Genomic DNA, 57671 nt, shown 5'->3' on the forward strand with positions numbered 1-57671 from the left:
GCCTGGTAGCGGAAAGTGCCTGCCTCGCCGGGGAATTCGGCGCAGGAAAGATCGTGCAGGTCGTCAAGCTCGACGGGCTCGCCAAAGGCCGGGTGCGTGGTATCGGCGCCGGGCGTGGCAAAGGAGACGTTCCAGGGGCCGTCAACGCGCGTGACCTCACGCTCGGCATCGGAGCCTCCGCGCTCGTCGGCAGCGGGCGCCTCGGTCCCGAGCACCACAATGCAGCTCTCGTAGGGCGCGAGCTCAAGCGTGCCGTCAAAGGCGACGGGTGCGCTGCCGTTGAGCAAATCGAGGCGCACGCCGTGCACGGGCGCGCCGTCAGCGAGCTCAACATGCGTGTGAATGCCCTGCTTGGGATGCTCGTTTACCAGCATGAGGTAGCTCTCGTCGGCGCGGTCGTAGCGAAGCGCGCGCAGCCACGGCTGCGGATCGGTGCACGCCACGGTCTGCATGCCGGCTGCGGCGAGCACGCTCGCAAGCTCGGAAGTGGCAACAACGCGCACGCCTGCAAGCTCGTTGGCCTCCACAGGGGCAAAGCCCGCGCGGCTGGCAGCTTCGCCGTCATAGCGCTTGCTCGGCAGCTTATCCAGGGCATATACGCCAACGCCTGCGGCCGCAGCGCGCGCGGCAAAGTTGAGTACGGCCCCGCCGGCATATTCGGCGTTGGGCATCACCAGACAGCGGTACGCCTGGCCGTTCACGCTAAAGCCGCTGCCGTCTGCGGCGAACTCCACGACGTAGCGCCCGGCGTCATCAAACGCCTCGGCCGGCACGATATCGAAATCGACCCGCGCACGCGCAAGCCCGGCGGCGGCATGCTGCATAAACGAGGCCTCGCCCGCCCACTCGGCGTCGGCGTGGTACAGAAGCGCCACCGGTGTGACGACTCGTCCACCCGAAAGCAGGCTCGAGGTGCGGTTCATGTAGCTCATGAGCTTGCCAAGGTGCGCAAACTGGGGGTTCTGACCGTGCGCGTAGAAGTGCGGCGGGCAGTCGAAGTCGGGGAAGGCGGCCATGCTAAAGGCGTGCGGCACAAACCAGTTGACGCCGCGCACCATAAAGTGGTCGGCGATCCATTTCATCTCGCGCAGGCCCTCGTGCCAGCCAAAAGCGCCAAACACCTCGGCCATGCAGCGGCCCTGCTTTTTGGGGTCGAGATGCGCTGCCGAGGAGCCCAGCTTGGGCAGCACGTAGTTGTAGAACTCCAGGTCCCACACGCCGCGGCCGTAGGAGTGGAGTCCCTGGTCCATGCCGGGGATGAGCTGGTTGATCACGATGTCCACGCCCGCCATGTCCTGGCCGCCCACGGCGCGGAAGTAGTGGCCGGCGCCCACACCCAGGCGCGCGTGGCAATCCTTGTCTTCGATCACGTGGCCGATATACTGCACGCCGTGCGCGCGGCACCAGTCGCCGAGCTGGTCGCAGAAGCACTCCTTGTAGAGCGTGCTCGCAATGTCCATGTACACGTGGCGCACGTGCGCGCCGGCGTCCTTGCGATCCCACAGATGCGGGAGCTCGTCCAGGTAGCGCTCGCCCAGCGCCGCGCGCAGGCGGCGCTCGAGCTCAGCCGACCAGGGCAGGGGCGCGGTGGCCTTACCGATGAGCGTGTCGGAGATACCATCGGCGCCGGTGACGCCCTTCTCGTTGGCAAAGCCGGGTTCATCGGAGAAAAAGCCCAGGATGGTCTCGCCAAACTCATCGCCCAGATGCGCAAAGTGCGGCTCGTACACGGCATTGATGAGCTGCGCCACCGAGGCACGGTCGACCATGTTGATGTAGTCCTCGTTGTAGGAGGTCTTGCCGCTCGTGAACATCACGCACGCCTGCGTAATGCCGGCCGGTGCGTCAAAGACCAAGCGGCAGGGCATGCCGTGCTCGTCCTCGATTACGCGGTGCTCCACCTCGACGGCGCACCCCTCCTGCATAAACGTAATGCCATAGAAGCGCTCCGTCTTGTCGAACATGTTGGTGAGCACGATGCTCGCCTGCGGCGTGGGGCCCACCACGTCGATGGTGCGGTGGGTGAGAACGACCTTGCGGAGCTCGGGCGCCGCCTTCTTGACGGCGCCGTTGGCGTATCCGGTGGGAAAGTGTGCGTCGTCCAAGATCCAGATCTTGAGGCCCAGCTGCTTACACGTGTCGATCACAAAGCGCAGGTCGCGCCACCAGCCCTCACCGCAAAAATCGGGATGCGGGCGACTCTCGAGGCAGACCTCGTGGATATCGGCGCCGGCAATCTTCTCCAGATACTCGGCAATGGTCTGTTGGCTCTCGCCCTTCATCCACAAAAACGGGAGCACGTGGTTGTCGTAGGTACCGTTGAGCACCTGCTGGTAGTACGCGGTCATGGATCCTCCTTGCAAACCGATGGTGGGCAGCGTATGTTGCATGACTCCATTCTGGCGTGCGGGCGGCGGCGTGCTAATATCCAAATCACGGCAGAATATGACCGAATCAACGATTGGCGGGGCCATGGAGATCTTGGAGCTCGAGCGCCGGCTGAGCGAGCTGAGCACCAGCGAGAGACGATATAGGGACGAGGCTCCCTTTGACTGGTCGATCATGACCGAGCGCGTTGAGGTCGATGGACGGTCGGTGCGAAAGATCGGACAGATGGGGGCGGAATATGCTCAGGCCGAAATGCCAGCTGGCCTGATGATTAGGAGAAACTCGCGCTTTAACGCGGTACCCGAGCATGTGCACGACTACGTTGAGATCAGCTATGTGTACCGGGGGCGCTGTCCGCAGACGGTTGCGGGGGAGAAGCTCGTGCTCGAACGCAACGAGGTGCTGCTGCTCGATGCCGCCTGCCCGCATGCGGTGGCAGCGCTCGGCGAGGATGACATCATGCTAAGTATGACCGTTTCACGTACCTTTTTGCAGCGCAGCCTCGAGGCGAGCCTCTCGCGCGAGAGCGCGGTATCGCGGTTTTTGTTCAACGCGCTCAACAGCGAGACCGACCATCGCGGGCACGTGCGCTTTCGCTGCGGGGAGAGTCGGCGCGTGCGACGCTACATGCAGGAGATGCTCTGCGAACACTACGAGCCGAGCCTCAACAGCGCCGAGATCGTTCTGCGCCTGTTTCAGCTCCTGTTGGCCGAGCTCATGGATTGCTACGAGCGCGAGCTCGTGCGCGGCGCGGCGGCGGGGCGCGATGAGTCGGGGCGCGCGGCCTCGCTCGTGGCAGGGATGCTCGGCTATATCGAGCGTTCGTTTGCCGCCTGCTCGCTCGAGGAGGTGGCGGCACGCTTTCATGTGAGCCCTAACTACGCGTCGGCGCTGCTCAAGCAGCATGTGGGAAAGACCTATCGGCAGCTGGTCCAGGAGCGCAGACTCGTGCGTGCCGTGGAGCTCTTGCGCGCGGGTGCCACGGCCGAGGCGGCGGCGCGCGCCGTTGGCTACGAGAACATGAGCTTTTTCTATCGCAAGTTCCGCGCCGCCTACGGCTGCACGCCGGCAAAATACCGTGGATGAGTAAGACGGAACGGGCTTTTAGCTATCGATATGCCACACCTAAATACTGTGTCTCATGTTTCGTTTCATCCACCCAGGTTGGAGGGTGGCCGTCAGGTCGATTTTTGCCCCGTCTAGGCCTCGGTATCAAAAAGTGTCAGCCGGCGGACGTGTTGGGGCGAAAAGAAGTGTCCAATGCAGCGCCTCCGCGCCTTGGGCGCCCGGGCGCGCGCGATACTCAGCTCAGCACATAAAACCCGCTGCGAGGAGGCACATATGGGATTTCCCGAGGGATTCTTTTGGGGCGGCGCCACGGCCGCAAACCAGTTTGAGGGCGCATGGAACGTTGACGGCCGCGGCCCCAGCGTAGATGACCACTTCCTGGGCGGCAGCTACAAGGAGCCACGTCAGATTACGCTCGACATCGACCCCAACCGCTTCTACCCCAATCACGACGGTATCGACTTCTACCATCACTACGAGGAAGACATCGCGCTCTTTGCCGAGATGGGCTTCAACATGTTCCGCATGTCCATTTCCTGGAGCCGCATCTTCCCCAACGGTGACGATGCCGAGCCCAACGAGGCCGGCCTCGCCTTCTACGACCGTGTCTTCGACTGCCTGCGCGCACACAACATCGAGCCGCTTGTTACGCTCAGCCACTACGAGATGCCCTATGCCCTGGTCGAGAAGTACAACGGTTGGGAGAGCCGCGAGCTTATCGGCTTCTTTGAACGCTATGCCCAGACCGTGCTCGAGCGCTATCACGACAAGGTGACCTACTGGCTCACCTTCAACGAGATCAACTGTGGCACCCTGGACCTGGGCAACCTCTTTGAGACCAGCATGATTCGCGGCTACGAGGGCCCGGCCTCCGGCGCCCACACCACCCCGCAGCAGCGCTTCCAGGCCCTCCACCACCAGTTTGTGGCGAGCGGTCGCGCCATCCGCTATGCGCACGAGCACTTCCCCAAACTCAAGATGGGCAACATGGACTGCTTTATCCTGTCCTATGCCGCCACGTGCGACCCGGCCGACGTCTTTGCCACCCAGCAGGAGATGAACACCATGAACTGGTACTGCTCCGACGTGCAGGTGCGCGGCAAATACCCGTTCTACGCCAAGCGCTTCTGGGCCGAGAACGGCATCGAGCTTAACATCGCCGACGGCGACCTGCAGGACATCGCCGACGGCAAGGTCGACTTCTACACCTTTAGCTACTACATGTCGGGCACCGTGGGCACCCACAAGGACCACGAGATGACCGAGGGCAACATGACCCTTGGCGGCAAGAACCCCTACCTCGAGAGCACCGACTGGGGCTGGCAGATTGACCCGACGGGCCTGCGTATCGCCCTCAACGAGATCTACGCCCGCTACGAGATTCCGCTGATGGTGGTCGAGAACGGCATGGGCGCCTACGACGAGGTGGAGGAGGACGGCTCCATCCACGATCCGTACCGTATCGCCTACCTCCAGAGCCATGTCAAGGCCATGGGCGAGGCCATCGAGGACGGCGTCGACCTGATCGCCTATACCTGGTGGGGTCCCATCGACCTGGTCTCTGCCGGCACCGGCGAGATGCGCAAGCGCTACGGCTTTATCCACGTCGATAAGTACGATGACGGCACCGGCACTTACGAGCGCCGCCGCAAGGACAGCTTCTTCGCCTACCAGAAGATCATCAAGTCCAACGGTACCGAGGGCCTGGCTTAATCGACAAGATGAGTGCCACCGTGGAAAAGCCTCGGGATGGGTTCGCGATTCGAGTCCCCACCTTAGCATTTGAACCATTTGGCACTATAATCACCATAGGCATGCGCATAACGTTGCGCTTAATCAAGAGGAGAAAACCTATGGGTCTGTTTGACATGTTCAAGAAGAAGGCTGAGCCCGCGGCTGCCGCTGCTCCGGCCTCCATCTCTGCTTCTGCCGGCGCCGACGTACTGTGCTCGCCCGTCAAGGGCAAGGTCATCAAGATGGCCGACGTGCCCGATCCCGTCTTTGGTGGCGAGGTTCTGGGCAAGGGCTGCGCCGTGTGGCCCGAGGACGACCTGGTCTATGCCCCCTGCGACGGCAAGGTGACCGTCACCATGGGTCACGCCGTGGGTTTGCAGTCCGATAATGGCATCGAGGTCCTGGTGCACGTTGGCGTCGATACCGTCAACATGAACGGCGACGGCTTCGAGGGCTTCGTCAAGGCCGATGACGTCGTGAAGGCTGGCCAGCCCATGCTCAAGATCGACCGCGCCAAGATCGCCGCTGCCGGCTACAAGGACTGCGTCGTCGTGGCTGTGTCCAACACCGCCGAGTTCGCCGATGTTGAGCTCGCCGTCGAGGCTGACTCCGCTGTCGCCGCCGGCGATGCCATCGTCAAGGTCGTCCGCAAGTAAGCTGCGGCATCCAAAGGGTGTGCAAGGGTGGTCGGGTTATCCGGCCGCCTTTTTTAATGGGCCAAGCAGGTGCGTTTTATTGCAGGGGGCTTGCTTTACGGGCCATTCGTTCATCAAATTGAGCCGCCTGCGCGGTTGTGGCCTCGATTCGTTTTGAATCTAATTGTTGACCTCTCCATACGATCGAGGTTTTTTATTGGATAAAAACGCTTGCCATGCAAGTTCTACCGTTCGTATTTGTTGCTCAACAACTTGCCAATGCTTCTCTGTAACCTAGGTATGAAATTGGCGTACGCATAAGGGGAGGAATTGATGAAAGATATCTCGAGAAGGGACTTTCTAGCCGGAATTGCAACGCTGGGCCTTGCTGGATGTTCGGGCAAACCTGATAAAACGGACAGTTCCACGCTAAAACCGAAAAAGGGCACGCTTAAGAATGAAAGTAGTCCACAGAGTTCCGATATTGTAGTAACCATGGACCCTATTTACAACTATCAGGTTGGTCAAAGCGGCTGTGGCTATATTACAAAAATCAAAAACACTAGTGATCAAGTTGCTGTCGATTGGGGAGTTGATGGCATCGCAAAGAAGGCGGATGGCACACTGTGTGGCACCGTGAGTAGCACAATATCTAGCTGCTGTGCTCTTCTTCCGGGGCAAGAAATATGGTACTTCGGCGCAATCGATGGCATAGATGAACTACCGGTGTCACTTGAGCTTACGTTTAGGGTTAATTGCTTTAAGAAGGTCACCGAAAAAGACACCTATGAGTTCACAGTGTTAAATGAACGATTAGAACAAATCGCTACTAACATGTATCGTTTTGATGTCGAAATTCAAAATGATTCGCCGTATGACTATGGTATGGGCACGACGCTCATGGGCGTATTGAAAGATGATATGGGGAACGTCGTGAACGGATTTGCGGGTGGCTCTGATGTTCTTGAAGCGGGCTGCCATACGATAATCTCCGCCAATAGTGGTCTCGATTTGACTGGATCTCCCTATGCATCGTATGAGTACAGCATTTTGAAGAACGTTCTTGAACCGTGCTAAGCAGATGAAAATCAACAGCGTTTCTTAGTTTGCAGCATCCGGTTATCGTTCTCCCCCGCAACTTCATCACAACGGAAAGAATCTCGTATGTTTCAGGATCGACGTGAACAAGCGTGTATCGAATATCACAGCATCTGAGCGCTTTTACATTATCCTAGTCAATTGGAATATCATCGCTATTTTGAACCTGTCCCAAGCCTGAGGGGTTAAGGGGCCGCCGGTTCGAATCCGGTCGTCCCGGCCAGAAGCCCGTTTTTGCGACTCAGGGGTTTGGGTCGAGCCGTTAATATGGACTTACTGTCACAACGTGCGTTGCGCATGGAACGCAGCGCCGCTTGTTTGGAGGAATGTCATGAAAAAGAAGCCGCTGCTTGCGCTCATGTTGGCTGTAGTGGTTGCATGCTTGATCTCTCTTTCCGGTTGCGGTGATCCCACAGTCGAGCAACTTATTAACGAAGATCTGATCAATCAGCTTGATGAGATTAAAAATAACGACGAGTCATTTCTGGATGGCTTGGATAAGGCTGCAGGGAAAGAGTTTAAAAGGGTCGGCATCAATACCGAGGAATACGCCAAGAGCTATCTCGAGGGCTTCGACTATAAAATCGGCGACATTGTAGTCGATGAAGATAAGGGTACCGCTACTGCCGAAGTGACCGTTTCTTGTAAGTCGATGGCTCAAATTCAAGGGGATTTTGCCACCAAATACCAAGAGAAGGTTGCTGCTCTTGATGGGTCGCCTTCCGAAGATGAGTTGTACAAGCTGGCTGGACAGGTAATGCTCGATGTGACCAAGGCCGCCAAGCCCAAGGACACCAAGGTTACCTTTAAGTATTCTGCTAACGATGACAACGAATGGTCGGGGGACGACTCTAATATCTCCGAGATGATGAGCGCTCTGCAAGGGTAGCGCTTTATATTTAGGTTGCCATGCGACAAACAGTTCGTTATGCAATAAAGGGAGGATCGTTGGGGCGACCCTCCCTTTAGGACAACCAAAGCCAAATGTGTCTGCGATATTGGTAAGCGTTATTCTGCCGGCAGTTGGGGACACTCCTTGTGCCAGCGTTGCATCGAGTGCTTGGGAAACCGCGACCCGGTTTTTGGCCGAATAGTGGGTCGCATTTTCCGGATGGGGTGGGTTGCGGAAAGTGCGACCCGGAATATTGCTCTGAAACGGGATGCGGTTTCCCTGATGCGCCTCAAACGGAAAGCGCATCCCATTCCGGAGCTCCAAAACGGGATGCGCTTTCCGCGCGGAAGAATTGTCGCAGCTGCGTTAAGCAGTGTCGCTCGTTACTCGCCCAGAATCAGCGCCGTGAGCTCTGCCTGGGTGTCCACCACGTAGTCGGCGCCGGCGGACTCCAGCTCTGCGCGGCCGCGGAAGCCCCAGCTGACGCCCGCACTCTTAAGGCCGGCGTTGTGGCCGGTTAAAACATCGACATTGGAATCGCCCACATAGAGCGTGGTCGCCGGATTGGCGCCCAGCTCTTCCATCACATGCAGTGTGACGGGTGCTTCGGGCTTGGGCGGAAACGAATCAACACGGCCCTGCACCAGCGCAAAGCGCTCAGAACCAAAGTACTTCTCGATAAGCGGAGCCGCCGAGACGTGGTCCTTGTTAGTGAGCACGGCGAGCGTGACGCCCGCGGTGCGCAGGCGGTCGAGCATTTCGATCGTACCGGCATAGGGCGCGGTGTGGTCCTCCTTGTGCTCGCCGTAATAGGCCCTAAACTCGGCAAGCGTCTGCTCAAACATACGCCCGTCGCCCGCATACTCGGCGGGCATAAAGCGCTCAACCAGCTTGAGCATGCCGTTTCCCACCTTATAGCGGTATTCGTCAACGGCAAACGTGGGCCAGCCGTGCATCTCACAGGTATGGTTACCGGCGGCTGCCAGGTCCTCGAGCGTGTTGAGGATGGTGCCGTCCAGATCAAAGATCACATGGGTAAAAGCTGCTGCCATGGGTGCTCCTGCCGCTTGAGTTGTAAAACGCACCCCATGATACTGGGCATGCGTGCCGGGCATGTTTGGAATCTGAATATCTTTAATAGCCCTGAGCCTTTGTCGTTAGCAAATCCTCGGCAGCTGCTCTCCTACGAGCATGTCGAGGATACGGGTCGAGCCCCAGCCGGTGCGTACGCGCACGGCGGGACGGGTGCCCTCGGCAAGCGGCAGCACACGGCCGATGATGGCGGCGTTCTCGCCGTAGCGGGCAGCACGCATGGCGGCCAGCGCGGCATCGACTTGCTCGGCCGGCACAACGGCAACCATCTTGCCCTCGTTTGCCACTTGCAGCACATCGTAGCCGAGCATCTCGCAGGCTGCCTGCACGTCGGGGCGCACGGGCACGGCATCCTCGTCGACCTCCATGGCAACGCCGCTGGCCTGGGCAAACTCGTTGAGCGTGGATGCCAGGCCGCCGCGCGTGGGGTCGCGGAAGCAGCGCGCGTCGGGTGCTGCGGCCAGTACGTCGGCGATCAGGCGATTGAGCGGCGCGGCGTCGCTTTCGATGGTGCTCGAAAACGCCAGACCCTCGCGCTGGCTCATGATGGCGATGCCGTGGTCGCCGAGTGTACCCGACACCAGGATGACGTCGCCGGGCTGACAGTTTGCGCCAGAGAGCGCCACGCCCGCGGGCACCTCGCCCACGCCGGCGGTATTGATGTAGACGCCGTCGGCTCCGCCACACTCGACCACCTTGGTGTCGCCGGTGATGATCGCCACGCCCGCCTCGCGCGCGGTCTCGGCCATGGTCTGCACGATCTGGCGGAGCTTCTCCATGGGATAGCCCTCTTCGAGGATAAAGCCGCACGATAGGTAGCGCACGTTGGCGCCCGAGGTCGCGACATCGTTGACGGTTCCGCACACGGCGAGTCGGCCGATGTTGCCACCGGGGAAGAACTGCGGCGTTACCACAAAGCTGTCGGTCGACATGGCGATTCGCCCGCTTGCGGGCAGCGCGGCGACGCCGGCATCGTTGCCCTCGAGCAGCTCGGGCGACCCAAAGGCATCCAGAAAGACCTCATCGATGATGCGCTTCATCATCTGACCGCCAGAGCCGTGGCCCAACAGGACGGTGCTATCGGTAACGCTATGGGACATATCGAAAACTCCAATCGTGGGTGGAATTATATGGGTGAGGCGCAGCGTCGACCGGTCCGCCATTCGTTGAGACGGCGGAACCTAATAGTCGCGGTAGCGGTGGTACGCCGCGCAGCTGCCCTCGGAGCTCACCATGCACGGGCCGACGGGGTGCTCGGGCGTGCAGGTGCGGCCAAAGAGCGGGCAGCTGCTCGGCGTAATGGCCCCGCGCAGCACGTCGCCGCAGCGGCACCCACGCGGCTCGACCGTCGCCTCAACGGGCACGTCAAAGCGGGCGCCGGCATCAAAGCGCGAGAACTCAGGGCGGATGGAAAGACCCGAGCCGGCAATCGGCCCCAGCCCGCGCCACGTGGTGTCGCACGGTTCAAATACCTGCTCGACCAGCTGGCGCGCTACGGGGTTGCCGTTCGCATTGACACCGCGGCGGTAGGCGTTGTCGATCGCCGGCCTGCTCTCGACAACCATCTGGACCAGCATGCAGATGCCCTGCAGGATATCGACCGGCTCAAATCCGGTAACCACGCCCGGGGTCTCGAACTCATCGACCAAAAACCCAAAGGGTGCCAGGCCTGTGATGGTAGCGACGTGACCAGGCAGGATAAAGCCGTCGATGGTCGTCTCGGGGTCGTTGGAGATCGCACGCAGAGCCGGCGGCGTGGTCTTGTGAGCACAGTAGACCGAGAAGTTCTGGAGCCCGCGCGCGTCAGCCTCCAGGATAGCGGCGGCGATGGTGGGCGTCGTGGTCTCAAAGCCGACACCCATAAAGATGACCGGGCGTTCGGGATTTTGCTCGGCAATGTCGAGTGCGTCGAGCGGGGAGTACACAATGCGAATATCGCGCCCCGACGCCTTTTGCGCGGCGAGCGAGGTAGACGACCCGGGCACGCGCATCATGTCGCCAAAGGAGGTGATGATGGCGCCGTCCATCTTGGCGAGCGCGATTGCATGGTCGATATTGCGGTTGGCGGTAACGCAGACGGGGCAACCCGGACCGCTCAGAAGTTTGAGCCCGGCAGGCATAATGGAGCGAAAGCCATAGCGCCCGATGCTCACGGTATGCGTGCCGCAGACTTCCATAAGGTTGATGGCGCGGTCGCCGACAAGCTCATGAATGCGCTCGATGAGCTCGCGAGCCAGCTTGGGGTCGCGAAATGCCGAAAAGTCGATACCGGAGCGAACCGGCTGCGCCGCCGTCACTAGTATGCCTCGGCCGGGTTGGTGGCGAGCTGGTCCTCTTCGGCCAGCTCGGTCATGGTATTGACGAGCTCGAGTGTCTCTTGGGCTTCCTGCTCATCGACAATCTGAATGCCAAAGCCGGCGTGTACGAGAATATAGTCGCCCACCCGTGCCGTCGGCACGAGGCGCAGCGAAACGGGGCGCTCGATGCCCATCATGTCGACGGTGGCCTTGAGGTCGTCGTCGCGTTTGACTACTTTACCGGGAACGGCAAGGCACATAATGTTCCCCTTTTATACGTTTTGCGCTGGATAGGCGCTTAATTACCCATCAGATGATGGTAGCGCTCGCGGGAGTCACGAGCAAACGCGTTACACCTGTGAGACGGCGGCGCGCAGGCTGGCAAAACAGCCTATCGCGACGCCGTCTGCGCGAGGCGAGCGCGAGCGATGGCGGCCTGACCGTAGGCGATGCAGCCGTCGTTGACGGGTACAGCGTGGGGGACCAAAACGGCAAGACCGACGTCTTTGAGTTCGTGGGTAAGGAGCTGAAGCAAAAGTCGGTTCATGAACACGCCGCCCGAGAGCGCGACGGTATCGATGCCCTCGCGCGCGCAGATTTCGCGTGCGATTCGTGCCGAAGAGCGCGCGATGGCGATATGGAACCCGAGCGCGAGCCGGTCGGCGGATTCTCCGGTCTCGATTCTGCTCAAAAGTGCCTCAAAAAGTGGCTTGGGGTCCAGAACGAAAGGGCTGTCCGAGGCAGCCTGGACAGTTAGTTCAGATACGTATTTTTTAGAGCGGCTCTGGGTGGCAAAAGTCGTCTGTGAGGACTCAAAATGGGTCGATTTGGGGCCTGTGCCGGGTGCGCTTGTCGCAAATAGGGTGTCCGGAGAGCCTTTTTTGGCAAAATCTGAGGCAAAAATGCCAGATAGGGGGTTAGTAGTTAATACGTATCTGAACAAACTGTCCAGCGACGTTGAGACGGATGCCGATACGCCCGCCTGATTGCCAGCGAAACGGCTGATTTCGCCGTCAAGCGCGCGCCAGGCGGCGGCTTCGAGTTCTATGGCAGGCTCGCCCTCGTAGGTTGCCTTGTCGCAGATGCTCAGAATCGCTGCCGCGGCATCAAAGAGACGCCCCATGCTGCTGGTACGCGGGCTGTTGATGCCGCGCTCGATCATGGTGGCTGTCACGCTGCGCGTTTGCTCGTCGAGGCTGTCCAAAAGCCGAGCGGCGCCTGGGTGCTCGAGCAGACCGAGCTCACTGAGCAGGGCAAAGGCGTTGCGGCGGGCGTCGCGCACGGAGGCCGCCCCGCCGGGGAGCGCCCAGGTGAGCAAATGCGCGGCGCGCTCAAAGCCGCCAAGGCCGGCAACAAGAAACTCGCCGCCCCAAATGGTCCCATCGGTGCCGGCGCCGGTGCCGTCAAAGGCGATGCCAAGGACACGCGCGTCGATTGTAAGCTGGCCCGCGGCGATGGCCTCGGCCATTACGCTCGCGATATGCGCATGATGGTGCTGCACCTCGACGAGCGGCAGATTGTGCTCCCGTGCCTGCTCGCGCGCCCACTGACTCGATAGATAGCTGGGGTGCAAATCGCAGGCCAAGGCGGCGGGCGCCAAGTCAAAGAGATCTTCCAAGCGCGTGCGCGCGGCGTTCCAGGCATCGAAGGTCTCGCCGTTTTCAACATCGCCGATATGCTGCGACACAAAACAGGTTGCCTCGCCGTTCGTCCCTTCACGCGTGAGCGCAATCGTGGCCTTTTGTTGTGGCCCGCAGGCGAGCACGCAGGACGGAGCGCCGTCGAGCGCCGGCAACGGCAGCGGCTGGGGTGCATATCCGCGAGCGCGGCGCACGGGCATAACGGCGCCGTCGACCACGCGCACCACGGAGTCGTCGTAGCGCGAGAGGATCGCGCGGTCGTTGCCGAGCAGCGCGTCGGCAATGCCGGCGGCAACGAGGCGCTCCCAGGCAAGATCGTCATCGGTCTCGATGGGCTCTTCGCTCAGGTTTCCGCTGGTCATGACGAGCGCGTGCATACCGCGGGCTTCTGCCGCGGCAAGCAGAAGATGCTGAAGCGGGGTGTAGGGGAGCATAACACCGAGCTCTGGAAGGTCGTGCGCGACGGACGGCGCGAGCGCGAGGGCGTCGGGGGAGCCGCCGCTCTCGCAGGCAGCACGTCGGCGCAGCAGCACAATGGGGCGAATGCTGCCGGCCAGCAAGCCGCGTGCAACGTCGTTGACATGGCACAGGCGTTCAGCGTCGGCAAGGTCGCGTACCATAACGGCAAGCGGTTTGTTGCTGCGGCGTTTGCGACGGCGCAGCTCGGCTACCGCCTGCTCGTTGGAGGCGTCGCATGCCAAGTGAAATCCGCCCAGACCCTTGATGGCGACGATACCGCCACCGGCCAGCAGCTCAACACAGCGGTCGATGATAGCGTCGCTGGCCTCGCGCGTGGTGCCGACGGCCGGTGTCGCGGACGAATTCCCGCACGCATCGCCGTTCACAGCCTCGCGCCAAGTAATATGCGGCCCGCAATCAAAGCAGGCATCGGGCTGCGCATGAAAGCGCCGGTCGAGCGGGTCAGCATACTCTGCGGCGCAGGTGGGGCACATAGGAAAGTGATCCATCGACGTGGCCGCTCGGTCATAGGGCAGCGAGCGGATGATGGTAAAGCGCGGCCCGCAGTTGGTGCAGTTGATAAAAGGATAGTGATAGCGCCGATCGGCGGGGTCGAACAGCTCACGCAGGCAATCGTCACAGGTGGCGATATCGGGCGAAATGAGCGTGGTGTGAGCGGTTTGATCTTGCGATGCCACAATGCGAAAGCCCTGCTCATCGGCAGCGCTCCAGTCGCCAGGCTCCAAATCCGCAATATAGACACGCTCCACGAGAGCCGCCGCAGGCGCATGCTCAGAAAGCGCGGCAACAAAAGCATCGAGCGCATCGACCGGAGCGTGCGCCTCGATATGCACGCCGTCGCCCGCATTGAGCACCCATCCGCAAATGCCATGCGCCATGGCCTCGCGATACACAAACGGCCGCATGCCAACGCCCTGCACAATGCCCGTCACATGAATATGCACATGCCGCATGCGACCTTCCCTCATCAAAACCTACCAAAAAGGGACAGGTCTATTTTGGTAGGTAAAACGTTAAGCCTGCCAAAACAAGCCTGTCACTTTTTGGTAGGTGCGCTACAGCCCCAGGCTCTGCCTGGTTGCGGCACACGTGAGCTCGCCGTGCTTAACGCCGCGCAGGCCCAGCAGACGGTCGGCCAGCTCGTAGACGCGCTCGCCGCGACCCTTAAGTGCCAGAATCTCCAAGCAGTTGTGGTGATCCAGATGCACGTGCATCGTCGATACGATCTCGTCGGTGTAGTCGTGCTGCACCTCGTCCAGACGGCGCGTCAGATCGCCGGTGTGATGGTCGTAGATCATGGTGAGCGACCCGATAACATGCTCATTGGGCGTGCGCATCTGCTCCTTGGCGATCGATGCGCGAATCAGGTCGCGCACCGCCTCGGAGCGGTTGGCCACGTCGCCGCGGCGTGCGATTTGCTCGTCAAAACGGCGCAGCAGGTCGTCGGGTGCGGTAACCGAAAAGCGGACCAGCTCGGAGCCGGAGCCACTACAGTGGCAGCCCGCGTCACCGTCCGCCCCGTGCGGATGCTCGTGCTCGTACCCGCAGCCGTGCTCGTGTTCGGCCACCTTACACCAGCTTCACGGAGCCGACGGAGTTGTGGTCGGCCTCGATGGCCTCTTCGTAGCCCTCGAGTGCGTCGTGCGCCTCGTGCAGCGCGGCCATGGCGGCCTCGAGCTTGGCGCCGATGCGCTCCATGTCAAAATTCTCGGTCGCATGCAGCAGCTGATGGCTCCACTCGTGAGCGAGCTCGATGGTGTCGTCGACCTGCTTGACGCTCATGGCAAGCTGGCTCATGTTCATTCCAACATCATGCATGGGAAATCTCCTTTTGTATGGGGCAGTTCAGTGGTTCAGATTTTACTACGCCCGCTCTGCGTGCAGCTGCATAAGAAAACGGGTACGAGCCTGTGCGACCCGCACCCGTTCACTGGGGGCTGTTTGTGGCTACCATACTATCCGTGGTCGCACGCGGTGCACCCAAAAGTCCGGTGAGCGGCGCAAAACCGCTCATGGACGGCAGCACATGACCGGCGTATTACAGGTGCTTCTCCAGCAGCGCCTGCAGCCTCGCCTTGGGCAGCGCGCCGACCGAGCGGTCAATCTCCTCGCCGTTCTTAAACACAATCAGCGTGGGGATGCTCATGACGCCATACTTCATGGCCAGGTCCTGGTTGTCGTCGACGTTGCATTTGGCAACGGCAAGCTTACCCGCCAGCTCGTCGGCAACCTCGTCAACGATGGGCGAGAGTGAGCGGCAGGGACCGCACCACGGTGCCCAAAAATCGACCAGCACGGGCAGGCTGTCGTTAACGACGGAATCGAAATTCTCGGGGGTAATCTGCTTAATGTCAGCCATGGTGACCTCCATAATGTGATGCGGCTCAGCCGCGTAAAACTCAGTACGACCGTGCTTATACCCAGCCGCCCGCAAAGCAACCACTCGCAGGTGGCTCTTTTATATAATGGTTGGCACGCAAACGATTGGAGAGCGCATGTCCACGTCACAAAGCCAGAAAAAAGAAGCCATCGCCCAGGCGGCTGAGCAGGAGCTCACATCGCTTGCGATCCGTGGCGTGCGTATCGCGGGCAACGCGTGCTCGCCGATCGTACTGGTCAAAGGCGATTTGGACGAGGCCGAACGTTTGGGTGGCGAGCTTGCCGCCGGCCCGGATGGCGCGGCGTTGCGCAAGGCGCTTGGGGCCATCGGCTACGCGCCCGAGGATTTTTGCGTGCTGGCAAGCGTCGCCGGCGCGGGTGACGGAGCGGTCGCGGTGGGCGAGACTCTGCCGTGCGAGCTGTTCCGCGAGGCGCTTGAGGCCTTGGATCCCGAGGCGGTGCTACTGCTCGACAACAACGCGGCTGATGCCATGCGCGAGACCTACGCCGATATGCTCGTGGCGATCGATGACTTCGATACCGCCATGCTCAAGCCCGGCCTGGTCGCCCATGTGCAGGGCCGCCGCGTGCTCGCGCTCGACGGCTTTGAGGCGGCACTCACCGACAAGGCCGCTAAGCAGCGCATGTGGGCCTACATCAAACAACTGACCCCGGCCGCCGCACCGCTGTAACGGTCTAGTTGGCCCATAGTCCCAATTACGGGCGACACGGGTACGTCCATCATTGAATTTTAATTTCAACTTTACACCTAGGTTTACAGCTGTCTTGTCAGCTGTAAACCTAGGTGTCATACTAAAGCCCCAAGATTCGCCAAAAGAGAGGGGCCTTGATGGCACAGAGCGCGAACATGGATGCATCGGAGCTTGCACGCGATATCGCGGCCGGCCTAGCATCGGCAACGACGGCAACGGAGCGCGCGGCATTGGTGCCCGCAGAGCTCGTCGAGGCCATTCGGCAACTAAAAACCCAACGCGACGCGGTGATCTTGGCACACTATTACGTGGCGCCCGAGGTGCAGGCCGTAGCCGATTACGTCGGCGACAGCTTCTACCTGGCAAAGCTCGCCAAGAGCCTGCCGCAGCAGGCCATCGTGCTGTGCGGCGTGGAGTTTATGGGCGAGAGCGCCAAGCTGCTCAATCCCACTAAGACCGTGCTGCTGCCCGAGCCAGGCGCGGACTGCCCCATGGCTCACATGGTCAAGCGCGAGACGGTCGACGCCGCCCGCGCCGAGTATGGCGACGACCTGGCCGTGGTCTGCTACGTCAACTCGACGGTCGAGATCAAGAGCTGGAGCGACGTGTGCGTCACTAGCTCCAACGCCGTCAAGATCGTGTCCGAGCTGCCGCAGCAGCACGTCCTGTTTATCCCCGATCAAAACCTGGGCCGCTTTGTAGCCGAGCAGGTGCCGCAAAAGCACGTCATCCTCAACAACGGCTACTGCCCGCGCCACCATATCATCACCGTCGAGCAGATCGTCGATGCGCAAGAGGCGCATCCCGACGCGCTCGTGCTGGCGCACCCTGAGTGCAAGGCCGATGTCCTTGCCGAGGCCGACTACATTGGCTCCACCGCCGGCATCATCAAGTATGCCGAGGAGTCGGACGCGAGCGAATTCATTATCGTGACGGTCCGTGGCGTGCTCTACGAGCTCGAGCGCCGCTGCCAGGGCACCGGCAAGAAGTTCTACTTCCCCGCGGTGCAGCCCACCTGCGTCAACATGGATCTCATCACGCTCGAAAAGCTCGTGCGCTGCCTGGAGACGGGCGCGGGCGAGGTGCAGATCGGCGTGTCGGACGAGGCCGCCGAACAGGCCAAGCTCACGCTCGACCGCATGCTCGAGTACGCGGCGCGCTAGAAGAATGTGACATGAGGGACGGTCCCTTATGTCACATTCAAGGGAGAGGATTCCTGTGGAAACCAAGCAATACCCCGATATGGAGTGTGACGTCGTTATTGCCGGCTGTGGCGTAGCGGGCCTGTATGCGGCTCTCAACCTGCCGACGAGCATGCGCGTGATTATGCTCTCCAAGGGCGCTGTCGACGAGTGCGATTCGATGCTCGCACAGGGCGGCATCTGCGTGCTGCCCGAGGGCTCGGACTACGATGCCTTCTTTGAGGACACCATGCACGCCGGTCATTACGAGAACCGCCGCGAGAGCGTCGACATCATGATTCGCTCGAGCCGTTCGGTCATCAACGACCTGTTGGCCGTGGGCGTGGACTTTGAGCGCAAGGCCGACGGCAGCCTCGACTTTACCCGCGAGGGCGCGCACAGCCGCCCGCGCATCGCCTTCCATGCCGATATCACCGGTAAGGAGATTACGACCAAGCTGCTTCAGGCCGTTCGCAAGCTGGACAACGTGCAGATTCTGGAACACGTGGCCATGACCGACATCCTGACTGCCGATCGTGACGGCGCCACGGTGTGCACCGGCGTCATCGCCGTTCCCGTGGACGAGGACAATTCGGTTCGTCCCGCCGACGAGTTGACAAATGCCGCCGAGGGCGCGCATGCCGGCGAGCCGTTTAAGATCCATGCCAGCCATACGCTGTGGGCAACGGGCGGCATCGGCGGCGTATACGATCACTCGACCAACTATCCACAGCTCACGGGCGATGCTTGCTATATCGCTCAGGAGCATGGTATTAAGATGGAGCACCTGGACTACGTGCAGATCCACCCCACGGGGCTGTTCTCGCCGCAGCCGGGTCGCACCTTCCTGGTCAGCGAGAGCTGCCGTGGCGAGGGCGCGATTTTGCTCAACGCCGCCGGCGAGCGCTTTACCGACGAGTTGCAGCCGCGCGATGTGGTCGCCGCCGCTATTCGCGAGCAGATGAAGCTCGACGGTACCGAGCACGAGTGGCTGAGCTTTGCCCCCGTCGAGCGCGACGTGGTGACCGGGCACTTTGCCAACATCCGCGCGCGTTGTCTGGAGGACGGCCGCGACATCTTGGACGAGCCCATTCCCGTTACGCCCACGCAGCACTACTTTATGGGCGGCGTGTGGGTCGATAAGGACGGCCGCACCTCGATGCCCGAGCTCTATGCCGCGGGCGAGACAGCCTGCAACGGCGTTCACGGCAAGAATCGCCTGGCTTCAAACAGCCTGCTCGAGGCGCTGGTCTGGGGCCGCCGTGCCGCCTGGTACATGCGTACCGGCGAGTCGCTGGCCGTGGAGCAGGCGGGTGACCCCGCGCTCGATGGCCGCCATCGCGCTCTGAGCGCCGACACCCTGGCAATCGATGATTTGGCCCGTGCCGCCGGCACGCAGGCCGTGGAGGAGTAGACCATGAATCCCATTACCATGAAGCTCGTCGTCGATGATCTGATTCTGCAGGCTCTGCGCGAGGACATTACGTTTGAGGACGTGAGCACGGCGAGCGTGTGCCCCACAGCGCGTCCCGCTACCGTTGAGCTTATCGCCAAGGCCGACGGCATCATCGCCGGCTTGGATGTGTTTGCTCGTACCTTTGAACTGCTGGATTCGCAGAGCTCGGTGCTGTTTGATGTTGCCGACGGTGACGAGGTGCATGCCGGCGACCATGTGGGTCAGGTGCGCGGTGACGCGCGCGTGCTGCTTTCGGGCGAGCGCGTGGCGCTTAACTACCTGCAGCGCATGAGCGGCATCGCTACCTATACGCACCAGATGGCCGCGGTGCTCGAGGGCACCAAGACCGTTCTCGTCGACACGCGCAAGACCACGCCGGGCATGCGCGTGTTTGAGAAGGCCGCGGTCGAGATCGGCGGCGGCAGCAACCACCGCTACAACCTGTCGACGGCCGTCATGCTCAAGGACAACCATATCGACGCCGCCGGTGGCGTGGCACGCGCGATCGAGATGGCTCGTGCCCACGCGTCGTTTACCATGACGGTCGAGATTGAGTGCGAGAACCTGGACATGGTGCGCGAGGCCGTGGAGGCCGGTGCCGATATCATCATGCTCGACAACATGACCCACGATGACATGGCTGCCGCCATCGAGCTTATCGCCGGCCGCGCCAAGACCGAGTGCTCGGGCAACGTGGACGCGAGCAATATTCGCGCGCTTGCCGACCTGGGCGTCGACTTTATTAGCTCGGGAGCGCTGACGCACTCTGCGCCGATCCTCGACCTCTCGCTTAAGCACCTGCGTCTGCTGGACGGTAAATAATGGATGCCCGCGAGCGTCGCCGTGCCATTATGGGCGTGCTCGAGGGAGCCAAAGGCCCCGTTTCGGGCGGTGCGCTTGCTCGCGAGGTGGGTGTGAGCCGCCAGGTTGTCGTGCAGGACATCGCCCTGCTGCGTGCCGATGGGCACGACATCGTTGCCACCAATCGCGGCTACGTACTGCAGGAGGCTCCGAGCAGCCCAGCGGTGCCCACGCGCCTGGTCAAGGTGCACCATGGCGTGGAGCAGGCGGGTGACGAGCTCACGAGCATCGTCGACGCGGGCGGCGCCGTGCTCAACGTGATTGTCAACCACCGCGTGTATGGCAAGATCACGGCCGACCTGGACATTCGCAACCGTCGCGATATCGAGCGCTATCTGGAGGGCATTGCCAGCGGCAAGAGTTTCCCGCTGCTGACGGTGACGAGCGGCTACCACTTCCATCGCATCGCGGCGGAAGACGAGCAGACCCTCGACGAGATCGAGACTATGCTCAAGGAGAAAGGCTACCTCGCAGACCTTATGCCCTACGAGGGCGACCTATCGTAGCCGACGCTGCAAACGCCCCTAAGCGGCAATCTGACGTTCAATCGTCGGTCGCGTACCAAAGTACGCTTTCCTCCTCTTTCACGTCACCTTGCTCGCTTAGGGGCGTTTTCGCTGACTTATGCTCAACCTGCGGCGGTGCCAAATTAGTTATCCGCACAAACAAAATAAGGAGGCCTCCGCGGCGATGCGGAGGCCTCCTTTTTGTGCACGGTGTACTTTTGGGTGTGCAAGTGGGGGAGTTGTTACTCCTCGACGATCTCGGTGATCGCGCCAGCGGGGCAAGCGTCCTGGCAAGCGCCACAGGCGACGCAGGAGTCCTCGTCAGCGACGGTAGCGACGTCCTGGAGCTCCAGGACGCCAGCGGGGCAGGAGTCGACGCAAACGCCACAAGCGATGCACTCGTCGGCATCAATTACGGGATGAGCCATGGTAGTTTCCTCTCTGTTGACCGACGCTACAGGCGATGCGCGTCGGTTTGATTCGGGCAAAAACATACCACGGGAGCGACCGTTTGCAATACCCTCTGGCCGGCATCTTCATACCGTTCGCCGAGTATGCCAAGGTTTACTAAAAAACGCGCAGGTGGGGCCGTTGAGCTGCGCAAATGTTAGCTATAGGTGACTTGTAATATTGACCTATTGAGCGCGCCTGCGGAAAGGGCATCCCGTTATTTGGCCGAAAACCGGGTCGCAGTTTCCGGTTGGGCCCGCTAGCGGAAACTGCGAGCCGGCATCAGCTCTCAAAACGGGATACGGTTTCCGGTTGAGCCTTCAGACGGAAACTGCGACCCGGAATCCACGCTCAAACCGGGACGAGCTTTCCGCAAGGCAGCTCCAGACACCTTCGGACCCAAGCCTCAGCCATCTCTACATAGATCTCAATAGATTTGCCGAGAACTCAAACAGCGCTTCTACCTGCGATTTTGCGAACCTAAACTCTCGGAGATAAGAAATCTTATATGAATTGACTTAGATTTTGTATATTCCGGCCCATAAGGGGATACACTACATCCTGAAAGACAAGCCGAAGCACCGCGCGGCAGACCGCCGAGGCGGCGCAAACGCACAAGAGAGAGGGAATTTCTAATGGGCAAGATTCTTGGTATCGACCTTGGTACTACTAACTCCGCTATGGCCGTCCTCGAGGGCGGTTCTCCGACCATCATCGTGAACGCCGAGGGCGACCGCACTACCCCGTCCGTCGTGGGCTTCCGTGCCGACGGCGACCGCGTCGTGGGTAAGGCCGCTAAGAACCAGGCTGTCACCAACCCCAAGAACACCGTGTTCTCCATCAAGCGCTTCATGGGCCGTAAGTACTCCGAGTGCACCTCCGAGCTCAAGACCGTGCCGTATGAGGTTAAGGAGGGTCAGGGCGGCCGTGCCGTCGTCGACATCGAGGGCAAGGATTACACCGCCGAGCAGGTGAGCGCCATGGTGCTCGCAAAGATGAAGGCCGACGCCGAGAAGTATCTGGGCGAGACCGTCACCGACGCCGTCATCACCGTCCCGGCCTACTTCAATGACGCCCAGCGTCAGGCCACCAAGGACGCCGGTAAGATCGCCGGCCTCAACGTCAAGCGTATCGTTAACGAGCCGACCGCTGCTGCTCTGGCCTATGGCCTGGACAAGCAGGGTTCCGACCAGCGCATTCTGGTCTTCGACCTGGGCGGCGGCACCTTCGACGTCTCCATCCTCGACCTCGCCGACGGCGTGTTTGAGGTTCTGTCCACCTCGGGCGACAACCACCTGGGCGGCGACGACTGGGATCAGCGCGTCATCGACTGGATGGCCGACAAGTTCCAGCAGGAGAACGGTGTTGACCTGCGTCAGGACCCCATGGCCCTGCAGCGTCTGAAGGAGGCCGCTGAGAACGCCAAGAAGGAGCTCTCCGCCGCCCAGCAGTCTACCATCAACCTGCCGTTCATCACCATGAACCAGTCCGGTCCGCTGCACCTCAACTACACGCTGACCCGCGCCGAGTTCGAGAAGATCACCCGCGACCTGCTCGAGCGCTGCAAGCAGCCTGTCACCAACGCCCTGCGCGACGCTAAGCTCAAGCTCTCCGATCTGACCGAGGTCATCCTCGTCGGCGGCTCCACCCGTATGCCCGCCGTCCAGGAGCTCGTCAAGACCATGACCGGCAAGCAGCCCAACATGTCCGTGAACCCCGACGAGGTCGTTGCCGACGGCGCTGCCGTCCAGGGTGGCGTGCTCACCGGCGACGTCGAGGGCATCCTGCTGCTCGACGTTACCCCGCTGTCGCTGGGTGTCGAGACCATGGGCGGCATCATGACCAAGATGATCGACCGCAACACCACGATCCCGACCTCCAAGACCGAGGTCTACTCCACCGCTGCCGACAACCAGACCAGCGTCGAGATCAACGTGCTCCAGGGCGAGCGCGAGCTTGCCCGCGACAACAAGTCGCTTGGTAAGTTCCAGCTGACCGGTATCCCGGCCGCCCGCCGCGGCGTGCCGCAGATCGAGGTCACCTTCGACATCGACGCCAACGGCATCGTCAAGGTCTCCGCTAAGGACAAGGGCACCGGCAAGGAGCAGCAGATCACCATCTCCGGCTCTACCGCGCTTTCCGACGACGAAGTCGATCGTATGGTCAAGGACGCCGAGGCTCATGCCGAGGAGGACAAGAAGCAGAAGGAAGAGGTCGAGGTCCGCAACCAGACCGACAGCCTGTGCTACTCCACCGAGCAGACCCTCAACGAGCTGGGCGACAAGGTTTCCGCCGACGTGAAGTCCAAGGCCGAGGCCGCTATCGCCGACGCCAAGAAGGCGCTCGAGGGCTCTGACGTCGAGGCCATCAAGGCCGCTGGCGAGTCCCTGCAGTCCGTGGCCTACGAGCTGGCTCAGGTTGTCTACGCCGACGCTCAGCAGCAGACCGACGGTGCCGCCGGCGCCCAGACCGACGACGATGTGGTCGACGCCGACTACGAGGTTGTAGACGACGAGGACAAGTAATCATGTCCGCCCGTAAAGCTCGCACGGAGGCGGCTGCCGCCAGCGCCGCCCCCGTTGACTCTGAGGAGAAGGACGTGAAGATTCCCGTAGAGGCCGTAGACGATACCGAGGCCAACGAGGCCCCGGCCGCCGAGGCTGCCGAGAACCAGGTAGAGGATTCCAACAAGGAGGCGACGATGACCGAGGACGAGATGGTGGAAGCCGCTATCCGCGCCGGTGAGGAAGCCGCCGACAACGACTTTAAGCTCAAGTTCGAGCAGGCCCAGAAGGAGCTTGCCGACGTTCGTCATGAGCTCGATGCTGCGGCAGAGGCTCAGAAGGCCGCCGAGGACAAGGCAAAGGATGCCACCGAGCGCACCGCCCGTCTGCAGGCCGACTGGGAGAACTTCCGTCGTCGCACCGCCAACGAGCGCATCGCCGAGCGCGAGCGTGCGACCGAGAAGCTCGTCACCGCGCTGCTGCCGGTGGTCGACGATATCGAGCGTGCGATCGACCATGCCCGCAGCCAGGAGCTTGCCGACGACTTTAAGCAGTTCGTCGACGGCGTCGATGCGGTGCATGCCAAGCTGCTCGATGTGTTTGCGCACGAGGGCGTTGAGCCCATCGACCCTAAGGGCGAGGCGTTCGATCCGCTCGAGCACCAGGCCGTGGGTCGCGTCGAGGACGCGTCGCAGTACGACGAGACCGTCAACGACGTGTACCAGAAGGGCTACCGCATGGCGGATCGCATCCTGCGCTCCGCGATGGTGACGGTGACCTACGGTGGCGAGAAGCGCCCCGCACCGAAGCCCGAAGCGGCGCCCGAGGATGCTGCGGCCGACACGGCCGAGAGCACCGAGGAGTAATTGAGAAGGGCCCCGGGGCAACACCCGGGGCCCTTTCTGGCCTAGTGCCATATGACAGTATGAGCCGCCGCCCGTTGGACGGTGGATGAAACAGGAGAGGAGCTACGATGGCTGCAGGCAAAACCTTCTATGACATCCTGGGCGTATCCAAGAGCGCCTCCGACAAAGAGATCAAGAGCGCGTTTCGCAAGCTCGCGCAAAAATATCACCCCGATGCCGGCGGCGACGAGGCCAAGTTCAAGGAGATCAGCGAGGCCTACGAGACGCTTTCGGACGAGAAGAAGCGCAAAGAGTACGACCAGATGCTCATGTTCGGCGGCATGCCGGGCGCGGGCGGCGCGTATAGCGGTGGCTACGGCGCCGGTGCCGGCGCGAGCGGCTGGGGTGATATCTTCGACAGCATCTTTAGCGGTAACGGCGCCTGGGGCAGCGATTGGGGCTCGGGCTTTGCCGGGGCCGCGGGTAATGCCGGTGCCGGCGCGGGCCGCAGTCGCGCGCGCAAGGGCGGCGACCTGTCGCTGACTGTCGACGTAACGGCCGAGGACGCATTCCGCGGCGTGACGCACAAGGTCACCTACCGCATTCCCTCGACGGGCGAGCAGCAGACCATCACGGTCTCGGTGCCTGCGGGCGCCGTGGATGGCGGCAAGCTGCGCTACAAGCGTCGCGGCGAGTACGGCGTCGCCGGCGGCGAGCGCGGCGACCTGGTCGTGACCACGCACGTGGAGGAGCACCCGCTGTTTAAGCGCAAGGGCGCCGATGTGACCATGGAGGTGCCGATTTCGGTCTACGAGGCGGCACTCGGCTGCACGGTGGACGTGCCCACGCCCGGTGGCGCGACGGTTCGTCTGAAGGTGCCCGCGGGTACCCAGACGGGCAAGAAGTTCCGCTTTAAGGAAATGGGCGCGCCCGACGTTAAGCACCGCGGCCGCACGGGTGCGCTGCTCGTCGAGATCAGGGTGCAGGTTCCCACGAACCTATCCGATGACGAGCGCGACGCGATGACCAAACTGCGCGAGGCCGACACGCGCGACTATCGCGAGAAGGTCAACCGTTACAAGGCGACGTACTAGGGCGCCTGTGTGCCCGCCCGCGTCCGCGGGCTTATGATGTAGACGTGCGAAACGGAAAGGGGTCAGGTAGCATGGCCGAGGACAATAGGAACAAACCGCTGTACATGATCAGCGTGGCGGCCGAGCTGACCGGCATGCACCCGCAGACTCTGCGCGTCTACGAGTCCAAGGGCCTGGTGAACCCCCAGCGCTCGGGCGGCAACACGCGCCTGTATTCGCGTGCCGATATCGAGCGCTTGGAGCTCATCAACCAGCTGACCGATGAGGGCATCAACCTTGCCGGCGTGGTGCGCATTCTCGATATGAAGGAGCGTGCCGAGGAGCGCGAGCGCGAAAACGAGAAGCTCCGCGCCCGCGTGCGCCAGCTCGAGGACGAGCTGCACGAGTACAAGATGCAGAAGAAGATCACCGCACTGGCCCCGCGCGATGGCTCGGTCAACCCCGAGCAAGTCATGCGCAAGTTACTGGGCACGGGCGGCGACCTGTAGTTCCGCCGGCGCCGCCGGGCACTCATTGGGGACGTACTTAAATGAGTGCCCACAGAATGAGAGTGGATAATCTCCCGTTTTTGGCCTTTGTGCAGGCTCAAAGTGGGAGATTATCCACTCTCGCCATTTCGGCACTTGGGGACGTTCCTTTTCTGCCGGCACTTGGGGACATTCCGTGCGCCAAACCCGTCTTCCCGCCCCCCCGGCTCGCCTTATGCTTTACTGAGATAAAGTGAACGTGTAGATTCGTAACCCACTCGCAACCGTTCTATGGCACGATATTGAACGAATGTATGCTATGCGCTCAAATTTTTGGGCAGAGTGGGAGACAGTATGGTCAAGCTGTACGAGGACGGCATCTACCTGCGCGGCGGCAGCGAGGTCGTGCCTGCGGCCGAGGCTGCTGAGCGCGGTATTACGCAGACGCCCGAGGATGCCAAGCGTGGCACCATCGCGTATTCAATCCTTCAGGCACACAATACGTCCGGCAATCCCGAGGCGCTCAAGATTCGCTTCGACGCCATGGCGAGCCACGACATCACCTTCGTCGGCATCATCCAGACGGCGCGTGCCTCGGGCATGGAGCAGTTCCCGCTGCCCTACGTGCTTACCAACTGCCATAACTCGCTGTGCGCTGTGGGCGGCACCATCAACGAGGACGATCACGTCTTTGGCCTCTCTGCGGCCAAGAAGTACGGCGGCATCTTCGTCCCGCCGCACATCGCGGTCATCCACTCCTTTATGCGCGAGAACTTCGCCGGTTGTGGCAAGATGATTCTGGGTTCGGACTCGCACACCCGCTACGGCGCCCTGGGCACCATGGCCGTGGGCGAGGGCGGCGGCGAGCTGGCCAAGCAGCTGCTGCGCGACACCTACGACGTCGCTTATCCCGGTGTCGTTGCCATCTACCTCACGGGCGCCCCGCGCCCCGGCGTCGGCCCGCACGACGTGGCGCTTACCATCATCCGCGCCGTCTTTGCCAAGGGCTACGTCAAGAACAAGGTCATGGAGTTCGTGGGCCCCGGCATCGCGAGCATGACGACCGACTACCGTAACGGCGTCGACGTCATGACCACCGAGACCACCTGCCTTTCCTCCATCTGGGCAACCGACGAGGATACGCACGCGTTTTTGACCATGCACGGCCGTGGCGACGACTATCGCGAGCTCAAGCCCGCCGATGTCGCCTACTATGACGGCTGCGTCGAGGTCGACCTGTCGAGCATCAAGCCCATGATCGCCCTGCCGTTCCATCCTTCCAACGGCTTTGAGATCGACGAGCTCAACGAGAACCTCGAGGACATCCTTCACGAGGTGGAACTCGAGGCCGCCAAGATCGGCGAGGGCAAGACGCACTTTAGCCTGCTTGACAAGATCATCGACGGCAAACTGCACGTGCAGCAGGGCGTTATCGCCGGCTGCTCGGGTGGCAACTACGACTCCGTGGTGCAGGCTGCCCGCGTACTCAAGGGCGCCAATACCGGCTGCGGCGAGTTCTCGCTGTCGGTCTATCCCACAAGCCAGCCCGTGGCGCTCGAACTTACGCGCCGTGGCTATATCTACGACCTCATGGAGGCCGGCGCGATTGTGCGCACGGCGTTCTGCGGCCCGTGCTTCGGCGCCGGCGACACGCCTGCCAACAACGGGCTGTCCATCCGCCACACCACGCGCAACTTCCCCAACCGCGAGGGTTCCAAGCCGGGCAATGGCCAGCTGAGTGCCGTGGCCCTGATGGACGCCCGCTCCATTGCGGCGACCGCGGCCAACGGCGGCGTGCTCACCCCGGCGACCGATCTGCCCGAGGAGACTTGGGACGAGGCCTGCGAGTACACCTTCGACGACGCTCCCTACAAGAAGCGCGTATACTGGGGCTTTGGCAAGGCCGAGCCTGCAGATGAGCTGGTCGAAGGCCCCAACATCAAGCCGTGGCCCGCGATGGAGCCGCTCGGCGACGATATCCTGCTCAAGGTGTGCTGCAAGATCATGGACCCGGTCACCACGACCGACGAGCTCATTCCCTCGGGCGAGACGAGCTCCTTCCGCTCCAACCCGCTGGGCCTGGCCGAGTTTACGCTCAGCCGCCGCGACCCTGCCTACGTGGGCCGCTCCAAGGAGGTTGACGCTGTGGAGAAACGTCGCGTTGCCGGCGAGTCCGCGGGTGACCTGTCGGTGCTCGATGTCGAGCTTGCCGGTGTGTTTGAGGCGCTGGCCGGCGCGGGTGTCGCGGCCGATGCCAAGGCGACCGAGTTCGGTTCCATGATTTACGCCAAGAAGCCCGGCGACGGCAGCGCCCGCGAGCAGGCCGCGAGCTGCCAGCGCGTGATCGGCGGTCTGGCCAACATCGTCCACGAGTACGCCACCAAGCGCTATCGCTCCAACGTGATGAACTGGGGCATGGTGCCCTTCCAGATGGAGACGGAGCCCAACTTTGAGGTGGGCGACTACGTCTTTGTGCCGGGTATCCGCGCCGCGCTCGATGGCGACCTGAAGAACATCTCCGCCTACGTGGTGCGCGCCGACGGTGCGGTCGAGCAGATTGAGCTCTACATTGCCGATATGACGGCAGAGGAGCGCGCCATCATCAAGGCCGGCTGCCTGATCAACTACAACAAGTTCAAGGCCGCTGCCGAGTAACGTTGCTGTGCGCCCCGGACACACCTTTCCCTCGTGCTCACGCGCTTCGCGAGGGCCGCCCGAGGGAAAGGTGTGTCCGGGGCTACCGCGACGCTCTCGTTGGGTCTTGAGGGACGCTAATAAATAGACTTGCTTGATGCCGCCCCTGTTATCGGGGCGGCTTCTTTTTGTCGAAGCACCGCATTGGGGACGGGCGCCTTGGTGGTGTCCGAGGTTTATCTCAATCTGTAACAGGTGGACCTCTATTTGCCGAGTAGTTGTTACAGATTTAGATAAACGGGAGCTGCTGAACATTTCATCTCAATCTGTAACATCTGAGGTCCAAAACGGCAGCTAGATGTTATGGATCGAGACAGTTGAGCGCCAGAGTCGAAAACCACCACAAAAGGGCCTGTCCCTTTCGTGGTGGTGGGGAGTGGACGGTTTCTTTTGGTGATAGTGTTAGCTGGCGGTATCATTAGCGCACGTCGCAGGTTTGTATTGTGAGGTGTTTTGCCGTGAGCCGTTCAACCCGTATTGGATTGATTGTCTTGGCGCTTGCGATCGCCGTGGTTGGCGCGGGCGTTGTCGGCATGGCATTGCTACCTGCTGCGGTGACGGAACCGGTGGTTAAGCCTGTGATTCAATCTATCGAACTTCTGACCGGCGACGACAAGCCCGAGACCATTACTGTTGATTTTGATGAGCAACCGGCTGCGCTGGGAATTAGCAATTATCCGCGCATTCAGCTTGGGGCCATGCGCTATACCACGGATACAAGCCTGATCGATAGGGCGTCCGAGCTACTCAAGGGTAAAACCTTCAAGCGTTGGTATGGATATGCGTCCTATCGAGCAAAGGCGAACGACATGGTTGGCGGATACCGCTCGTCCATCGAGTTGGACACCACGAATGGCGCCAAGTTATGTGATGTTTCGTACGATCCGGGCTACGAGGGCAATGAGGGTCCGAGCATCTACATCATGGACGGCGATGTCGCCTATGTCATGGAGGGCGACCAGACCGAGCTCAACGATTTTATGGGCAAGTGTATCCAAGATGCCTATAAACAGACCTGCTTACCCGACCCGCAGACTGCACGCGATAGTGGATCTGCCCGTACATGGCTGTTCGAGGATGAGATGCCCTGGAACGCCGAATCGGGAAGCACGGGTTCGGCGAAAGAGTAGAGAGCGCGACCACCACAAAGGTGTCTGTTCCCTTCGTGGATGGTGATTGCATGCGGGGTACCATGGGAATATTTCATGATTCAACTTTGATGGCGGGAGAGCAATGGCTGGACAACTGACAAAGCGCGCGTTGGAAGATTCTCTTAAGCGACTACTGCTTCAAAAGCCACTGACTAAGATCACCATCGCGGACCTCACTGAGGACTGCGGGGTCAGCCGCATGACGTTCTACTATCACTTTCAGGACATCTACGACCTGGTTGAATGGGCATGTGAGGAAGACGCCGGCCGCGCGCTCGCCAACAACAAGACGGCCGATACCTGGCAGGTGGGCCTGGAAAACATCATGCTCGCGGTGCGCGACAACAAGCCCTTTATCATGAACGTCTATCACTGTGTGAGCGCCGAGCGCATCCAGCGTTTTCTGCAGCCCGTGACATTCGACCTGATCGAAGGCGTGGTCGAAGAGCACGCCGCGGGCAAGAACATCTCACAAGGCGACAAGGACTTTCTGTCCCGCTTTTTCGCACATGCATTTATAGGTGTAATGCTCGACTGGATTGCCGCAGGCATGGCCGAGGACCCGAGCACAGTAGCCGAGCGCGTTTCCAAAATATGCGAAGGCCAGATTGACGCAGCGCTGGCGAGATTTTGACTATTTCACGTTGGAGCGCAAAGCGACCAAGTGCGTCATGCCGGGCCGGGTTTCGGTTTGGGAAGTTAGCGAAGCCCACTTCCCAAACCGAAACCCGGCCCGGCATGACCTTGGGAGACCAAAGCCAAGCAGATTTGTACAATCCGCCCCCGTTGATTAAAAATCGTACAAGGTGACGATCTTGTATCGGCTAGGCTGCGTTGATCAGGGCAAAAGCTTGTTAACGAACTTCGTTAGCAAGGAGGAACCATGTACTATTCAAGTGGAAACTACGAAGCCTTTGCTCGTCCCAAGAAGCCTGCGGGCATCGACCACAAGAGCGCCTACATCATCGGCACCGGCCTGGGCGCGCTTACCGCAGCCTGCTATCTGGTGCGCGATGCGCAAATGCCCGGAAGCCACATCCATATCCTCGAAAAGGACCCCGTTGCGGGCGGCGCCTGCGATGGTGCCGACATCCCCGGCGTGGGCTATGTCATGCGCGGCGGCCGCGAGATGGACAACCACTTTGAGGTCATGTGGGATCTTTTCCGCTCCATTCCCTCGATTGAAGATCCGGACATCTCCGTGCTCGACGAGTACTACTGGCTCAATAAGGAGGATCCCAACTACTCGCTGTGCCGCTCGACTAAGAACCGTGGCCAAGACGGCGGCACCGATGGCAAGTTCGGCCTGTCGGACAAGGCAGCGACCGAGATCATGGATCTGTTCTTTACGCCCGACGAGGAGCTGGCGAACCGTCCCATCACCGATTTCTTTGACGACGAGGTGCTCAACTCGAATTTCTGGATGTACTGGCGCACCATGTTCGCCTTTGAGAACTGGCACTCGGCGCTCGAGATGAAGCTCTATATCCGCCGCTACATCCACCACATCGCGGGTCTGCCCGACTTTAGCGCCCTGCGCTTCACCCGCTACAACCAGTACGAGTCGATGATTCTGCCCATGCAGCGCTATCTCGAGGCGCACGGCGTGCAGTTCCACTTTGACACCAAGGTCGAAAACGTGGTGTTTGAGGTGGGCGGCGGCGAGGGTCCGCGCCGCGCCGTCACTGGCACCGGCCAGGACACGATTCAGCGCATCCAGCAGGCCGCCTTTGCGCGCAACCCCTACAGTACGAGCACCAAGAAGGTCGCGCGTCGCATCACCGTGACGCATGCAGGCGAGATTTCGAACATCGACCTCACTGAGGATGACCTGGTCTTTATCACCAACGGCGGCTGTGTGGAAAACTCGACGATCGGCGCGCAGGATAAGCCCGCCGCATGGGATCCGACGATTCGCCCCGGTGGCGGTTGGGACATGTGGCGTCGTATCGCAGCGCAAGATCCGAGCTTTGGTCATCCCGATAAGTTCTGCGGTGACCCCGAGAAGAGCAACTGGATGAGCGCCACGGTCACCACGCTCGACGGCGAGATTGTGCCCTATATCCAAAAGATCTGCCATCGCGATCCCTTTACCGGGCACGTCGTGACCGGTGGCATTGTGACCTGCGAGGATTCGGGCTGGCTTATGAGCTGGACGATCAACCGCCAACAGCAGTTCCGCGATCAGCCCAAAGACCAGCTTTGCGTGTGGGTGTATGGCCTGTTTACCGACAAGCCCGGCAACTACGTCAAGAAGGCCATGCGCGACTGCACCGGCGAGGAGATTTGCCAGGAATGGCTGTATCACCTGGGCGTTCCCGAGGATAAGATTGTTGAGCTGGCGGCAAATCACGCCAACACCGTGCCCGTCATGATGCCCTACATCACCGCCTTCTTTATGCCGCGTGAAGCAGGCGACCGCCCCGACGTGGTGCCCGATGGCGCCGTGAACTTCGCGTTCCTGGGCCAGTTTGCCGAGACGCCGCGTGACACGATCTTTACGACTGAGTACTCCATGCGCACCGGTATGGAAGCCGTCTACACGCTCTGCGATGTCGACCGCGGCGTACCCGAGGTCTGGGGTTCGGTCTTTGACGTGCGTGACCTCCTTATGAGCAGCGTTAAACTACGCGACGGTGAGCCCATCACCAGCATGAAGCTGCCCATGGTCGAGCGAATTGCACTCAAAGAAGTGCTCAAGAAGGTCGAGGGCACCGACATTGCCAAGCTCCTCAAAGAGTACGGCGCAATCTAGCGCACAAGAACCACCACATTGGGGAACCTTTGTGGTGGTTTCTGTTTGTCTCGATCTGTAACATCTTGGCCGCTAAAAGTGGGCCTGGTGTTACAGATTTAGATTTTCGATTCGGGTGTCTTCTGTTTGTCTCAATCTGTAACAGGTAGAGCTCTATTTGCCGAGTAGATGTTACAGATTGAGACAAACGGGTGCCGCTGGTCATTTCGTCTCAATCTGCAACATCTAGAGCCAGAAACAGCCGCTAGATGTTACAGATTGAGATAGTAAGGGGACGAGGCCGTAGCGGGTGAGCGTGCCTGCTCCCTATCTCTCAATCACTCAGAAAATCTTATATATAGAGACTTAGATTTGTGTATAAGATCGTACAAAGCTGGCAACAATACTTCTCGAACAACGTGAAGCCGCCCCGTAGGGCGGCCGCCCCAAGAGAGGTGATTCCATGAGAATCGATAAGCTAGCAATGACGTCGCGCGAGGCGTTGCAGACCGCCATGAGCACGGCTGCCGATGCGCAGGCCGGCGCGGTGGAGCCGATTCACCTGCTGTCCGCCCTGCTCGGTGCCGGTGAGCGCAATATCTCCGTGATCATCGAGCGCATCGGTGCCGACCCGGCTCAGCTCGCACACTCCACGCAGGATGCCATCGACCACGCGCCCAAGGTTTCGGGCGAGGGTCAGCAGATGGGCCTGTCCAACGAGCTCGTCCGCGTCATCGAAAAGGCCGAGAAGAAGGCCACCAAGATGGGTGACAGCTTTGTGGTGACCGAGCATCTGCTGATGGCGCTTGCCGAGGACAAGGGCGAGGCCGGCCGCGTTCTGCGCGACGCCGGCGTGACCAAGGGTCGCATCGAGCAAGTCTACGAGGAGCTGCGCGGCGATGACCGCGTGACGTCTGCCGAGGACAAGACCCAGTTTGAGGCGCTGGAGCAGTACGGTCGCAACATCTGCGACCTCGCCCGCGCCGGCAAGCTCGACCCGGTCATCGGCCGTGCTGACGAGATCCGCCGCACCATCCAGGTCCTGTCCCGTCGTACCAAGAACAACCCCGTGCTCATCGGCGAGCCGGGCGTCGGTAAAACTGCTATCGTCGAGGGGATCGCCCAGCGTATCGTGGCTGGCGACGTGCCGAGCACGCTGCGCGACCGCGACCTCATCGAGCTCGACATGAGCGCACTGGTCGCCGGCGCCAAGTACCGCGGCGAGTTCGAGGACCGCTTGAAGGCCGTGCTCAAGGAGGTACAGAAGTCCGAAGGCAAGGTCATCCTGTTCATCGATGAGCTCCACACCATCGTGGGCGCGGGTGCCACCGAGGGCTCTATGGACGCCGGCAACATCCTGAAGCCGGCGCTTGCCCGTGGCGACCTGCACGCGATCGGCGCGACCACGCTCGACGAATACCGCAAGTACATTGAGAAGGACGCGGCGCTCGCCCGTCGTTTCCAGACCGTGATGGTCAGCGAGCCTACCGTCGAGGACACCATCTCGATCCTGCGTGGCCTTAAGGAGAAGTATGAGATCTTCCACGGCGTGCACATCACCGATGGCGCGCTCGTGGCTGCCGCCGACCTTTCCGATCGCTACATCGCCGACCGCTTCCTGCCCGACAAGGCAATCGACCTGGTCGATGAGGCCGCAAGCCGCCTGCGCATGGAGCTCGACAGCATGCCGGTCGAGATCGACGCCACCACGCGTCAGCTCACCCAGCTGCAGATCGAGGAGCAGGCACTCATGAAGGAGACCGATGACGCCTCCAAGGAGCGTCTGGAGGCCCTGCGCCAGGAAATTGCCGAGGTCCAGGAAAAACTCAACGTGCAAAAGGCCGGCTGGCTCAACCAAAAGAACGCCATCGACCACGTGCAGGAGCTTAAGGGCCAGCTTGACGAAGCCAAGAGCGAGGAGGAGCGCGCGACGCGCAACGGCGATCTGGGCCGTGCGTCCGAGCTGCGCTACTCCGTGATCCCTGGCCTGCAGCAGCAGATTCAGGATTCCGAGGCTGCGCTCGAGGCACAAAAGCAGGCCGACGGCGAGGGCCTCAACGAGCAGGTGACCTCCGATGAGATCGCCGAGGTCGTGAGCGCTTGGACCGGCGTGCCCGTGTCCAAGATGATGCAGGGCGAGCTCGACAAGCTGAAGGGCTTGGAGGGCGAGCTGCATGAGCGCGTCATCGGCCAGGACGAGGCGGTCTCCGCCGTCGCCGCAGCTGTGCGCCGTAGTCGTGCGGGACTCTCCGATCCGGACAAGCCCATCGGCAGCTTCTTCTTCCTGGGCCCCACCGGCGTGGGCAAGACCGAGCTCGCCAAGGCGCTGGCCGAGTGCCTGTTCGATGACGAGCGCGCGCTTGTGCGTATCGACATGTCCGAGTACATGGAGAAGTTCAGCGTCCAGCGTCTGATCGGTGCGCCTCCGGGATACGTGGGCTACGACGAGGGCGGCCAGCTCACCGAGGCCGTGCGCCGTCGTCCGTACTCCGTGATCTTGCTCGACGAGATGGAGAAAGCTCACCCGGATGTCTTTAACGTGCTGCTGCAGGTGCTCGACGATGGCCGTCTAACCGATGGCCAGGGTCGCCAAGTGTCCTTCAAGAACACGATTATTATCATGACGTCTAACGTGGGCTCCAAGGCCATCGCCGAGCTTTCCGGCAAGGACGAGGAGGAGATGCGCCATCAGGTTGACGCCGCCATGGCTCAGACCTTCCGCCCCGAGTTCCTCAATCGTATCGACGATATCGTGGTGTTCCATCCGCTCGGCATGGCGCAGATCGAGAAGATCGTCGACATCCAGCTCGCCGACGTCCGCGCGCGTCTGGCCAAGGAGCGCATGACGCTTGCCATCACCCCGGCGGCCAAGCAGATGCTCGCCGTGGGCGGCCTGGACCCGGTCTTTGGCGCCCGTCCGCTCAAGCGTCTGGTTCAGCGCGAGGTCGTGGATGCCATCGCCGCCGCTATCATCGACGGCAGGGTGCGCGAGGGCGATCAGGTGACGGTCGATGCCGACAAGGACGGCGGCTTTACCGTCGTGTGCGACAGCACGCCGACGCCGATATACGAGGCGCCCGAGGAATAGCTGAGCTCAAGCAAAGGGGCGGCGGGATTTACCCGTCGCCCCTTTTTCATGCTGCGTCGAATGTGCCGGGCAGTCTAGGCGTAGATGATCTCCAAGTTGGGGGCAAGCTCGGCAAGTCGCTGCCTCGTGTCCGCATCGACACCGGTGTCGGTGATCAGGCAGTTAATCTCATTGAGGTCAAGGGCGTGAACCAAGCCGATGACGCCGATTTTCGATGAGTCCATGAGGGTTATGCGTCGGTCGGCAGCGTTCGCGATGGCGCTCACCATGTTCGCCTGCTCCAATCGATGCGCCATAAATCCTTTTGAAAACGAGAAGGTATTGGTTCCCATGAAAGCAGTGGGAACAAAGTACTCGTTAAGCAGCCGGATAGTCTCGTTGCCCTGTGTGTAGTGATAGCCAAATCTCAGTTGTCCGCCCAGGAGAATGACCTCGCTGTCCACCAGCAATTCTTCGGCAAGTATCGCGTGAGATAGGTCGTTCGTGAGAACCGTGAGATTCTTGCGGCCCTTGAGAGCGCGTAGCATGCAGCCCGTTGTTGTTCCCGATTGAAGAAAGAACGTGTCGCCGTCGCGCACCATTTTCGCCGCAGCGTAACCGATGCGGCGTTTTTCGTCTTGGGCCGTCGAAGAAGCGTCTTCAAACGAAAGTTCGCGAGAATTGGGGTTCGGTAAGATCGCGCCGCCATGGGTTCGCCTGAGAAGTCCTCTGCCTTCGAGAGCCCGCATATCCTTTCGAATGGTCGCTTCCGAAACACCGAAGCGCTCGCTGAGGTCAACAATGCGAACAGTGCTGTTCGCATTGAGTAAGTCGAGTATTTCTTCCTGCCGTTCTTCCAGGTAATAGGGACGCGGTTCACTCATAAGAACTCCCAGGGCTTGTTGTGGGACAAGGCTTGTTACCTTCAGTTTTACCAGAACAACAATTCCTGAAATGAAATAAAACAACTCTAAACAAAACATATCGAACGTTCGGGGTAGGTTTTCGACCGTTCGCGGTAGCAGACGTCAATTCCGAAACAAAGCAAAACAAAACGCAATATAATGAACTCGCAAAATGTTGCGTTTGGAGAAAGCCAAACAGCGATGGTCTGCCTGAGGAAAGGAGAACAGATGCTCGTCAGTATGAGAGATATCTGCAACATCGCCGAACAGAACAATATGGCGGTCGCTGCAGTAAATTCCGCGAGTCTTGAGGCCGTCCGCGCCGCTGTGGACGTGGCGGAGGAAACAGGTTATCCGATTATCATCCAGCATGCCGAGGTTCACGAGTCGCTGGTGCCGATTGACGTGGTGGCTCCGCTGGTTACAGCACTGGCTGAGCGCTCGAGTGCGCATATCTGCCTGAATCTGGATCATTGTGAGAATCTATCCTATGCTCGTCGTGCGTTGGAGCTCGGTTTCACGGGCGTCATGTTCGACGGTTCTGCACTTTCCTACGAACGTAATGTTGAGCTTTCCCAGTACGCTGCCCAGATGTGCGCCGACTTTGGTGCAGGCCTTGAGTGCGAACTTGGTTCTATGGGGTCGCGTGAGGGTGGCGATCCTGATGCTGGGTCCACGGCGGAAGAGGCGGGCGCCATCTATACCGATCCTGACCAGGCGCGTGACTTCGTTGAGTCCACGGGGCTCGATATCCTGGCCTGCTCGTTCGGAACGGTGCACGGCCTGTATAAGGGCGAGCCCCATTTGAACATTGACGTTCTGACCGACATTCGCAGCTGTGTGAACGTGCCACTTGTCATGCACGGTGGCTCCGGTGTTTCCGACGAGGATTACGCTCGTGCCATCAATGCCGGCATCCGCAAGATTAACTACTACACGTATGGCGTTAAATATGCCGGCGATGCCGTGCGCGCCATGGTTGATGAAAAGACTGAGGGGCATCCGGATGCTCCGATCTATTGGCACGATATGACGGCAGTCGCGTTCGAGAGCCTGCGCAGCACATTCGAGCATGTCGTGCGAGTATTCGCCAATGGCGCGGCTCCTTTGGCTTAAGGGGTGTGCTATGAAGAAAATTTTAGTTGCAACCCACGGACGCCTAGCAAGTGGCGTCAAAAGTGTGGCTGAGGTGCTGCTTCATGAGGATAGCGCCATAACCGTCGTTGATTGCTATGTGGACGAATCGGATCCCAATGAGCAGATCGCAGCGTTTATCGATGGCGTGAGGCCAGAGGACGATGCGTTGATCGTTACCGATCTTTTGGGCGGGAGCGTCTGCAACATGGTTACGGCCATGCAGCCGGAAAAGCACGGCATCGTACATGTGACCGGTTTCAACATCGCGTTAATTCTCGAATGCCTGATTACGGGCGAGGCGTTCACGCCCGAGTATATCGACAGCGTAATCGCGCAGGCATCGACCTCCATGCGGCGTGTGGTCCTGCGGGCAGGCGGGGCGACAGATACCGATGACGATTTCTTTGGATAGGAAGTGGTCCGCTTTGGCGGGCGGAGCGAAGACGAAAGGAGAACGAAATGATCGTTCAGCTGCGAGTGGATGACCGCCTGGTTCACGGACAGGTCACGCTCATGTGGGGAAAGGAGCTGAGCACCAAGGGTATTTTAGTCGCGAATGACGCTGCGGCCCAAAATGAAACCCAGTCGTCGACGCTCAAGATGGCTTGCCCGAGTGGGCAGAAGCTTCTCATCCGTACAATAGACGACGCTATCAAGATTGCTAACGATCCGCGTGCGGGCGAGATGCGCATCTTCGCCCTTACTGGGAACATCGCCGATGCACTCAAACTAGTGAAAGGGGCTCCCGGTAGGATCGGCAGCGTGAACGTTGCGAATGTCGGCCGCTTCGATCGAAGCGACGATGCAGCCAAGGTGCTGCTGACAACGGGTGTAACGCTCAATCCAGACGAGGTGGCTGCAGCGCGCGAGCTGTGTGAGCAAGATCTGCCGGTGTTTCATCAGGTCGGCGTTACAGACGGTAAGGTCAAGGTTTCCGACCTGCTGGCAAAGCTCTAAGGAGGGATTGATATGCTGACGACTGCGCTCTTGGCATATTTGGCAGCTTTTATCTGTTATTTCGTCCAATGGACGTTTGGACAGCCCATGATTGACCAGCCCCTGGGCGTGGGTCTTGTGGCGGGCATTATCTTTGGCGATGTTACCGCAGGCATTATCATCGGTGCTGCGCTCCAGGCTATTTTCATCGGAAGCGTCAACGTGGGCGGTGCGACTTCGGCTGATACGGTGGCAGGAACGGTGCTCGCTGTGTGCTTCGTGGTCGTGTCTGGCATGGAGCAGGGCGTAGCGATTCCGCTCGCGGTGGCTGCGGCTATTTTTGCGAACATCATCTACTCGCTCGTTCTCAACGTGCTCATGTCTTTCTGGGCTCCTGTTATTGATTGGGCCGCGAACTCGGGTGACAGTAAGAAGCTCTTCATCTGCCATTTTGGCGGCGCCGTAGTCATGAACGGTCTATTCGCCATCCCGACGTTTTTGGCGGTGTGGGTCGGTGCCGAGCCGGCATCGCAGCTTATGAATATGGTGCCGCAGGCGGTCCTGAACGGGTTCAATGCTGCATCCGGCCTGCTTCCCGCCGTGGGCATGGCGCTACTTCTGCGCATGCTCTGGGATAACAAGATTGCAATTTATTTCCTGCTCGGCTTCGTGCTCTTCCAATATCTCAACATGCCCATGGTCGCAATTGCCGCCGTCGGTGCAGTGATCTTGGTCGTTACGGCCCTGCGTGACCTTGAAAATCTCGACCTGCGCAACCAGATTAAGGCCTTGCGCGAATCGGGCGTCGCAGCTGGTGCCCAGTCCGTCGCCGAGCTCGAAGAGGAGGATTTCTTCGCATGAGTACCACCGATACCGCAAGCGAGAAGATCAGCATCTCCACTAAGGATCTTTCCGCTGAAGACCGTAAGATGCTGCGCGGCATCTTCTTCCACTCGTTCAACGTCTTTGCCCATTACGGCGGCGGCGCTCGCGGAGGCGCTTCAGGCTTCATGTGGTCCATCTGGCCTGCCATCGAGCGTTTCTACCCGGATAAAGAACAGCGTCGCGATGCCCTGGTACGCCATTCGACCTGGTATAACATCACGTCAAATGTCGGTACGTTCTGCATGGGCCTTGTTGCCTCGATGGAGAAGGAGAACGCGGCCGAGCCTGATTTCGATACGCATTCGATCGACTCGGTCAAAGCTTCGCTCATGGGTCCCATGTCGGGCATCGGCGATGCAATCTTCTGGGGCGTTATCCGTGTTATCGCGGCCTCGGTCGGTATGGCGCTGTGCTCTCAGAACGGATCGCTTCTGGGTCCGATCGCGTTTCTGCTCATTTACAACATTCCGTCGTGGATTACGCGTTGGGTGCTGACGGTTCTTGGGTATCGCGTCGGTTCGAGCTTCATCACCAAGATCTACGAGAGCGGCTTGATGGGTATTGTAACCAAACTCTCAAGCACGCTCGGCCTGCTGATGATCGGCGCCATGGCTGCCTCGTTCGTTAAGTTCAACTGCGCGATCTCAATTCCGATGCCCGAGGGCGATCCGGTCATGATCCAGACGTATCTCGATACGATCTTCATCGGCCTGATTCCGCTGCTGTACACCCTGGGTTGTTTCAAGCTGCTCAAGAAGAACACCAACGTGAACTGGATCATTATCGGCACCATGATCATTGGCCTGGTGCTTGGCCTGACGGGGATTTGCTAGTTGCTGCAAGTTTCAAGACGATGTTTACCCGCCCGAGTGTGCCTAAGGTGCGCTCGGGCGGGCTTGCGTTGGGTTTAAAGCAATGTATACACTGTCTGCGCCGATACGCGTAGACGATTCGTAAGCACGTGTGCGCTCTGGATACCGCATCCCGCGGTATCCATGCATTACGATGGCCGTAATCGGTCATAGTGTAAGAATGGAATTCAAGCCACACGGAAAGGTGCATGCCATGGATAGCAAGGACGAGTGCAAGCAGCCCCTGCGCGAGAAGAGGGAGACGAAAAAGCCCACCGATCCCTACATTCGTGCCGAGAACGAGGACGACGACGGCTACGACCCTTATAGCGATCGCCGCCCCGAGCGCGAGCCCCTCTTCGAAGCCGACCCCTGGCGCTAGAGCAGCTCATTTGGGACGGGTGAGCGGCAACAGATAAACTTGCTTATCTGTTAATCAAGTTATACGCAATCTTGCTCTTTAGCTAATCAAAAATCGATATAATCTTGATTAGCAGATAAGCAAGATTGGAGAATCATGGCATTCAACGACTTGATCGCCCAGAAAATAAAGGACTTTGAACAGCAGGGGGTTCCGCAGGTCTTTGAGCGAGACCTTGATCTAGGAAACCCACAGGAGCCAAAGCGCGACAACATCGTAAATGTGATTGTTGGGGCCCGCCGTTGTGGAAAGACGTATCGCCTGTATCAGGAGATGCGGCGGCTTCAGAGCCGGGGCGTCGAGCTTGACCGGATGCTTTACTTCAATTTTGAGGATGAGCGCTTGCGCCCGTATGAGCCATCACTGCTGGCGGACGTGCTCGACACGTTCTATGCGCTGTATCCTGCTGCTCGAACCGAGGGCGCTTACATTTTCTTTGACGAGATCCAGGAAATTCCTGAATGGGGTGCGTTTCTGCGGCGTGTAGTCGATACGGAGAAAGCGACCGTCTGTGTGACGGGATCTTCTTCCAAGATGCTGTCCTCAGAACTTAAGAGCGAGTTCAGGGGTCGTTCTCTTATACGAGAGCTTTTTCCGTTGAGCTTTTCGGAATACGTTCGATATAAGACGGGGAGCGTTTTCGAGCCAGATGCGACCTTTTCCCCAAGCGATGCAGCGCTGCTTCGACATCATCTGATCGGATATCTTGAACGAGGGGGATTCATCGCGACGCTTGAGCAGACGCCCACAGACGCGATTCAGCTGCTACAGGAATATGCTTCGCGAACGGTCGCTATGGACGTCATTGAGCGTTACGACGTCAAGAACCCTCGCCTGGCATCGCTGTTCCTAACGCGGTGTATGGCATCTTCGGGACGAGAGCTGTCGGTGAACAAAGTGTACAACGAGTTCAAGAGCAGGCAAATACCCGTCAGTCGTAATTCGCTCAGCGACTTACTTGAGTATTATGAGGATGCCTACCTGCTGTTCTCCGTGCCGGAGTTCACGCGTTCACTGGCAAATAACATGCGGTCTGCGTCTAAGGTCTACGCTGTCGATCCCGCGATGTTTGGAGCATTCTCTCCCGCATCGGCATTGGACCAGGGCCAGAGGCTCGAGACCGCAGTGTTCAACGCGCTAAGAAGAAGGACTCCCGCGGTGAGGATCGGATCGGTCTGCCGCCTGCTGATCAAAGAGAAGAGCAAAAGCCATGAGGTGGACTTTGTGGCTGGGGACGCACTTCTCATGCGGGCTTATAGCCTGATCCAGGTTAGTGTGGATATGGCAAGTGAGAAAACGCGCGAGCGCGAAATTGCCGCGCTTGATGCCTCGATGGCCCAGTTCGATCTTGGTGAGTCGGCAATCGTTACCATGGATGAGCAGGCCGATATTCCATGCGAGCACGGTGTGGTACACGTTGTTCCCGCATGGAAGTGGCTCCTTGCCTAATCATCTACGGATCTGTGGGGCCAGGACCTCCTGGCCCCTTCATCACGGTTGGGGAGCACCATGATGCGCCCGGCTAGTCCTGGGCCTTGATGCTCGGCAGGAGAATCTGGGCGAGGTAGTCGGTCTCGAGTTTGGTCGCGGCGTCGGCCTTGCCGTCTTTGCCGACCAGCACGTTCTTAATCTGGCTGTAGGTGTAGCGGTTGCCGGTCGTGAGCTCGACAAGCTCAATGGCCGTGTCCATGGGGTAGGTCGACACGGGATTCTGCGTCCGCCCGTTGATGGTCTGGGGCACCACATACGGATAGACGGGGCCGCTGGCGTAGACCGTGTAGCCGTTACCAAGGTTTGCCGTGCCCAAAACCGTATCGCCCTCATCGGGCGTAAAGCTCTCGCCGTCGCGCACCGCGACGAGCGTCACAATCGGCGTATTGCTGTCGCCGGCAAGATAGATGCACAGCGTGCTGCCGTTTTGCCAAGTTGCGACTTTGCCGTACCACTCAACGGGAATATCGAGCTGGTAGAGGTCGGTTGCCTTGTGGCGAGCGTCAGCATCACGGGACGCCTGTGCCTTTTGCGCGCTCACGGCATTGACGGCGGCGTCGCGCCGCGCGGTTGCTGCCTGCTGGAGCACTTTGGCAGCCGCGGCGGAGCTCGCACCGCCCTCCTCGGCATACTTGGCGGCGGCATCGATCTGGTCGTCGGTTACCGTGTCGGCCGAAGGCACCTTGAGCTTAAAGGTAGCCTGGGCACTTAAATCCTGTTCATCGCTCTTAACGGTGACCTGCGTCTTGGTGGTCGGGACGGTATAGATGGTGCCGTCGGCCGCGATGGGGGAGGCAGCGATGGAGAGCGTGTAATCGCCAGGCAGCAGTTTGATGCCGCGGCCGTGCTCGTCAACATAGAGCGTTTCGCTCACGGAGGAGCCATCAGCGTCCTGACCACTCACCTGTACGGGAATCTTGGAGCCGGTAGAACAGTCGAGGCCCGCGGCATGCACGCCAATCTGCACTGACATCATCGTGTGGGCATTGGCGGCGACAGCGGCAGCCTGCTCTTGCTGATATCCGTTCCAGGCGGCATAGCCTGCGCCGCCGGCGACGAGCGCGACGGCCACGACACCGGCGACCATCAGATTGCGGCGCTTGGGCGACATCTTGCGATGGCGAACCTCGGCCTCGCGTGCTGAGGGAACGGACGGTAGGGGGATATCGCCCATGGCGATGGTCTCGTCCACGGCAGGCGCAGAGCCCAGGCCGGGAAGCTCGCGGGTCAGCGAATCTTCGGCCGGCAAGCTGTCGAGCAAGATGGTTTCCTCGCTCGTGTCGGATTCGGGCTGGTCGTCGGCCTCGCATTCGGTGTCTTCATGATCTGCCTCATCTTCGGCAGGCTCAACGTCGTCTGCGTCCTGATCATCGGACTGCGCCTCGGCTTCCGACTCATCCTGCACATCAACGCCCGAATCGTCAAACGCAATCTCATCGAGTGAAATCCGGTCTAAGCTCTCCAAGGCCTCAGCGCAAGCTTCTGCATCTTGAGCCGCATCCTCTTGGCCCATCGTCTCATCTTTCATATATCCCCCAAGCTCAATATCGGGACAACACTGTACCCAAAAATGGAGCCATATAAAGCGCGTGCGAAATATAAGATCCGATTTAACTCGAGCGCATCGTTCGGCCGCATCCTCGCGGCAGCAAAAGGCCCCCGGAACGCGAACGAATCACATTCCGGGGGCTCTGCAATACGTTGCATTGCGCGGAGTCGGCCAGGCGACTTCACATTCAAGCGGCGTTTGCGTCAGGCGCGCTACTCGGCGTGCGCGTAATCGACCTTGGCGCGGCGGGCGGTAGCCTTCTCCCAGTCGCTGGTGCCCTCAAAGACATCCTGCTTGTAGGGATTGCGGCCGAGCTTCTTGGCGCGGTAGGCGATGTAGATGATCGCGGCGATGTTGGCGATCAGCGCGACGACCGAGACCGCGGTGGCGACGCCTGCGTCGAGCGTGGAGTGGGTCACAAAGATGGACTCCTCCTGGAAGTAGGGGAACACCTGGGCAAACATGCACCAAATAGCCAGCGTAAAGGCGCGGTTCTGAATCCAGCCACCCTTGTTCCAGATAAAGGCGGCGACGGTGGGCGCCAGCAGCAGCGCAAAGCCGCAGAACCAGGAGTGGGTGGGCAGGCAGTTGTAGGTGTAGCAGAAGTTCCAGATATCGTAGGCGATGATGTAGACCCAGGTCATGTCGGGCCACAGCATGTCGGTCTGGTCCTCGGAGGCGTAGACGCTCCACCAGCCGGTCATGCAGAAGATGTTGATGATGCCGGCGATGCCGTTGAACACGTTGTTCCAGCCGGCCAGCTGCGTGGCACCTTCGGAGGTGACCCAGGTGGACTCGCCCAGGACAAAGAAGTGATAGGCGCTCTCAAAGTCGGACACGACGGCGATCATGATGTTGATGGCGACAATCACAAACGGCCATGCGCGGAACCAGTGCGCCTTGCCGATCTTGCCCCACTGGTACTTAATGGCAATGAAGCCCCAGCAGCCGGCGAGCGCTGCGTACACCTTGGCGTAGTGGAACCAGCTGTTCTGGTACACATGAGTGGGGTTGGTGAGCGCCCACTCGGCACCCTGCGAAACGCCGATGGCGATGGCGACGCAGTAGATGGTCATGGCCAGCGGAGCCACGCCAAAGATGATGGCCGCGCCGAGCTTGGTGCGGCGGCCGACCTCGTTGAGCACGATGAGGCCAATAAAGACCATGGCCCAGCCGGCCCAGTGGATAAGGGTATTGCTACCCCAAACATCGAACAGCATGCTGCTCTCCTTTCACACGCCCGCGGCCCCTCTTCTGATCGCGGGCAGTTTGGCCAAATGTCGTCAGTTCTGGGGCTTGCGCTCCGGATACTTGGCGGTATAGCCCTCGATATGGAGTGTCGAGGCGATGATTTCCTTGACCGTCTCGTCGGGCACATCGGGGTGCGTGCGGATATACATCAACAACCCCATGATGAGGGTGTAGAACGTCTCGTAGACATGGTCAATGCGGAGCTCATGATGGGCGACAAAATCCACCACGGTGGTGTCGCAGATGTATTGCGCCACGCGCTGGACCACGTTGTGCAGAAAGCCGCCGTAGAGCGCGCCGCTGCTGGAGGTCAGGGTGCTCGGCAACTCGTGGCCGCTCACGACCAGGCGTTTAAAGAGCGGAGCGACGGTGTCGAGTGCGCCTTCGATGTCGCCAACCGTGCGGCTGGCGTTCCACTTTTCGAGCTCGGCGATAAAGCCGTCGATTGCCTCGTCCATAACGGCGGTGACGGCGGCGTCCATATCGGCAAAGTAGTGGTAGAACAGTGAGCGCGTGCAGCCAGCCCGCTTGGTCACGGCCGATACCGAAAGATGGGACACGCCCAGCTCAGCGCTCACGGCGCTCACGGCGGCGAGAATCTCGCGTCGGCGCTCGTCACCCGTCAGGCGCTTTGCCGTGCTGTCGGACGCGAGGACGGCATCAGCGACAGAGATGTTTGCCGTGTTATCGCTCATACGTTTGCCGCCTTTCATCCGTTTGGGCCCGACCGTTCGCCTAACAGTCTTGATTATTGTTGACGGTTCGTCAATACTGTTTTTGACACAATGTCAACAATAGCGGGTGAACGGCATGGGGGCATGTCGAGCCCGTACAAAGAGGGGCGCCGCGGTCTCGCCGGGCTGTGGCAAGAGAAGGGACGACTATGATTCTCAACGGACCGGGGATTAGCTATACCGAGCCCGATATCGGAGCGGAGTTTGTGCCGCCGCTGCCGGAGCATCCGCGCGAGGCTATCGTCAAACTGTGCGAGCACTGCACCAACCGCCTGTTGCACCGCGACGAGCTGCTGGGCTACGAGTACTGGTCGTTTGCCGAGGCCGCAACCGACGAGCAGGCCGAAGTGCTCTGCAAGATGAAGATGCGCCGTCCCTATACGCTGCCCGAGATGGTCAAGCTCACCGGCATGCCCGAAGCCGATATCGAGAAGATGCTCGACGACATGAGCTACACGGGTCTGCTCGAGTACAACTGGGAAAATCCCGAGCGCGCCAAGCAGTGGGTGCTGCCCATGCTGGTGCCGGGTTCTGCCGAGTTCCTCAACATGCGCATGGGCCAGCTCGAGGAGCATCCGGTCTATGCCAAGTTCTTTGAGCAGGCGTCCAAGGGTCCGCTGTCCCGTGCTACGCCGATGGTGCCGCCCGGAGGCGCCGGCATCGGCATGCACGTGATTCCCGTCGAGAAGGCCATCGACGCCACGAGCACCTCGGTGCCGATTGAGCATATCGAGCACTGGCTCGATAAATACAACGGCAAGTATGCCGCGAGCACCTGCAGCTGCCGCGCGAGCCGTCGCGTGATGGGCGAGGGCTGCGCCGACGATCCGCGCGACTGGTGCATTGCCGTGGGCGATATGGCCGACTACGTGGTCGAGACCGACCGCGGCCACTATGTGACGCGCGAGGAGGTCTACGACATCCTGCGCCAGGCCGAGGACAACGGCTTTGTGCACCAGATCACCAACATCGACGGCGAGAACAAGATCTTCGCCATCTGCAACTGCAACGTTAACGTGTGCTACGCCCTGCGCACCTCGCAGCTGTTCAACACGCCCAACCTGTCGCGCTCTGCCTATGTCGCCAAGGTCGAGAAAGACAAGTGCGTGGCCTGCGGTCGCTGCGTCGAGGTATGCCCGGCCGGGGCCGCCAAGCTCGGCCAGAAGCTCTGCAGCAAAAAGGCGGGCGGACAGGTGCCCGAGTATCCGCGCCAGGAGCTGCCCGATGCCACCAAGTGGGACCACACCAAGTGGTCGCCCAACTACCGCAACGACAACCGCATCGAGACGCATGAGTCCGGCACGGCGCCCTGCAAGACGGCCTGCCCCGCGCATGTCGCTGTTCAGGGCTATCTGAAGCTTGCAGCGCAGGGTCGCTATGACGAGGCGCTGGCGCTCATCAAGCGCGAGAACCCGCTGCCCGCAATCTGCGGCCGCGTGTGCAACCGCCGCTGCGAGGACGCCTGCACCCGTGGCCGCGTGGATGCCGCCGTGGCGATCGACGAGGTCAAGAAGTTTATCGCCCAGCGCGACTTGGATGCCGCGACCCGTTATGTCCCGCCCGTGGTGACGCCGACGCGCGCCGGCGGCTTCGATCAGAAGATCGCCATCATCGGTGCCGGTCCGGCCGGTCTGTCCTGCGCCTTCTATCTGGCCGAGAAGGGCTACAAGCCCGTCGTGTTCGAGAAGAACGAGCGCCCGGGTGGCATGCTCACCTACGGTATTCCCAGCTTTAAGCTGGAGAAGGACGTTATCGAGGCCGAGGTCGAGGTTATTCGCCTGATGGGTGCCGAGTTCCGCTATGGCGTGGAGGTCGGTCGCGATGTGACGCTCGACGAGTTGCGCGAGCAAGGCTTTAAGGCCTTTTATGTGGCCATCGGCTGCCAGGGCGGCCGCCTAGCCGGTATTCCGGGCGAGGACGCCGAGGATGTGACGGTGGCCGTCGACTTTTTGCGCGAGGTCAACAGTGGCAAGATCGACGCACTACTCGGTCGCACCATCGTGGTGGGCGGCGGTAACGTGGCCATCGATGTCGCGCGCAACGCCTGCCGTCTGGGATCCGAGCATGTTGAGATGTTCTGCCTGGAGAGCGAGGCTCAGATGCCCGCCAGCGAGGAGGAGCGTCGCGAAGCCATCGAGGATGGTGCTCACATCAGCTGCGGCTGGGGTCCCAAGGAGGTTCACCTGGACGATGCGGGTCGTGTGTGCGGCATCACCTTCAAGCGCTGCACGCGCGTCTTTGACGACGAGGGCCGTTTTGCGCCCGAGTACGACGAGAACGACCTGCGCCGCGTCGATGCCGACCGCGTCGTCATGTCGATTGGCCAGTCCATTGTGTGGGGCGACCTGCTGGCTGGCTCCAAGGTGGAGCTTGGCCGCGGCCAGGGTGCTCTTGCCGATCCGCAGACGTACCAGACCGCTGAGCCCGACATCTTTGTGGGCGGCGACGTCTACACCGGCCCCAGCTTTGCCATCGACGCCATCGCCGCCGGTCACGAGGCCGCTGTGTCCATCCATCGCTTTGTGCAGCCGGGCTCCACGCTCACCATCGGCCGCAACCAGCGCCGCTACACCGCGCTCGACCGCGACGATGTTGTGATTGAGAGCTATGACAACGCGAGCCGCGAGGTGGCACGTGTCGACCGCGAGCGCGAGAAGGCTGCGCCCTTTAGCGAGTACGTCGAGACCTTTACCGAGGAGCAGGTGCGCGCCGAGACCGCTCGCTGCCTGGGTTGCGGTGCCTCGATCGTCGACCCCAATAAGTGCATCGGCTGTGGTCTGTGCACCACCAAGTGCGCGTTCGATGCCATCCATCTGGATCGCGACCGCCCCGAGTGCTCCACGATGGTCAAATACGAGCAAAAGCTCCCCAGCCTCGGCAAGTACGCTTTGAAACGCGCGATCAAGATTAAATTTGGGAAGAAGTAAAAGAAACTAACAAGTTAGCGAGCGGCGCGGAGCGTCGCTCACTGACGTTTAGTTGACATCGCATCAACCGTTGTTGAAAGGTTTCTACCTTGCACGAATTGGGAATCGTTTATCACATCATTCGCGATGTCGAGAATGTGGCGCGCGCCAATGGCGTGAGTCGCGTTTCGAGCGTGACGCTGCTCCTGGGCGAGGTCTCGGGCGTCGTTCCCGATCTGCTGCTTGACGCTTGGCGTTGGGCGGCAGATAAAAAGCCCATCGCGCAGGGCGCGGAGCTTATCGTGGAGCCCGTCGAGGCCGTGACGCATTGCGACGCGTGCGGCTGCGACTACGCGACGGTCGAGCACGGCAAGACCTGCCCCCATTGCGGTAGCGGCGAGACCTATCTGCTGCAGGGCCAGGAGGTCATGATCAAGCAGATCGAGACCCCCGACGAGGACCCAACAGACGCTGCCCCCGACGGCCTCTCCGATGCCCCCGATGCCGTCGACGCCGCCAACCCCCTTCACATCGCCTAACTTAGTCGTTGGGGACGTTCTTAAACGACTAGTCATTAAAGAACGTCCCCAACGACTACTTTGCTAAAGCATATTTCTTACCATTAGTCAAGCACCATCTGTTTAAACGAAATGGCCTCAACCCGAGCACATTTGTGTCTGTTTAAAACCGGCAATAATGAACAGCGTGCTCAATTCGGTCATGTAAATAGATCAGCTATCAATCCTCAGCAGCAAATCAGTCAAAATACTGGAATGTAATCAGCTTGTAACAAAACAAGACGTTTAAACAAATAATGCTAGCTTTTGCAGTTTTTCATATAATTCTGCTGTATTTGCAGCTATACTCTTTTTTGTCGTGTAGGAATTACGTAGACAAAAAGGAGGTTATGTGATGGTAAGTATTGTTCTTGCTAGCCATGGTGACTTGGCGGCTGGAATCAAGCAGACGGGCTCGATGGTCTTTGGCGATCAGCCGTCTGTAGCCGTGGTCTCGCTCGAGCCGAGCATGGGCCCCGACGACTTCCGCGCCAAGGTCGAGGAGGCAATCGCTTCCTTCGAGGACCAGGAGCAGGTGCTCTTCCTCGTCGATCTGTGGGGCGGCACGCCCTTCAACCAGATCAGCGGGCTCATCGAGGGCCACGATTCCTGGGCTATCGTCACCGGTGTCAACCTGCCTATGCTCATCGAGGCATATTCGCAGCGCTTTGACGCAAAGAACACTGCACATGCGATCGCAAAACATCTCGTGATTGAGGCTAAGGCCGGCGTGCGCGTCAAGCCCGAGTCTCTGGAGCCCGAGGAGAAGAAGCCGGCTGCGGCCGCTGCTGCTCCTGCAGGCGCCATCCCTCCGGGAACGGTCATCGGCGACGGGCACATCAAGATCGCCCACGTCCGTATCGACACCCGTCTGCTTCATGGTCAGGTGGCCACCACGTGGACCAAGCAGATCAACCCCAACCGCATCATCGTGGTTTCCGACGGCGTTGCTCACGACGAGCTCCGAAAGACCATGATCGAGCAGGCTGCCCCTCCGGGAGTCCATGCCAACGTCGTGCCCATTAAGAAGATGGCCGAGGTCGTCAAGGACACGCGCTTTGGTGACACCAAGGCCATGCTGCTCTTTGAGAACCCGCAGGATCTGCTCAAGGCCATCGAGGCCGGCGTCGATATCAAGGAAGTCAACATCGGTTCTATGGCTCACTCCAAGGGCAAGGTCGTCGTCACCAACGCTGTCGCTATGGGCGATGACGATGTCAAGACCATCGAGGCTCTCAAGGCCAAGGGCGTCAAGTTCGAGGTCCGCAAGGTTCCTTCGGATTCCTCCGAGGATCTCGACGCCATGTTGAAGAAAGCTAAGGCCGAACTGGCCGCTCAAGCATAGTAAAGGAGGGTCCGATACATGTCCGCGCTTACTATTGTTCTAATCGCGATTATCGCGCTGCTTGCCGGTATGGAAGGCGTTCTGGATCAGTTCCAGTTCCATCAGCCGCTCGTTGCGTGCACGCTTATCGGTCTCGTAACCGGTCACCTTCAGGAGGGCATCCTCCTGGGCGGTTCGCTTCAGATGATGGCCCTTGGTTGGGCTAACGTCGGCGCCGCCGTCGCACCTGACGCCGCCCTGGCTTCTGTCGCATCTGCCATCATCATGACACTTGCCCTCAACGGCGGTGTTACTGATTCCGGCAAGGCCGTTACCGCCGCCATCGCCGTCGCCGTGCCTCTGTCCGTCGCCGGCCTGTTCCTGACCATGATCTGCCGTACCCTGGCCACCGCTATGGTCCACGGCATGGACGCCTGCGCCGAGAAGGGCGACTTCGCCGGTATCGAGCGTTGGCAGTACGCTGGCATCCTCATGCAGGGTGTTCGTATCGCCATCCCGGCAGTGCTTTTGTGCATCATCCCGGCCGAGGCCGTTACCAACGCGCTTAACGCTATGCCCGACTGGCTGTCCGGCGGCATGGCTGTCGGCGGCGGCATGGTCGCTTCCGTCGGTTACGCCATGGTCATCAACATGATGGCCACCAAGGAGACCTGGCCGTTCTTCATCCTCGGTTTCGTCCTGGCTGCCATCCCTCAGCTCACGCTGATCGCCCTGGGCCTCATCGGCATCTCCCTCGCCCTCATCTACCTTGGCCTTAAGGACCTGGCCAAGCAGGGTGGCGGCATGGGCGGTGGCTCCGGCGACCCGCTCGGCGACATTCTGAATGACTACGAGTAGGAAGGGAGTGATACATATGGCAGAGAACAAGATTCAGCTTTCTAAGTCCGATCGTCAGAAGGTTTGCTTCCGTCATCAGTTCCTTCAGGGTTCGTGGAACTACGAGCGTATGCAGAACGGTGGCTGGTGCTACTCGATGATCCCTGCGATCAAGAAGCTCTACACCAGCAAGGACGACCAGATTGCCGCGCTTAAGCGCCATCTGGAGTTCTATAACACTCACCCCTATGTTTCCGCCCCCGTCATTGGCGTTACCCTCGCCCTCGAGGAGGAGCGCGCCAACGGTGCTCCGATCGACGACGTCGCCATCCAGGGCGTCAAGGTCGGTATGATGGGCCCGCTCGCCGGCGTCGGCGACCCCGCCTTCTGGTTCACCCTTCGCCCGATTCTGGGCGCTCTGGGCGCTTCCCTGGCCCTGTCCGGCAGCATCGCCGGTCCGCTGCTGTTCTTCTTCGCGTGGAACATCATTCGTTACGCCTTCCTGTGGTACACGCAGGAGTTTGGCTACAAGGTCGGCTCTTCCATCGCCAAGGATCTCTCCGGCGGTCTGATGGGCAAGGTCACCGAGGGTGCTTCCATCCTGGGTATGTTCATCATCGGCGCCCTGGTCGAGCGCTGGGTGTCCATCTCCTTCACCCCGGTCGTCTCCAAGGTCACGCAGTCTGCTGGCGCCTTTATCGACTGGGCTAACCTGCCCTCCGGTTCTGAGGGTGTCAAGGAAGCACTGACGATGTATAACTCCATCGGTGCTAACGCCCTTGATCAGGTGAAGGTCACCACGCTTCAGGCTAACCTCGATCAGCTCATCCCCGGCCTTGCTGCCGTGTGCCTGACCCTTTTTGTCTGCAAGCTCCTCAAGAAGAAGGTCAGCCCGATCATCATCATCCTGGCTCTCTTCGCCGTCGGCATCATCGGTCGCGTCTGCGGCTTCATGTAAGCACGCTTCGGCTTAAGACCGAGAGTTGCTAGGCAAGGGCTTTTAAGCCATTGAAACGGACCGCACCCGGTGGGTACACTGGATGCGGTCCGATTGTTTTATTTGGAGGGCGAGGCGCGCATGGCGCAATCTCAGAACAGCACGGTCGATCTAGCAACGCCGGCAACCTGCCTGATGGGTCTTACCAGTCACGGTAACGTAATGGTGGGCAATAAGGCGTTTGAGTACTATAACGAGCGCAATCCCGAGGACTTTATTCAGATCCCGTGGGACGAGATCGACTATATCGCCGCCGAGGTTTTGCGCGGCACCAAGAAGATCACGCGTTTTGCGATCTTTACCAAAGAGAACGGCCACTTTACGTTTTCGACGCGCAATGACAAGGAAACGCTACGCGCGGTGCGTAAGTACATTGACGAGGACAAGCTCGTTCGTTCGCCCGATTTTATCGACGTGACCGCTAAAGGCGCCAAGAGCATCCCCTCCGTCATCAAAAACCTCTTCCACAAAGGCAACTAGTCGCTGGGTAGTCGTCTGCGACGTTCTTAAACGACTAGTCATTAAAGAACGTCGCAGATGACTATCTCGAAGAGCGGCTATGCGCTGCATGGTAGTGGCGCAAATCTGCTACACTAGTACAACATGCCTCCGTAGCTCAGGGGATAGAGCACCGCTCTCCTAAAGCGGGTGTCGACGGTTCGAATCCGCCCGGGGGCACCAGAAGTAAATGCAGGTCAGACGGTATAAATCGTCTGACCTGCTTTCTTATATAAGGGCATCGTTAACGTCAGTTGGGTAGAATTTGGGTAGAAAGTTTTTTTGTGAAGGGCTATGCCCAAAGTCCGGTTTCCAACCCTTCCCACAGCCTACGGGCTTATAAGAAGCCCTTCGGCCATGGAAAGCGTTGAAAACCTAGGATGACGTTGCTGTGAGATGGGCGAGTTTCCAACAGCCCCCGGCGTCTTCGGGTTTCGCCTGGGACCCTGCGACACCGTGGACCGTCGAAAACTCGCCCTTCCGCTTGGAAGAGGGCTTTTACCCCTTAAAATTGTCCGAAAGTGACAACGACGCAGGAGGTCCGGTATGCCTGCCAGCAAGAAAGAGGCAAAAGAGTTCGTCAAGCGGTGGCAGAAGCGCCTTGCCGCCATCCCCGCGGGCTCCAACAACGAGCAGCAGGACACGCAAAAGTTCTGGGTCGACCTGCTCATCAACGTCCTGGGCATCCCGTCCAACACCATAGACAGCTTCGTTGACTTCGAGCGGAAGGTGAGAGGCTGTCGCATCGACGTGTTCGTCTCTGACCACAACTTTCTCTGCGAGCAGAAGTCGTGGGGCATCGACCTCGATAAGCCCGAACCCAGGAACGGCGGCATGGAGACGCCGCTCCAGCAGGCCATGTGGTACGCGCGGCACCTGCCGTACTCCGAGCGCCCCCGCTGGGTGATGACATGCAACTTCGAGACCTTCCGTCTCTACGACCTCGACAACGAGAGGCCCGAGGACACCGTGCAAGAGTTTTCCCTCGAAGAGCTCCAGGACAGTCTGTATCTCTTGTCCTTCCTGACCTCCAACGAGACGAGCCGCCTGCACAAGGAGCAGCAGCTCTCCATCGAGGCCGGGGCCTACGTCTCCAGGCTCTACGATGCCCTCGCCAAGCAGTACCACCACATCGAGGAGAAGGACGAGCGCGCGCAGGAGGAGCAGCGCTCGCTCAACGTGCTCATCACCCGAATCATCTTCTTGCTCTACGCCGAGGACGCCGACCTCCTGCAATCGCACCAGGCGTTCGGTAGGTACTGCGAGGGTGACCCTGCCAAGCTCCGCCGCAAGCTGGTGGACCTGTTCGAGGCGATCGACACGCCCCTGGATAAGCGGGACGAGTACATGGACGAGGACCTCGCGGCCTTCCCGTACGTGAACGGCGGTCTGTTCGCCGACTCCTCCATCATCGTCCCGCAGATGACCCCGGAGATCCTCGAGGCCATCACCGACGCGTCCCAGGACTTCGACTGGCGCGAGATCTCGGGCGTAATCTTCGGCGGCGTGTTCGAGGGAACGCTGAACCCCGAGACCCGCCATGCCGGGGGCATGCACTACACGAGCGTGGAGAACATCGAGCGCTGCCTCAGGCCGCTCTTCCTCGACGAGCTGTGGGATGAGCTGCACGAGGCCGAGGGCGAGAGGACGGCGGCGAAACGCAAGCAGGCCCTGGCGAGGCTGCACGACAAGGTTGCCTCCATCACCATCGGCGACCCCGCGTGCGGCTCGGGCAACTTCCTTACCGAGGCGTACCGGCAACTGCGCACCATCGAGAACCGAATCATCGAGGACGAGCTCAGCGAGGAGACCGGCAACGCGGGGCAGACGTCCCTCGTCATTGCGCAGGACAGCCCTGTCCGCGTGTCCCTGGACCAGCTGTACGGCATCGAGATAAACGACTTCGCCGTCTCGGTCGCTAAGACCGCCCTTTGGATCACCGAGGAGCAGATGCTCCGAAAGACGCAGGAGATATACGTCGACTATGACTTCGACTTCCTGCCGCTCAGGAGCCTCAGCAACCTTCATGAGGGCAACGCCCTCAAGACCGATTGGTCCGAGGTGTTTCCCGATGACCTCACGTACCTCGTGGGCAATCCGCCCTTCCTTGGGGCCCGTAACCAGTCCAAGGAGCAGAAGGCAGAGCTCCTTGAGGTCTTCGATGGTGCGAAGAACGCAGGCAACATCGACTACTGCGGGGCCTGGTACATGAAGGCTGCGAGGTTCACGCAGGGAAAGCGCACGCGCTGCGCCCTGGTTTCTACCAACTCGATATGTCAGGGCGAGCAGGTCGCCAACCTCTGGAAACCCCTGCACGACCTGGGTATCCACATCGACTTCGCGCACAACACCTTCCGCTGGGACAACGAGGCAGCAGACAAGGCACACGTGTTCTGCGTCATCGTGGGCTTCTCGCGCGAGGTTGGGGCCAAGACGCTCTTCTATCACGCAACGCCCGATTCTGACGAAGAGCAGATTTCCGTGGCCCGAATCAATGCTTATCTTAAAGACGCTCCGGACGTTTTTGTCTACAGCAGAAGTAAGCCATTATCAGATGTTCCAGAAATGGGAATAGGCTCCCAGCCTATAGACGACGGCAATTACCTTTTCACTGATGAGCAGAAAATCGAATTCTTGCAAATTGAACCTGGTGCAGAGAAATTCTTTCACAAGTGGCTTGGATCACAAGAATTTATCCGTGGCAAAAGCCGTTGGTGTTTATGGCTTGGGAACGCAAATTGGGATGAGCTAAAGAATCTGCCTAAATGCAGGGAAAGGGTTGAAGCGGTGCGCTGGTATCGGCTCAAGAGCAAGAGAAGTCAGACCGTTAAGGCTGCAGAGTGCCCTGCCCATTTTGGAACTGAAATCCTGTCGGATACAGATTCAATCTTGATACCAGAGGTTTCATCAAGCCGAAGGCGATACATCCCAATGGGGTTCGTCGATGCTGAGGTCTTTTGTAGCAATAAAGTTCGTCTTATCCCAAATGCAACTCTCTATCAATATGGGGTGTTGCAGTCCCAATTTCATAATGCATGGGTTAGGGTCGTGACCGGAAGACTGAAAGATGATTATCAGTACTCGGCTGGTATTGACTACAACAACTTCGTCTGGCCCGAGCCCACGGAATCCCAACGCGAAGAAGTTGAGCGTTGCGCCCAAGCCGTGCTCGACGCCCGGGATGCCCAAGAAGGTGCGACGCTCGCGGACATGTACGATCCCAAGAACGAAACGTTCTTCCCCGAGCTGATGTCTGCGCATAAGGCGCTCGACGCTGCTGTCGAAGCTGCCTATGGCGTCGACTTCGGTGGGGATGAGGAGAAGATAGTCGCCCATCTTTTCAGCCTGTACGCCAAGAAGGTCGGTGAACTATAGTGCCAAATTCCATCTATAACCCCATATCGCTGGAGGTTGGTAACATCCTGAAGGACGTTCAGACGGGCAAGATCGGTCTGCCCGACCTGCAACGACCCTTCGTGTGGGGCAACGAAAAGGTCCGCGACCTGCTTGATTCCATGCTCCGCGGATACCCTATCGGCTATGTGATGCTGTGGGACTCTCCGAGCGACAACGCGGGCAAGAAGTCTGCCATAGGCTCGAACCAAAAGGTGTATGCCGTCCCCAAGTCCCTTGTCATCGACGGACAGCAGAGACTCACCGCTCTCCTGAGCTCGCTGTACGGCGTGTCCGTGCGAGACAAGAACTTCAGGGAGCGTACGGTGAAGGTCGCCTACGACCCCATCGCACGCTCATTCAAGAATGCCGACGCCTCGACCGAGAAGGATTCGCGCTATGTGCCGGACGTATCCGAGGCCTTCGCGGCGAACCACGACAACAAGCTGAGCGCCTATCGCAGGGCGTTCATCAAGCGCCTTAACGAGGCGAATGCCAAAAAGGGAGAATCCGAACTCGACGATGACGGCGAGGATGCCGTCGAGAGCGGGCTCAACGCATTACTCGGGCTTGAGCGTTATCTTCTGCCGACGCTGGAGATTTCCGAATCGGCTGACGAGGAGACCGTATCGGACATCTTCGTGCGTGTGAACTCGCAAGGGCAGGCGCTTAAGCAGGATGACTTCATCATGACCCTGCTTTCGGTCTACGAACCTGCCATGAGGGAGCGTATAGAGGAGTTCTGCGCCATGAGCCATGCGCCCGCAAAGGGCACCTCGTACAACCCGCTCATGACCGTCTCGCCGACGCATATCATTCGCGCCACGGTGGGCGTGGGGTTCAAGAGGGGTCGCCTGCGTTATGCCTACCAGATTCTTCGCGGGCGAGATCTCAAGACAAAGGAAACGACGCCCGAGACGCGGGCCGAGAACTTTGCCACGTTTGGTCGCGCCCTCGATCTCGTGCTCGACTTGAACAACTGGCATGCCTTCATCAACACGCTGGCGGAGGCGGGCTACGTCTGCTCTGACCAGGTGGGGTCGGGCAACGCGCTCATGTTCTGCTATGCGTTCTACCTTATCGGGCGCTATGAGTTCGACATGGAGCCACTGGCTGTGCGCGGGCTCGTGCGGCGCTGGTATTTCGCCGCAGCTATAACGGGGCTCTATGTGGGGTCCTTCGAATCCGAGTTCGAGCAGCAGCTTAACGACGTCTCGCGCCTTGAGACCGCCGATGAGTTCCGGGCGTACTTCGACCGTAGACTCGCTGCCATCATGACGGACGATTATTTCTCCATCACGCTGCCCAGCTCCCTCGACGCAAACGAGGCGACGGGCCCGACCTGGTGGGGCTTCGTCGCGGCTCAGGTCGTGCTCGGTGCCAAGGCGCTGTTCAGCACGGCCCCTCTTTCTCAACTGCTGCTTACCGGCTCATCAGGTTCCAAAAAGGCTCTGGACAAGCATCATCTGTTCCCAGATAACTACCTGAAGGCCAAGGGCTACCTTTCACAGCGCAGCAACCGAGGCAACTTCACCCTTGTTGACTACCAGAACAACATCTACATCTCGGATGA

48 protein-coding genes and 1 tRNA gene (2 of these 49 running past the window's edge) are annotated in these 57671 nt (G+C 60.0%); 35 read left to right on the forward strand and 14 right to left on the reverse strand.

Annotated features, from left to right (window positions below):
- Window positions 1-2348, reverse strand: partial view of a glycosyl hydrolase gene (locus tag DW029_RS00935; RefSeq protein ID WP_158572580.1) — the 5' portion only. Its footprint begins 268 nt before the window's first position; the window shows 2348 of its 2616 coding nt (coding positions 1-2348); the start codon lies at window positions 2346-2348; its stop codon lies off the left edge, out of view.
- Between the two features lie 97 nt (window positions 2349-2445).
- Between DW029_RS00935 and DW029_RS11125 the strand changes: the two genes are divergently transcribed.
- The 5 genes from DW029_RS11125 to DW029_RS00965 all read left to right on the forward strand — a co-directional run bounded on the left by DW029_RS11125 (window position 2446) and on the right by DW029_RS00965 (window position 7812).
- Window positions 2446-3474, forward strand: coding sequence for an AraC family transcriptional regulator (locus DW029_RS11125; RefSeq protein WP_158572581.1), 1029 nt, complete (start codon window positions 2446-2448; stop codon window positions 3472-3474).
- A 255-nt stretch (window positions 3475-3729) separates the two neighbouring features.
- Window positions 3730-5169, forward strand: coding sequence for a glycoside hydrolase family 1 protein (locus DW029_RS00950; protein WP_118345049.1), 1440 nt, complete (start codon window positions 3730-3732; stop codon window positions 5167-5169).
- Between the two features lie 140 nt (window positions 5170-5309).
- Complete coding sequence (locus DW029_RS00955; RefSeq protein WP_117735368.1) at window positions 5310-5846, forward strand: PTS glucose transporter subunit IIA; 537 nt, start codon at window positions 5310-5312, stop codon at window positions 5844-5846.
- A gap of 312 nt (window positions 5847-6158) precedes the next feature.
- Window positions 6159-6902 carry a hypothetical protein gene (locus tag DW029_RS00960; RefSeq protein ID WP_040359153.1) on the forward strand — a complete coding sequence of 248 codons (744 nt, stop codon included), beginning with the start codon at window positions 6159-6161 and terminating at the stop codon, window positions 6900-6902.
- 352 nt (window positions 6903-7254) lie between these two features.
- Window positions 7255-7812 carry a DUF5105 domain-containing protein gene (locus DW029_RS00965; RefSeq protein WP_118345050.1) on the forward strand — a complete coding sequence of 186 codons (558 nt, stop codon included), beginning with the start codon at window positions 7255-7257 and terminating at the stop codon, window positions 7810-7812.
- A gap of 386 nt (window positions 7813-8198) precedes the next feature.
- On the opposite strand, the gene DW029_RS00970 is transcribed toward DW029_RS00965, so the two are convergent.
- From DW029_RS00970 to trxA, 8 genes are all read right to left on the reverse strand, one after another.
- Entirely contained in the window at window positions 8199-8867 is a 669-nt protein-coding gene (locus tag DW029_RS00970) for an HAD family hydrolase (protein ID WP_118345051.1), read from the reverse strand.
- Between the two features lie 105 nt (window positions 8868-8972).
- Complete coding sequence (hypE, locus tag DW029_RS00975; protein WP_118345052.1) at window positions 8973-10007, reverse strand: hydrogenase expression/formation protein HypE; 1035 nt, start codon at window positions 10005-10007, stop codon at window positions 8973-8975.
- Between the two features lie 81 nt (window positions 10008-10088).
- Entirely contained in the window at window positions 10089-11204 is a 1116-nt protein-coding gene (gene hypD, locus DW029_RS00980; protein WP_118345053.1) for a hydrogenase formation protein HypD, read from the reverse strand.
- Window positions 11204-11464 carry a HypC/HybG/HupF family hydrogenase formation chaperone gene (locus tag DW029_RS00985; RefSeq protein ID WP_117637955.1) on the reverse strand — a complete coding sequence of 87 codons (261 nt, stop codon included), beginning with the start codon at window positions 11462-11464 and terminating at the stop codon, window positions 11204-11206. The genes hypD and DW029_RS00985 overlap by 1 nt, the downstream gene beginning before the upstream one ends.
- A gap of 131 nt (window positions 11465-11595) precedes the next feature.
- The gene (gene hypF, locus DW029_RS00990; protein ID WP_118345054.1) at window positions 11596-14277 is read right to left on the reverse strand and encodes a carbamoyltransferase HypF; all 2682 of its coding nucleotides are present in this window, start codon (window positions 14275-14277) and stop codon (window positions 11596-11598) included.
- Between the two features lie 102 nt (window positions 14278-14379).
- Complete coding sequence (gene nikR / locus DW029_RS00995; RefSeq protein WP_199406647.1) at window positions 14380-14892, reverse strand: nickel-responsive transcriptional regulator NikR; 513 nt, start codon at window positions 14890-14892, stop codon at window positions 14380-14382.
- Between the two features lies 1 nt (window position 14893).
- Window positions 14894-15142 carry a hypothetical protein gene (locus tag DW029_RS01000; protein ID WP_006235225.1) on the reverse strand — a complete coding sequence of 83 codons (249 nt, stop codon included), beginning with the start codon at window positions 15140-15142 and terminating at the stop codon, window positions 14894-14896.
- A 220-nt stretch (window positions 15143-15362) separates the two neighbouring features.
- On the reverse strand, window positions 15363-15683 hold the full coding sequence (trxA, locus tag DW029_RS01005; RefSeq protein WP_117735375.1) for a thioredoxin: 321 nt from the start codon (window positions 15681-15683) through the stop codon (window positions 15363-15365).
- Between the two features lie 136 nt (window positions 15684-15819).
- Between trxA and DW029_RS01010 the strand changes: the two genes are divergently transcribed.
- The 5 genes from DW029_RS01010 to DW029_RS01030 all read left to right on the forward strand — a co-directional run bounded on the left by DW029_RS01010 (window position 15820) and on the right by DW029_RS01030 (window position 20420).
- Entirely contained in the window at window positions 15820-16395 is a 576-nt protein-coding gene (locus tag DW029_RS01010) for a hypothetical protein (RefSeq protein ID WP_117735376.1), read from the forward strand.
- A 158-nt stretch (window positions 16396-16553) separates the two neighbouring features.
- Window positions 16554-17579 carry a quinolinate synthase NadA gene (gene nadA / locus DW029_RS01015; protein ID WP_118345055.1) on the forward strand — a complete coding sequence of 342 codons (1026 nt, stop codon included), beginning with the start codon at window positions 16554-16556 and terminating at the stop codon, window positions 17577-17579.
- Window positions 17580-17607: 28 nt separating this feature from the next.
- The gene (locus DW029_RS01020; protein ID WP_370220017.1) at window positions 17608-19011 is read left to right on the forward strand and encodes an L-aspartate oxidase; all 1404 of its coding nucleotides are present in this window, start codon (window positions 17608-17610) and stop codon (window positions 19009-19011) included.
- Between the two features lie 3 nt (window positions 19012-19014).
- The gene (nadC, locus tag DW029_RS01025; RefSeq protein ID WP_117735379.1) at window positions 19015-19875 is read left to right on the forward strand and encodes a carboxylating nicotinate-nucleotide diphosphorylase; all 861 of its coding nucleotides are present in this window, start codon (window positions 19015-19017) and stop codon (window positions 19873-19875) included.
- Window positions 19875-20420, forward strand: coding sequence for a transcription repressor NadR (locus DW029_RS01030; protein WP_117735380.1), 546 nt, complete (start codon window positions 19875-19877; stop codon window positions 20418-20420). Before nadC ends, DW029_RS01030 begins: the two co-directional genes overlap by 1 nt.
- Before the next feature lie 242 nt (window positions 20421-20662).
- On the opposite strand, the gene DW029_RS01035 is transcribed toward DW029_RS01030, so the two are convergent.
- Window positions 20663-20848, reverse strand: coding sequence for a DUF362 domain-containing protein (locus DW029_RS01035; RefSeq protein WP_006235216.1), 186 nt, complete (start codon window positions 20846-20848; stop codon window positions 20663-20665).
- A 657-nt stretch (window positions 20849-21505) separates the two neighbouring features.
- On the opposite strand from DW029_RS01035, the gene dnaK reads away from it, so the two are divergent.
- The 9 genes from dnaK to clpB all read left to right on the forward strand — a co-directional run bounded on the left by dnaK (window position 21506) and on the right by clpB (window position 35447).
- Complete coding sequence (gene dnaK / locus DW029_RS01040; RefSeq protein ID WP_117793941.1) at window positions 21506-23395, forward strand: molecular chaperone DnaK; 1890 nt, start codon at window positions 21506-21508, stop codon at window positions 23393-23395.
- Between the two features lie 2 nt (window positions 23396-23397).
- Window positions 23398-24240 (forward strand): nucleotide exchange factor GrpE, encoded by an 843-nt coding sequence (locus DW029_RS01045; protein ID WP_118345056.1) that lies wholly within the window; start codon window positions 23398-23400, stop codon window positions 24238-24240.
- 107 nt (window positions 24241-24347) lie between these two features.
- Window positions 24348-25313 (forward strand): DnaJ C-terminal domain-containing protein, encoded by a 966-nt coding sequence (locus DW029_RS01050; protein ID WP_117735383.1) that lies wholly within the window; start codon window positions 24348-24350, stop codon window positions 25311-25313.
- Between the two features lie 71 nt (window positions 25314-25384).
- The gene (locus DW029_RS01055) at window positions 25385-25801 is read left to right on the forward strand and encodes a heat shock protein transcriptional repressor HspR (protein WP_055250809.1); all 417 of its coding nucleotides are present in this window, start codon (window positions 25385-25387) and stop codon (window positions 25799-25801) included.
- Window positions 25802-26134: 333 nt separating this feature from the next.
- Window positions 26135-28435 (forward strand): hydratase, encoded by a 2301-nt coding sequence (locus DW029_RS01060; protein ID WP_118345057.1) that lies wholly within the window; start codon window positions 26135-26137, stop codon window positions 28433-28435.
- Window positions 28436-28932: 497 nt separating this feature from the next.
- Entirely contained in the window at window positions 28933-29604 is a 672-nt protein-coding gene (locus DW029_RS01065) for a hypothetical protein (RefSeq protein ID WP_147326618.1), read from the forward strand.
- Between the two features lie 130 nt (window positions 29605-29734).
- Window positions 29735-30259 (forward strand): TetR/AcrR family transcriptional regulator, encoded by a 525-nt coding sequence (locus DW029_RS01070; protein WP_233505208.1) that lies wholly within the window; start codon window positions 29735-29737, stop codon window positions 30257-30259.
- Window positions 30260-30508: 249 nt separating this feature from the next.
- Window positions 30509-32380: an oleate hydratase gene (locus DW029_RS01075; protein ID WP_117735387.1), complete on the forward strand. Its 1872-nt coding sequence runs from the start codon at window positions 30509-30511 to the stop codon at window positions 32378-32380.
- Between the two features lie 442 nt (window positions 32381-32822).
- A complete protein-coding gene (gene clpB, locus DW029_RS01080) occupies window positions 32823-35447 on the forward strand; it encodes an ATP-dependent chaperone ClpB (protein ID WP_118345058.1) in 2625 nt (874 codons plus the stop codon).
- 74 nt (window positions 35448-35521) lie between these two features.
- Here clpB and DW029_RS01085 read toward each other — a convergent pair whose 3' ends face one another.
- Entirely contained in the window at window positions 35522-36310 is a 789-nt protein-coding gene (locus DW029_RS01085; RefSeq protein WP_158558612.1) for a DeoR/GlpR family DNA-binding transcription regulator, read from the reverse strand.
- Between the two features lie 249 nt (window positions 36311-36559).
- On the opposite strand from DW029_RS01085, the gene DW029_RS01090 reads away from it, so the two are divergent.
- From DW029_RS01090 to DW029_RS01115, 7 genes are all read left to right on the forward strand, one after another.
- Window positions 36560-37447, forward strand: a complete 888-nt coding sequence (locus DW029_RS01090) for a class II fructose-bisphosphate aldolase (protein ID WP_117839964.1) — start codon at window positions 36560-36562, stop codon at window positions 37445-37447.
- 10 nt (window positions 37448-37457) lie between these two features.
- A complete protein-coding gene (locus DW029_RS01095) occupies window positions 37458-37880 on the forward strand; it encodes a PTS sugar transporter subunit IIA (protein ID WP_158572582.1) in 423 nt (140 codons plus the stop codon).
- A 47-nt stretch (window positions 37881-37927) separates the two neighbouring features.
- Entirely contained in the window at window positions 37928-38425 is a 498-nt protein-coding gene (locus tag DW029_RS01100; protein WP_117839966.1) for a PTS sugar transporter subunit IIB, read from the forward strand.
- A 12-nt stretch (window positions 38426-38437) separates the two neighbouring features.
- Window positions 38438-39265, forward strand: coding sequence for a PTS sugar transporter subunit IIC (locus DW029_RS01105; RefSeq protein WP_118345060.1), 828 nt, complete (start codon window positions 38438-38440; stop codon window positions 39263-39265).
- Window positions 39262-40122 carry a PTS system mannose/fructose/sorbose family transporter subunit IID gene (locus tag DW029_RS01110; protein ID WP_117839968.1) on the forward strand — a complete coding sequence of 287 codons (861 nt, stop codon included), beginning with the start codon at window positions 39262-39264 and terminating at the stop codon, window positions 40120-40122. The genes DW029_RS01105 and DW029_RS01110 overlap by 4 nt, the downstream gene beginning before the upstream one ends.
- Before the next feature lie 232 nt (window positions 40123-40354).
- Window positions 40355-40522 (forward strand): hypothetical protein, encoded by a 168-nt coding sequence (locus DW029_RS11410; RefSeq protein WP_164473271.1) that lies wholly within the window; start codon window positions 40355-40357, stop codon window positions 40520-40522.
- 135 nt (window positions 40523-40657) lie between these two features.
- Window positions 40658-42010: an ATP-binding protein gene (locus DW029_RS01115; protein ID WP_118345061.1), complete on the forward strand. Its 1353-nt coding sequence runs from the start codon at window positions 40658-40660 to the stop codon at window positions 42008-42010.
- 73 nt (window positions 42011-42083) lie between these two features.
- Here the strand turns inward: DW029_RS01115 and DW029_RS01120 are convergent, their stop codons facing one another.
- From DW029_RS01120 to DW029_RS01130, 3 genes are all read right to left on the reverse strand, one after another.
- Complete coding sequence (locus DW029_RS01120) at window positions 42084-43580, reverse strand: hypothetical protein (RefSeq protein WP_118345062.1); 1497 nt, start codon at window positions 43578-43580, stop codon at window positions 42084-42086.
- Window positions 43581-43813: 233 nt separating this feature from the next.
- Complete coding sequence (locus DW029_RS01125; protein ID WP_118273698.1) at window positions 43814-44821, reverse strand: DUF5692 family protein; 1008 nt, start codon at window positions 44819-44821, stop codon at window positions 43814-43816.
- A 63-nt stretch (window positions 44822-44884) separates the two neighbouring features.
- Window positions 44885-45547, reverse strand: a complete 663-nt coding sequence (locus DW029_RS01130) for a TetR/AcrR family transcriptional regulator (RefSeq protein ID WP_118345063.1) — start codon at window positions 45545-45547, stop codon at window positions 44885-44887.
- Between the two features lie 188 nt (window positions 45548-45735).
- On the opposite strand from DW029_RS01130, the gene DW029_RS01135 reads away from it, so the two are divergent.
- The 9 genes from DW029_RS01135 to DW029_RS01175 form a co-directional block, all read left to right on the forward strand.
- Window positions 45736-48513 (forward strand): FAD-dependent oxidoreductase, encoded by a 2778-nt coding sequence (locus tag DW029_RS01135; protein WP_199568909.1) that lies wholly within the window; start codon window positions 45736-45738, stop codon window positions 48511-48513.
- A gap of 89 nt (window positions 48514-48602) precedes the next feature.
- Window positions 48603-49031 (forward strand): hydrogenase maturation nickel metallochaperone HypA, encoded by a 429-nt coding sequence (locus tag DW029_RS01140; RefSeq protein ID WP_117735393.1) that lies wholly within the window; start codon window positions 48603-48605, stop codon window positions 49029-49031.
- A 373-nt stretch (window positions 49032-49404) separates the two neighbouring features.
- A complete protein-coding gene (locus DW029_RS01145) occupies window positions 49405-50394 on the forward strand; it encodes a PTS sugar transporter subunit IIB (protein ID WP_118345064.1) in 990 nt (329 codons plus the stop codon).
- 18 nt (window positions 50395-50412) lie between these two features.
- Window positions 50413-51231, forward strand: a complete 819-nt coding sequence (locus DW029_RS01150) for a PTS mannose/fructose/sorbose transporter subunit IIC (RefSeq protein ID WP_117735395.1) — start codon at window positions 50413-50415, stop codon at window positions 51229-51231.
- Between the two features lie 16 nt (window positions 51232-51247).
- Complete coding sequence (locus tag DW029_RS01155; RefSeq protein ID WP_117735396.1) at window positions 51248-52168, forward strand: PTS system mannose/fructose/sorbose family transporter subunit IID; 921 nt, start codon at window positions 51248-51250, stop codon at window positions 52166-52168.
- A gap of 120 nt (window positions 52169-52288) precedes the next feature.
- A complete protein-coding gene (locus tag DW029_RS01160) occupies window positions 52289-52687 on the forward strand; it encodes a DUF956 family protein (RefSeq protein ID WP_117735463.1) in 399 nt (132 codons plus the stop codon).
- Window positions 52688-52812: 125 nt separating this feature from the next.
- Window positions 52813-52888, forward strand: a tRNA-Arg gene (locus DW029_RS01165).
- 363 nt (window positions 52889-53251) lie between these two features.
- Entirely contained in the window at window positions 53252-56080 is a 2829-nt protein-coding gene (locus DW029_RS01170; protein ID WP_118345065.1) for a DNA methyltransferase, read from the forward strand.
- Window positions 56080-57671, forward strand: partial view of a DUF262 domain-containing protein gene (locus DW029_RS01175; protein ID WP_158572583.1) — the 5' portion only. 178 nt of this gene lie beyond the right edge of the window; the window shows 1592 of its 1770 coding nt (coding positions 1-1592); the start codon lies at window positions 56080-56082; its stop codon lies beyond the right edge, outside the window. The genes DW029_RS01170 and DW029_RS01175 overlap by 1 nt, the downstream gene beginning before the upstream one ends.

The sequence above is a fragment of the Collinsella sp. AF38-3AC genome (assembly GCF_003474365.1).
In the GTDB taxonomy this organism is placed as follows: domain Bacteria; phylum Actinomycetota; class Coriobacteriia; order Coriobacteriales; family Coriobacteriaceae; genus Collinsella.

Excerpts from the sequence above, each read along its gene's own strand:
- DW029_RS01120 (WP_118345062.1), bottom strand. The coding sequence starts at position 43,580 with ATGAAAGATGAGACGATGGGCCAAGAGGATGCGGCTCAAGATGCAGAA.
- DW029_RS01075 (WP_117735387.1), top strand. The coding sequence starts at position 30,509 with ATGTACTATTCAAGTGGAAACTACGAAGCCTTTGCTCGTCCCAAGAAG.
- DW029_RS00955 (WP_117735368.1), top strand. The coding sequence starts at position 5,310 with ATGGGTCTGTTTGACATGTTCAAGAAGAAGGCTGAGCCCGCGGCTGCC.
- DW029_RS00965 (WP_118345050.1), top strand. The coding sequence starts at position 7,255 with ATGAAAAAGAAGCCGCTGCTTGCGCTCATGTTGGCTGTAGTGGTTGCA.
- DW029_RS01095 (WP_158572582.1), top strand. The coding sequence starts at position 37,458 with ATGAAGAAAATTTTAGTTGCAACCCACGGACGCCTAGCAAGTGGCGTC.
- DW029_RS01115 (WP_118345061.1), top strand. The coding sequence starts at position 40,658 with ATGGCATTCAACGACTTGATCGCCCAGAAAATAAAGGACTTTGAACAG.
- DW029_RS01030 (WP_117735380.1), top strand. The coding sequence starts at position 19,875 with ATGGATGCCCGCGAGCGTCGCCGTGCCATTATGGGCGTGCTCGAGGGA.
- DW029_RS00970 (WP_118345051.1), bottom strand. The coding sequence starts at position 8,867 with ATGGCAGCAGCTTTTACCCATGTGATCTTTGATCTGGACGGCACCATC.
- DW029_RS01150 (WP_117735395.1), top strand. The coding sequence starts at position 50,413 with ATGTCCGCGCTTACTATTGTTCTAATCGCGATTATCGCGCTGCTTGCC.
- DW029_RS01090 (WP_117839964.1), top strand. The coding sequence starts at position 36,560 with ATGCTCGTCAGTATGAGAGATATCTGCAACATCGCCGAACAGAACAAT.
- DW029_RS01055 (WP_055250809.1), top strand. The coding sequence starts at position 25,385 with ATGGCCGAGGACAATAGGAACAAACCGCTGTACATGATCAGCGTGGCG.
- DW029_RS01085 (WP_158558612.1), bottom strand. The coding sequence starts at position 36,310 with ATGAGTGAACCGCGTCCCTATTACCTGGAAGAACGGCAGGAAGAAATA.
- DW029_RS01110 (WP_117839968.1), top strand. The coding sequence starts at position 39,262 with ATGAGTACCACCGATACCGCAAGCGAGAAGATCAGCATCTCCACTAAG.
- DW029_RS01000 (WP_006235225.1), bottom strand. The coding sequence starts at position 15,142 with ATGCATGATGTTGGAATGAACATGAGCCAGCTTGCCATGAGCGTCAAG.
- DW029_RS00950 (WP_118345049.1), top strand. The coding sequence starts at position 3,730 with ATGGGATTTCCCGAGGGATTCTTTTGGGGCGGCGCCACGGCCGCAAAC.
- DW029_RS01050 (WP_117735383.1), top strand. The coding sequence starts at position 24,348 with ATGGCTGCAGGCAAAACCTTCTATGACATCCTGGGCGTATCCAAGAGC.
- DW029_RS01160 (WP_117735463.1), top strand. The coding sequence starts at position 52,289 with ATGGCGCAATCTCAGAACAGCACGGTCGATCTAGCAACGCCGGCAACC.
- hypF (WP_118345054.1), bottom strand. The coding sequence starts at position 14,277 with ATGCGGCATGTGCATATTCATGTGACGGGCATTGTGCAGGGCGTTGGC.
- DW029_RS01105 (WP_118345060.1), top strand. The coding sequence starts at position 38,438 with ATGCTGACGACTGCGCTCTTGGCATATTTGGCAGCTTTTATCTGTTAT.
- DW029_RS01060 (WP_118345057.1), top strand. The coding sequence starts at position 26,135 with ATGGTCAAGCTGTACGAGGACGGCATCTACCTGCGCGGCGGCAGCGAG.
- DW029_RS01045 (WP_118345056.1), top strand. The coding sequence starts at position 23,398 with ATGTCCGCCCGTAAAGCTCGCACGGAGGCGGCTGCCGCCAGCGCCGCC.
- DW029_RS00960 (WP_040359153.1), top strand. The coding sequence starts at position 6,159 with ATGAAAGATATCTCGAGAAGGGACTTTCTAGCCGGAATTGCAACGCTG.
- trxA (WP_117735375.1), bottom strand. The coding sequence starts at position 15,683 with ATGGCTGACATTAAGCAGATTACCCCCGAGAATTTCGATTCCGTCGTT.
- DW029_RS00985 (WP_117637955.1), bottom strand. The coding sequence starts at position 11,464 with ATGTGCCTTGCCGTTCCCGGTAAAGTAGTCAAACGCGACGACGACCTC.
- DW029_RS01125 (WP_118273698.1), bottom strand. The coding sequence starts at position 44,821 with ATGCTGTTCGATGTTTGGGGTAGCAATACCCTTATCCACTGGGCCGGC.
- DW029_RS01170 (WP_118345065.1), top strand. The coding sequence starts at position 53,252 with ATGCCTGCCAGCAAGAAAGAGGCAAAAGAGTTCGTCAAGCGGTGGCAG.
- DW029_RS01010 (WP_117735376.1), top strand. The coding sequence starts at position 15,820 with ATGTCCACGTCACAAAGCCAGAAAAAAGAAGCCATCGCCCAGGCGGCT.
- hypE (WP_118345052.1), bottom strand. The coding sequence starts at position 10,007 with ATGTCCCATAGCGTTACCGATAGCACCGTCCTGTTGGGCCACGGCTCT.
- DW029_RS01130 (WP_118345063.1), bottom strand. The coding sequence starts at position 45,547 with ATGAGCGATAACACGGCAAACATCTCTGTCGCTGATGCCGTCCTCGCG.
- DW029_RS11410 (WP_164473271.1), top strand. The coding sequence starts at position 40,355 with ATGGATAGCAAGGACGAGTGCAAGCAGCCCCTGCGCGAGAAGAGGGAG.
- clpB (WP_118345058.1), top strand. The coding sequence starts at position 32,823 with ATGAGAATCGATAAGCTAGCAATGACGTCGCGCGAGGCGTTGCAGACC.
- DW029_RS01035 (WP_006235216.1), bottom strand. The coding sequence starts at position 20,848 with ATGGCTCATCCCGTAATTGATGCCGACGAGTGCATCGCTTGTGGCGTT.
- dnaK (WP_117793941.1), top strand. The coding sequence starts at position 21,506 with ATGGGCAAGATTCTTGGTATCGACCTTGGTACTACTAACTCCGCTATG.
- DW029_RS01100 (WP_117839966.1), top strand. The coding sequence starts at position 37,928 with ATGATCGTTCAGCTGCGAGTGGATGACCGCCTGGTTCACGGACAGGTC.
- DW029_RS11125 (WP_158572581.1), top strand. The coding sequence starts at position 2,446 with ATGACCGAATCAACGATTGGCGGGGCCATGGAGATCTTGGAGCTCGAG.
- DW029_RS01145 (WP_118345064.1), top strand. The coding sequence starts at position 49,405 with ATGGTAAGTATTGTTCTTGCTAGCCATGGTGACTTGGCGGCTGGAATC.
- DW029_RS01020 (WP_370220017.1), top strand. The coding sequence starts at position 17,608 with ATGTCACATTCAAGGGAGAGGATTCCTGTGGAAACCAAGCAATACCCC.
- nadA (WP_118345055.1), top strand. The coding sequence starts at position 16,554 with ATGGCACAGAGCGCGAACATGGATGCATCGGAGCTTGCACGCGATATC.
- DW029_RS01155 (WP_117735396.1), top strand. The coding sequence starts at position 51,248 with ATGGCAGAGAACAAGATTCAGCTTTCTAAGTCCGATCGTCAGAAGGTT.
- nadC (WP_117735379.1), top strand. The coding sequence starts at position 19,015 with ATGAATCCCATTACCATGAAGCTCGTCGTCGATGATCTGATTCTGCAG.
- DW029_RS01135 (WP_199568909.1), top strand. The coding sequence starts at position 45,736 with ATGATTCTCAACGGACCGGGGATTAGCTATACCGAGCCCGATATCGGA.